The 56,236-nt window shown below is 72.8% G+C and carries 47 protein-coding genes, 1 tRNA gene and 8 pseudogenes (1 of these 56 cut by a window edge); 27 read left to right on the top strand and 29 right to left on the bottom strand.

From position 1 onward, the window contains the following. On the top strand, window positions 1-410 hold the end of the coding sequence (locus tag ABD363_RS23970) for a Gfo/Idh/MocA family protein (protein WP_344606958.1). Its footprint begins 619 nt before the window's first position; 410 of the gene's 1,029 nt are visible here — the last part of the coding sequence; its start codon lies beyond the left edge, outside the window; its stop codon occupies window positions 408-410. Window positions 411-498: 88 nt separating this feature from the next. Further along, a complete protein-coding gene (locus ABD363_RS23965) occupies window positions 499-867 on the top strand; it encodes a hypothetical protein (protein ID WP_344606956.1) in 369 nt (122 codons plus the stop codon). Between the two features lie 68 nt (window positions 868-935). Here ABD363_RS23965 and ABD363_RS23960 read toward each other — a convergent pair whose 3' ends face one another. Beyond that, complete coding sequence (locus tag ABD363_RS23960) at window positions 936-1,523, bottom strand: TetR family transcriptional regulator (protein ID WP_344606954.1); 588 nt, start codon at window positions 1,521-1,523, stop codon at window positions 936-938. 114 nt (window positions 1,524-1,637) lie between these two features. Between ABD363_RS23960 and ABD363_RS23955 the strand changes: the two genes are divergently transcribed. Continuing rightward, a complete protein-coding gene (locus ABD363_RS23955) occupies window positions 1,638-2,495 on the top strand; it encodes a class I SAM-dependent methyltransferase (protein WP_344606952.1) in 858 nt (285 codons plus the stop codon). 341 nt (window positions 2,496-2,836) lie between these two features. Here ABD363_RS23955 and ABD363_RS23950 read toward each other — a convergent pair whose 3' ends face one another. Continuing rightward, window positions 2,837-3,169, bottom strand: a complete 333-nt coding sequence (locus ABD363_RS23950) for a hypothetical protein (protein ID WP_344606950.1) — start codon at window positions 3,167-3,169, stop codon at window positions 2,837-2,839. A gap of 679 nt (window positions 3,170-3,848) precedes the next feature. Beyond that, window positions 3,849-4,499, bottom strand: coding sequence for a formylglycine-generating enzyme family protein (locus tag ABD363_RS23945; RefSeq protein WP_425578020.1), 651 nt, complete (start codon window positions 4,497-4,499; stop codon window positions 3,849-3,851). A 502-nt stretch (window positions 4,500-5,001) separates the two neighbouring features. On the opposite strand from ABD363_RS23945, the gene ABD363_RS23940 reads away from it, so the two are divergent. After that, window positions 5,002-5,736: a dienelactone hydrolase family protein gene (locus ABD363_RS23940; protein ID WP_344606946.1), complete on the top strand. Its 735-nt coding sequence runs from the start codon at window positions 5,002-5,004 to the stop codon at window positions 5,734-5,736. 142 nt (window positions 5,737-5,878) lie between these two features. Here ABD363_RS23940 and ABD363_RS23935 read toward each other — a convergent pair. Together ABD363_RS23935 and ABD363_RS23930 are read right to left on the bottom strand one after the other, a co-directional pair. Next, window positions 5,879-6,181 (bottom strand): annotated as a pseudogene (locus tag ABD363_RS23935) (Tn3 family transposase); the annotation flags it as partial. Between the two features lie 114 nt (window positions 6,182-6,295). Then, complete coding sequence (locus ABD363_RS23930) at window positions 6,296-7,459, bottom strand: Gfo/Idh/MocA family protein (RefSeq protein WP_344606944.1); 1,164 nt, start codon at window positions 7,457-7,459, stop codon at window positions 6,296-6,298. A 296-nt stretch (window positions 7,460-7,755) separates the two neighbouring features. On the opposite strand from ABD363_RS23930, the gene ABD363_RS23925 reads away from it, so the two are divergent. The 7 genes and pseudogenes from ABD363_RS23925 to ABD363_RS23895 all read left to right on the top strand — a co-directional run bounded on the left by ABD363_RS23925 (window position 7,756) and on the right by ABD363_RS23895 (window position 14,069). Further along, window positions 7,756-8,406, top strand: a complete 651-nt coding sequence (locus ABD363_RS23925) for a GntR family transcriptional regulator (protein WP_344606942.1) — start codon at window positions 7,756-7,758, stop codon at window positions 8,404-8,406. Between the two features lie 168 nt (window positions 8,407-8,574). Beyond that, window positions 8,575-9,324: a PIG-L deacetylase family protein gene (locus ABD363_RS23920; protein ID WP_344606940.1), complete on the top strand. Its 750-nt coding sequence runs from the start codon at window positions 8,575-8,577 to the stop codon at window positions 9,322-9,324. Next, a pseudogene (locus ABD363_RS23915) lies at window positions 9,321-10,030 on the top strand (4-carboxy-4-hydroxy-2-oxoadipate aldolase/oxaloacetate decarboxylase). The gene ABD363_RS23920 and the pseudogene ABD363_RS23915 overlap by 4 nt, the downstream one beginning before the upstream one ends. Continuing rightward, a pseudogene (locus tag ABD363_RS23910) lies at window positions 10,027-11,114 on the top strand (4-oxalomesaconate tautomerase). The pseudogenes ABD363_RS23915 and ABD363_RS23910 overlap by 4 nt, the downstream one beginning before the upstream one ends. A 13-nt stretch (window positions 11,115-11,127) precedes the next feature. Beyond that, window positions 11,128-12,078, top strand: a complete 951-nt coding sequence (locus ABD363_RS23905; RefSeq protein WP_344606938.1) for a catechol 2,3-dioxygenase — start codon at window positions 11,128-11,130, stop codon at window positions 12,076-12,078. 236 nt (window positions 12,079-12,314) lie between these two features. After that, window positions 12,315-13,639: pseudogene (locus ABD363_RS23900) on the top strand (MFS transporter). A gap of 356 nt (window positions 13,640-13,995) precedes the next feature. Beyond that, window positions 13,996-14,069: transfer RNA gene (locus tag ABD363_RS23895), tRNA-Pro, on the top strand. A gap of 235 nt (window positions 14,070-14,304) precedes the next feature. Here the strand turns inward: ABD363_RS23895 and ABD363_RS23890 are convergent. Then, entirely contained in the window at window positions 14,305-14,709 is a 405-nt protein-coding gene (locus ABD363_RS23890) for a MerR family transcriptional regulator (RefSeq protein ID WP_344606980.1), read from the bottom strand. 51 nt (window positions 14,710-14,760) lie between these two features. Here ABD363_RS23890 and ABD363_RS23885 point away from each other — a divergent pair, with 51 nt between their 5' ends. The 3 genes from ABD363_RS23885 (at window position 14,761) to ABD363_RS23875 (ending at window position 17,061) form a co-directional block, all read left to right on the top strand. Further along, on the top strand, window positions 14,761-15,192 hold the full coding sequence (locus ABD363_RS23885) for a PPOX class F420-dependent oxidoreductase (RefSeq protein ID WP_344606936.1): 432 nt from the start codon (window positions 14,761-14,763) through the stop codon (window positions 15,190-15,192). A gap of 762 nt (window positions 15,193-15,954) precedes the next feature. After that, a complete protein-coding gene (locus ABD363_RS23880; RefSeq protein ID WP_344606934.1) occupies window positions 15,955-16,077 on the top strand; it encodes a putative leader peptide in 123 nt (40 codons plus the stop codon). Between the two features lie 120 nt (window positions 16,078-16,197). Further along, window positions 16,198-17,061 (top strand): glutathione S-transferase C-terminal domain-containing protein, encoded by an 864-nt coding sequence (locus ABD363_RS23875; protein WP_344606932.1) that lies wholly within the window; start codon window positions 16,198-16,200, stop codon window positions 17,059-17,061. A gap of 367 nt (window positions 17,062-17,428) precedes the next feature. Here the strand turns inward: ABD363_RS23875 and absR1 are convergent, their stop codons facing one another. Further along, a complete protein-coding gene (absR1, locus tag ABD363_RS23870) occupies window positions 17,429-18,514 on the bottom strand; it encodes a beta-glucuronidase AbsR1 (protein WP_344606930.1) in 1,086 nt (361 codons plus the stop codon). 77 nt (window positions 18,515-18,591) lie between these two features. On the opposite strand from absR1, the gene ABD363_RS23865 reads away from it, so the two are divergent. Then, window positions 18,592-20,415 (top strand): LuxR family transcriptional regulator AbsR2, encoded by a 1,824-nt coding sequence (locus tag ABD363_RS23865; RefSeq protein ID WP_425578019.1) that lies wholly within the window; start codon window positions 18,592-18,594, stop codon window positions 20,413-20,415. Window positions 20,416-20,456: 41 nt separating this feature from the next. Here the strand turns inward: ABD363_RS23865 and ABD363_RS23860 are convergent, their stop codons facing one another. Then, the gene (locus ABD363_RS23860; RefSeq protein ID WP_344606978.1) at window positions 20,457-23,024 is read right to left on the bottom strand and encodes a CHAT domain-containing protein; all 2,568 of its coding nucleotides are present in this window, start codon (window positions 23,022-23,024) and stop codon (window positions 20,457-20,459) included. A 192-nt stretch (window positions 23,025-23,216) separates the two neighbouring features. On the opposite strand from ABD363_RS23860, the gene ABD363_RS23855 reads away from it, so the two are divergent. Genes ABD363_RS23855 through ABD363_RS23845 form a run of 3 tightly spaced genes read left to right on the top strand, consistent with a single transcriptional unit; the run spans window position 23,217 to window position 25,818 of the window. Further along, window positions 23,217-24,647, top strand: coding sequence for a S8/S53 family peptidase (locus tag ABD363_RS23855; protein ID WP_344606926.1), 1,431 nt, complete (start codon window positions 23,217-23,219; stop codon window positions 24,645-24,647). 59 nt (window positions 24,648-24,706) lie between these two features. Further along, entirely contained in the window at window positions 24,707-25,282 is a 576-nt protein-coding gene (locus ABD363_RS23850; protein ID WP_344606924.1) for an RNA polymerase sigma factor, read from the top strand. Beyond that, on the top strand, window positions 25,279-25,818 hold the full coding sequence (locus ABD363_RS23845) for a hypothetical protein (RefSeq protein ID WP_344606923.1): 540 nt from the start codon (window positions 25,279-25,281) through the stop codon (window positions 25,816-25,818). The genes ABD363_RS23850 and ABD363_RS23845 overlap by 4 nt, the downstream gene beginning before the upstream one ends. Window positions 25,819-26,026: 208 nt before the next feature. Here ABD363_RS23845 and ABD363_RS23840 read toward each other — a convergent pair whose 3' ends face one another. From ABD363_RS23840 to ABD363_RS23805, 8 genes are all read right to left on the bottom strand, one after another. After that, a complete protein-coding gene (locus ABD363_RS23840; protein ID WP_344606921.1) occupies window positions 26,027-26,836 on the bottom strand; it encodes an N-formylglutamate amidohydrolase in 810 nt (269 codons plus the stop codon). A gap of 70 nt (window positions 26,837-26,906) precedes the next feature. Continuing rightward, window positions 26,907-27,497 carry a hypothetical protein gene (locus ABD363_RS23835; protein ID WP_344606919.1) on the bottom strand — a complete coding sequence of 197 codons (591 nt, stop codon included), beginning with the start codon at window positions 27,495-27,497 and terminating at the stop codon, window positions 26,907-26,909. Window positions 27,498-27,609: 112 nt separating this feature from the next. Next, window positions 27,610-27,840 (bottom strand): DUF397 domain-containing protein, encoded by a 231-nt coding sequence (locus tag ABD363_RS23830; RefSeq protein ID WP_344606917.1) that lies wholly within the window; start codon window positions 27,838-27,840, stop codon window positions 27,610-27,612. After that, a complete protein-coding gene (locus ABD363_RS23825; protein WP_344606915.1) occupies window positions 27,837-28,700 on the bottom strand; it encodes a helix-turn-helix domain-containing protein in 864 nt (287 codons plus the stop codon). Before ABD363_RS23825 ends, ABD363_RS23830 begins: the two co-directional genes overlap by 4 nt. 245 nt (window positions 28,701-28,945) lie before the next feature. Next, window positions 28,946-31,165 carry an NADP-dependent isocitrate dehydrogenase gene (locus ABD363_RS23820; RefSeq protein ID WP_344606914.1) on the bottom strand — a complete coding sequence of 740 codons (2,220 nt, stop codon included), beginning with the start codon at window positions 31,163-31,165 and terminating at the stop codon, window positions 28,946-28,948. A gap of 213 nt (window positions 31,166-31,378) precedes the next feature. Then, entirely contained in the window at window positions 31,379-32,464 is a 1,086-nt protein-coding gene (locus ABD363_RS23815; protein WP_344606912.1) for a mechanosensitive ion channel family protein, read from the bottom strand. 64 nt (window positions 32,465-32,528) lie between these two features. Continuing rightward, window positions 32,529-32,843: a hypothetical protein gene (locus tag ABD363_RS23810; protein ID WP_344606910.1), complete on the bottom strand. Its 315-nt coding sequence runs from the start codon at window positions 32,841-32,843 to the stop codon at window positions 32,529-32,531. Window positions 32,844-33,059: 216 nt separating this feature from the next. Then, window positions 33,060-33,959: a lysylphosphatidylglycerol synthase transmembrane domain-containing protein gene (locus tag ABD363_RS23805; protein ID WP_344606976.1), complete on the bottom strand. Its 900-nt coding sequence runs from the start codon at window positions 33,957-33,959 to the stop codon at window positions 33,060-33,062. A gap of 252 nt (window positions 33,960-34,211) precedes the next feature. On the opposite strand from ABD363_RS23805, the gene ABD363_RS23800 reads away from it, so the two are divergent. Beyond that, entirely contained in the window at window positions 34,212-36,104 is a 1,893-nt protein-coding gene (locus ABD363_RS23800) for an ABC transporter ATP-binding protein (RefSeq protein ID WP_344606908.1), read from the top strand. Window positions 36,105-36,195: 91 nt separating this feature from the next. After that, window positions 36,196-36,951: an SOS response-associated peptidase gene (locus tag ABD363_RS23795; RefSeq protein ID WP_344606906.1), complete on the top strand. Its 756-nt coding sequence runs from the start codon at window positions 36,196-36,198 to the stop codon at window positions 36,949-36,951. Between the two features lie 150 nt (window positions 36,952-37,101). Here the strand turns inward: ABD363_RS23795 and ABD363_RS23790 are convergent, their stop codons facing one another. Then, window positions 37,102-37,671 carry a DUF6328 family protein gene (locus ABD363_RS23790; protein ID WP_344606904.1) on the bottom strand — a complete coding sequence of 190 codons (570 nt, stop codon included), beginning with the start codon at window positions 37,669-37,671 and terminating at the stop codon, window positions 37,102-37,104. Window positions 37,672-37,913: 242 nt separating this feature from the next. Between ABD363_RS23790 and ABD363_RS32705 the strand changes: the two are divergent. Continuing rightward, a pseudogene (locus ABD363_RS32705) lies at window positions 37,914-38,270 on the top strand (glycosyltransferase); the annotation flags it as partial. Between the two features lie 144 nt (window positions 38,271-38,414). Here ABD363_RS32705 and ABD363_RS23785 read toward each other — a convergent pair. Continuing rightward, window positions 38,415-38,747, bottom strand: a complete 333-nt coding sequence (locus ABD363_RS23785; protein ID WP_344606902.1) for a plasmid stabilization protein — start codon at window positions 38,745-38,747, stop codon at window positions 38,415-38,417. 297 nt (window positions 38,748-39,044) lie between these two features. Between ABD363_RS23785 and ABD363_RS23780 the strand changes: the two genes are divergently transcribed. Continuing rightward, window positions 39,045-39,272 (top strand): hypervirulence associated TUDOR domain-containing protein, encoded by a 228-nt coding sequence (locus ABD363_RS23780; RefSeq protein ID WP_344606901.1) that lies wholly within the window; start codon window positions 39,045-39,047, stop codon window positions 39,270-39,272. Between the two features lie 6 nt (window positions 39,273-39,278). Beyond that, a complete protein-coding gene (locus tag ABD363_RS23775) occupies window positions 39,279-39,611 on the top strand; it encodes a DUF3140 domain-containing protein (RefSeq protein WP_344606899.1) in 333 nt (110 codons plus the stop codon). 653 nt (window positions 39,612-40,264) lie between these two features. Here the strand turns inward: ABD363_RS23775 and ABD363_RS23770 are convergent. The 6 genes and pseudogenes from ABD363_RS23770 to ABD363_RS23745 all read right to left on the bottom strand — a co-directional run bounded on the left by ABD363_RS23770 (window position 40,265) and on the right by ABD363_RS23745 (window position 46,729). Continuing rightward, window positions 40,265-40,810 carry a DUF488 domain-containing protein gene (locus tag ABD363_RS23770; protein ID WP_344606897.1) on the bottom strand — a complete coding sequence of 182 codons (546 nt, stop codon included), beginning with the start codon at window positions 40,808-40,810 and terminating at the stop codon, window positions 40,265-40,267. Window positions 40,811-41,301: 491 nt separating this feature from the next. Then, entirely contained in the window at window positions 41,302-43,365 is a 2,064-nt protein-coding gene (locus tag ABD363_RS23765) for a SpoIIE family protein phosphatase (protein WP_344606895.1), read from the bottom strand. Between the two features lie 786 nt (window positions 43,366-44,151). Beyond that, the gene (locus tag ABD363_RS23760; RefSeq protein WP_425578021.1) at window positions 44,152-44,424 is read right to left on the bottom strand and encodes a hypothetical protein; all 273 of its coding nucleotides are present in this window, start codon (window positions 44,422-44,424) and stop codon (window positions 44,152-44,154) included. A 49-nt stretch (window positions 44,425-44,473) separates the two neighbouring features. Then, window positions 44,474-45,269: pseudogene (locus ABD363_RS23755) on the bottom strand (IS5 family transposase); the annotation flags it as partial. A 98-nt stretch (window positions 45,270-45,367) separates the two neighbouring features. Further along, a complete protein-coding gene (locus tag ABD363_RS23750; RefSeq protein ID WP_344606893.1) occupies window positions 45,368-45,856 on the bottom strand; it encodes a hypothetical protein in 489 nt (162 codons plus the stop codon). Window positions 45,857-46,135: 279 nt separating this feature from the next. Next, the gene (locus ABD363_RS23745; protein ID WP_344606891.1) at window positions 46,136-46,729 is read right to left on the bottom strand and encodes a TetR/AcrR family transcriptional regulator; all 594 of its coding nucleotides are present in this window, start codon (window positions 46,727-46,729) and stop codon (window positions 46,136-46,138) included. Window positions 46,730-46,969: 240 nt separating this feature from the next. Between ABD363_RS23745 and ABD363_RS23740 the strand changes: the two genes are divergently transcribed. Beyond that, window positions 46,970-48,151: an FAD-dependent oxidoreductase gene (locus tag ABD363_RS23740; protein ID WP_344606889.1), complete on the top strand. Its 1,182-nt coding sequence runs from the start codon at window positions 46,970-46,972 to the stop codon at window positions 48,149-48,151. Between the two features lie 10 nt (window positions 48,152-48,161). Here the strand turns inward: ABD363_RS23740 and ABD363_RS23735 are convergent. Beyond that, a pseudogene (locus ABD363_RS23735) lies at window positions 48,162-48,734 on the bottom strand (transposase); the annotation flags it as partial. Between the two features lie 330 nt (window positions 48,735-49,064). On the opposite strand from ABD363_RS23735, the gene ABD363_RS23730 reads away from it, so the two are divergent. From ABD363_RS23730 to ABD363_RS23720, 3 genes are all read left to right on the top strand, one after another. Continuing rightward, window positions 49,065-50,957 (top strand): SMI1/KNR4 family protein, encoded by a 1,893-nt coding sequence (locus tag ABD363_RS23730; protein ID WP_344606887.1) that lies wholly within the window; start codon window positions 49,065-49,067, stop codon window positions 50,955-50,957. A 671-nt stretch (window positions 50,958-51,628) separates the two neighbouring features. Then, window positions 51,629-52,144: a tyrosine-type recombinase/integrase gene (locus ABD363_RS23725; RefSeq protein ID WP_344606884.1), complete on the top strand. Its 516-nt coding sequence runs from the start codon at window positions 51,629-51,631 to the stop codon at window positions 52,142-52,144. A 34-nt stretch (window positions 52,145-52,178) separates the two neighbouring features. Continuing rightward, window positions 52,179-52,766 (top strand): tyrosine-type recombinase/integrase, encoded by a 588-nt coding sequence (locus ABD363_RS23720; RefSeq protein WP_344606882.1) that lies wholly within the window; start codon window positions 52,179-52,181, stop codon window positions 52,764-52,766. 291 nt (window positions 52,767-53,057) lie between these two features. On the opposite strand, the gene ABD363_RS23715 is transcribed toward ABD363_RS23720, so the two are convergent. From ABD363_RS23715 to ABD363_RS23700, 4 genes and pseudogenes are all read right to left on the bottom strand, one after another. After that, on the bottom strand, window positions 53,058-53,273 hold the full coding sequence (locus ABD363_RS23715) for a helix-turn-helix transcriptional regulator (RefSeq protein ID WP_344606880.1): 216 nt from the start codon (window positions 53,271-53,273) through the stop codon (window positions 53,058-53,060). Window positions 53,274-53,296: 23 nt separating this feature from the next. Then, window positions 53,297-55,540, bottom strand: a complete 2,244-nt coding sequence (locus tag ABD363_RS23710; protein WP_344606878.1) for a hypothetical protein — start codon at window positions 55,538-55,540, stop codon at window positions 53,297-53,299. Between the two features lie 13 nt (window positions 55,541-55,553). Further along, window positions 55,554-55,793 (bottom strand): hypothetical protein, encoded by a 240-nt coding sequence (locus ABD363_RS23705; protein WP_344606876.1) that lies wholly within the window; start codon window positions 55,791-55,793, stop codon window positions 55,554-55,556. 346 nt (window positions 55,794-56,139) lie between these two features. Continuing rightward, window positions 56,140-56,236 (bottom strand): annotated as a pseudogene (locus tag ABD363_RS23700) (IS5/IS1182 family transposase); the annotation flags it as partial.

The raw sequence follows: 56,236 nt of genomic DNA, 5'->3' as shown, positions 1-56,236 counted from the left end.
CGAACGCGCCGGACGCCCTCCAGGACCCGCAGTTCGTGGTCTTCGAGACCGACGGCGGCGCGCTCAGCGACGTGGAGATCTTCGTCAACTGCGGCTTCGGCTACCAGGTGCAGGCCGAGGCGGTCTGCGAGCGCGGCACCGCCCGCATCGGCGACGGCCACGCCCTGGTCACGAACACGGCCGGCCGCTGGGGCGGCACCATCGCCCAGGACTGGACCGAGCGCTTCGGGACGGCGTACGACCGCGAGGTGCAGGCCTGGGTCGACGCCGCACGCCACGGCGGGACCACCGGCCCCAGCGCCTGGGACGGTTACGCGGCCGCCGCGGTCTGCGAGGCGGGCGTGACGGCGCTGCGGGAGGGCGGCCGGGTGACGGTCGAACTGGTGGAGAAGCCGGCCCTGTACCGCTGAACGGACCGGCCCGCCCAGCGGCACCGGACCGGCCGGGGCGCGCCCGGCGCCCCGCACCGCCGCGCGACGGCCCGCGGCGAAGCGGTCCATGACGAAGCCGTGCGGGGCGCCGGCCGGGAAGGCCGCGCCGGGAGATCGCCGGCCCCGGCAACGCTGCCGCCATCCCGCTGCCGGCGGCGGCCCCCAGCACCGAGGTCGGCGGCTGCACCGTGACCTCAAGGGCGACCTCACCGCAGGCAAGGCCGCCGAACCGACCGTCAGCGTCACCAAGAACGGCAAGCCGGTGACCGGCCTTCAGTCCTACCTCGACACCTACGCCCACCTGACCGCCTTCCACGAAGGCGACCAGGCATTCGCCCACCTCCACCCCGGGACCAACGTGAACGGCGACCGCGGCGGCCCGGACCTGTCCTTCCACGCCGAACTTCCCGACCCCGGCAACACGGCCCGCCCCTGAGAGTCACTACGCCCCCGGAAGCCCGCCCAGTACCCGGAACTGAACAGTGCCAGGACGACGACCAGCGCTCAGGAATGGAGGAGTACGGCCAGCAGGCGCTGCATGGTCACCGCAGTGTCCGTGGCCGGTGCGGTGCTGCGGGTCATCAGTAGATGGTGGGTGGTGCCGACGAGCGCGAGTGCGATGGTGGCGGCGTCGCTGTCCGCCGGGATCCGGCCGTCGTGCTGCTCCGCCTGGAGGTAGGCGGTGACGGCGTGCTGGATCGCATCGAATGCGGGCGCGCCGGACCGGAAGCCCTCGCGGGTGTGCGACGCGGCCGCGGGGCGGGTCATCGCCAGGCCCACCACCGCCGGAGGCAGGGAGTCCAGCAGGGCCTCGACGACCTCGTGGAGGTTCTCCGCGACCGTGGCCTGCCCCACTTTGGTGCTCAGGGTCTCGGCCTGGCGGGCACTGCGCGCGAAGCGGTCCAGGATCAGTTCGGCGATGAACTCGTCCAGGCCGGAGAAGTGGGTGTGCAGGACGCCCTTGGCGCAGTTCGCCTCCGCGGTGACGGCGCGGCTGGTCAAGGCCGCGGCGCCGTCGCGGGCCACCACCCGTTCCGCGGCCGCGAACAGCCGCTCGCGCAAGTCCGGAATCGCCACTCCACGAGGTGACACAACAACCCCTTCCCCGAAGCCGATTGCGAGTATGGGCGTTCGCCCATACCCTTTGGGCACTTGCCCATTCTAGGTCGGGGCGCCCTGTCGCGCCCCGGCGGGAGGAGTTCAGCCATGGGGCACTTCGCCAACACCGCGCAGGCCGAGGCGTGGAACGGATACGAGGGCGCGCAGTGGGCCCGCAGCCAGGAGCGCTGGGACGCCGTCAATGACGGCTTCAACCAGCCCCTCCTCGACGCCGCGGCCATCTCCGAGACTGATGCCGTGCTGGATGTCGGCTGCGGAGCCGGCCGCACCACCCGCCTCGCGGCCCGGCGTGCCGCACGCGGCCGGGCGCTCGGCCTGGACCTGTCGGGGCCGATGCTGGGCAAGGCCCGGGAGAGCACCGCACGCGAAGGGGTCGCGAACGTGGCCTTCGTGCAGGGCGACGCCCAGGTTCACCCGTTGGACGCCTGTGCGTTCGATGCGGTCATCAGCCGGTACGGCATGACCTTCTTCACCGACCCGGTCGCCGCGTTCGCCAACCTCCATCGCGCACTGCGCCCCGGCGGCCGGCTGGCCTTCATCTGCGCGGCGGAGGCCGAGGCCAACGAGTGGCTCGCCGCGCTGGTCTCGCTCAAGGACATCCTGCCGCTCGGCGAGTTCGGGAAGGCCGACGGTCCCGGCATGTTCTCCCTGGCAGATCCCGGCCGCATCCGCGACCTGCTCGCCGCCGGCGGGTTCGACGAGGTGGAAGTGCACAGGGTCGAGGTGGCGGGGAAATGGGGCGCCGACGCGGCGGACGCCGCGGCGTTCCTGCTGGACTCCGGTCCCGGGCGTCACCTGCTCGATCAGGTGACCCCGTCCGAGCAGGATGCGGCGCGCCAGGCACTGACGGCCACCCTGCGCCGCCACGAGGCGGACGGTGGGGTGTGGCTGCGCAGCAGTTCCTGGCTGGTCACCGCCGTGCGCGGCGATTCAGCACACGGCTGAGCCGTATAACCCGCCACGCAACCGGTGAACCCGTACCCACGACAGCCCTTATGGACGTCGAGCGTGCGGGTTCATGCTGTACGGCGTTCCGCGATCTGTGAACCCGCGCGCTTCCGACCGCTCCGCCCAAAAGGCCGGAGAACAGGAGCGAGGTCACGAATATGTCGAGGCCGAGGTCATCTCCCTCGGAGCCTCCAGCCCCCCGGCCGACCGCAACCCGACGCTCTGGTTGCGAGACGCCCTGCATGCAGTCGGCGCTCGACATCTGCGCCATCGCGGCCCACACCGCTACGTCGTCCGTCAACTCCCCTCGACCAGCCACGGGATCAATAGGGGTATGGCTAGTCACCCATGAACCACAAGTAGCTGCCCGGTGTCGCCGCACACGCTTCGAGCAGCTCGTCCAGGTCGAGCAGAGCCGCCTTCTGCTGGTCGTCAGTACACCTCTGCGTCAGGGTTGCGATTTCCTGGCGAGCGACTTGAGCTTCCTGCTCGTTGAACAGCGTGTCTCCGTACGGATCCACCCAGCCGAGCTTGCCCGAGCCATGCCGGTCAAGGCTGTTCAGCACTCTCGCCGATGCTTCACCGTGCTCGTATGAACCCCGCAGCAAGGTGTCCCGGGACGGCCCTTTCCGCGCGGGCCGCCCCGAGTGCAGTTCCAGCTCAATCCCCATGCCCCTCCTTCAGCCTCGGACACCGAAGCTTCGCAGAGATCATTTGTCAGACACGCCTTGGGGGACATGTCCCTGAAGGGGGTGGCCAGGTTCATCATGTCGTCCTCGGGCTGCGGAGGCCCCGAACGTCGCCGCGAAGCACAGGGCGACCACGAGCATCAGCACCGCCGACTCGCCATGCTCCGACAGGTCCTCAACGACGACTCGTTGCCCCTGCGGAGCCGGGCTGCGGCCGCGCTCGTTCTCCTCTGCGCCCAGCCCGTCACTCGCATCATCCAGCTCACCGTCGACGACGTCGCTGACGATGGCACCACCGTCATCGTCAGGCCGGGAGACCCGCCGTCCCCCCCTCCCGGAGCCCGTCGCGGACCTGATGCGGGCATACCTTCAGTCCCGCGAGCATCTGCCCTACGCCAGCAGCAGAAGCTCCCGCTGGCTCTTCCCCGGACGCCAGCCCGGGCAGCCGATGAACCCGGTCAGCCTCCAAGTCCATCTGCGCAAGATCGGCGTCCCTCCCCAGCGTGGCAGGGTCTCCGCGATCCGCCAACTCGTCCTCCAAGCCCCGGCCCCCGTCATCGCAAAGGCCCTCGGCTACCACGACAAGACCGCCACCCGCCTCGTCACGGAAGCCGGCGGAACCTGGAGCCGATACGCTCCTGGGGATCACACACGGTGAGGATCAGTCCCTGACAGACCGTGCGATGCGAAAGCCGACGTCGTCGACTTGGAAGGTCGGGTGGCTACGGCGGCGCACGGAGGCCCGGCAGCTCCAGTGCTCGTCGAACCAGCCACCGCCGCGCAGCACACGATAGGTGCCATAGACCTCGGCGTCGTAGACGTCCCAGCACCACTCCCAGACGTTGCCGAGCATGTCGTACAGACCCCACGGGTTCGGCCGCTTGCCGCCCACGTCATGCACTCGCTCCTGCGAGTTGCCGCGATACCAGGCGACCTCGTCGAGCGGCCCGTAACACGGTCCGGTCGTCCCGGCCCGACAGGCGTGTTCCCACTCGGCCTCGGTCGGCAGCCGGTACCCATCGGCGGACGGATCCGACGCGATGCCTTCACCCTCGGCAGGAAAGCGGTAGGCGGGTGTGAACCCGTCACGCTGCGACAGAGCGTTACAGAACCGGACCGCGTCCCACCAGGAAACACCCTCCACGGGTAACTGGTCCCCCTGAGAGGTTCCCGGCCGCTTCCCGGTGATCTGTGCGTACAACGCCTGAGTCACCTGGAACGCCGCCAATTGGTAGGGCGCAAGCTCGACCGACCAACTGCGTTCTGTCCGCCGGTCCGACAGCGTCACCTGTCCCGGCGGGACGGCGATCATTTCGCTTCCTACGCCCGTGTCCATGAGCAGGTGATCCTAATCCCACCCCTGGCGGCCCGCACGCACGGCCCATCACCATGCAGACACCATGGTCCGGCCGATCAACACTCACCGTGATGAAACCGGCGCGCCGCCTGTCGAATACGCGACGCCTCAACATGCGAGCTCACCAGTCCCGAGACCGGGGCAAACCGGGCACGGCCCGGTGGGGGGGCGCGATCTCTCGGAACTACTCATTTCCGCGAGTGCGAAGCGTGACGGCCGTTACGTTCCGCTCTCAGTCATGTTGTCGTACCGAATGGTCGGGGTGGTGGACTATGTTGTGGGGATGACTACCGGGATGGCATCGCGCCGCACACGGATTGGTGACCCGGTGCTCTCCTGAGCGCCGCACGGGCCAGTGCGGGCCCGCTGTTCGATCGAGGTTCTTGCGCTGCTGCGCGGGCTCCGCCTCCGTCGTGTTGATCACAGGCTCGGCACATCAACCACGACAGGAGATTTCATGCCCGTCAAGAAACTGCAGATTCCCACCGCGGACGGCCAGGCCGACGCGTTCGCCGCCTTCCCCGAAGGTGGCGGACGGTACCCGGGGGTGCTGATGTACGCGGACGGCTTCGGCATCCGGCCCGTGCTGCGGGAGATGGCCCGCGAACTGGCCGGGCATGGGTACTACGTGCTCGTCCCCAACCTCTTCTACCGGCACGGCCCGGCTCCGGTGATCGAGCTTCCTGAGCACATTGGAGACGAGGTCCGGCCCGCTGTCTTCGCCCAGCTGATGCCGATGATCGAGGCGCACACCACAGAACGTGTCCTGAGCGACGCCGACGCCTACCTCAGGTTCCTCACCGCTCAGCCCGAGGTCGACGCCGGTCCGGTCGCGGTGACCGGCTACTGCATCGGCGGCCTCCTGGCGACGCGCACCGCCGCCGCTCACCCCGGCCAGGTGGCCGCCCTCGCCGCATTCCATGGCCCGGTGGGAGTCGACGGGCCCGACGGCCTCTCGAAGCTCACCGCTGAGGTTCACTTCGGCCACGCCGAGAGCGACTTGACGCCTGAGGCCCTCGGCGAGCTCGATCAGGCCCTTGATGCCGCAGGTGTCAGCTACACCTCCGAGATCTACCCCGGCACCGTCCACGGCTTCACCATGTCCGACACCGACGCTTTCAGCGCCTCCGGGCTGAAGCGTCACTGGGACCGCCTGCTCCCTCTTTTGGGCCGCGCCCTGGGTAACAGTTGAGGCTCCGGCTCGGAGGCCGCACCTGAAGTACACGGCTCTGCGCCAGCTGGCCAATGCCGCCCGGGGCCGCGCCCGCATTGTGAACGACCGGTGATCCACCGTTGCGCAGGGCCGCCCCCGCCAGCGCGGGGGCGGCTCCGGTTCAGGCGGCAGTGCCGAAACCAGCTGTGACCAGGTCCTGCCCACGCAGCGGGGTGAAGTCGACGTCCAGCTTCGGGTCGTACTCCTCGGGCTGGAGGCCGAGCTCGTGCGTGGAGTACTCGCCGAATCGGTTGATGTGTTCCGTCGGGTACGGCGAGGTATGGGCCAGGTCCTCCGGGTCGATCTCCCAGCCCTCCTCCAGCAGCTGCCGGACGGTCTCCGCGATGTCCAGGGCGTTGTGGAACACCACGGCGTTCGTGAGCAGCGCGTTGAACTTCATCGCCTTCTCCGCTCGACCGGGTCGTTGTCGGCGATGACGCCGCGGTTGCCGAACCCCAGCGACGGGGAGAAGCCGTTGAACGCCTCGACCTTGTTCGTCGCGTCGCCCCGGGTGCGGACCGGTCCCGGCCGGCCGGTGTCACACGTCCGCGTCCACCGCGACCCAGGCGCCGCTGTCCGCGGAGCGCGCCATCGCCTCCAGGACGGCGGCGCTGTGCACGGCGTCCGGCAGCGTCGCGCCGTACGGGGCGCCCTCGGCGACGGAGCGCAGGAAGCGGTAGGCCTCGATGACCTTCAGGTCGTCGTAGCCCATGGCGTTGGCGGCGCCCGGCTGGAAGGCGGCGAACTCGCCGTGGCCGGGACCGACGTACACCGTGCTGACCGGCTGGTCCTGGTAGGTCGTGCCGCGGCTGACCGCCAGCTCGTTCATGCGGCGGAAGTCCCAGAACACCGCGCCCGTGGTGCCGTGCACCTCGAAGCCGTAGTTGTTCTGCTCGCCGACCGAGACCCGGCAGGCCTCCAGGACGCCGCGCGCGCCGGAGGCGAAGCGCAGCAGGCAGGAGACGTAGTCCTCGTTCTCGACCGGGCCCGGCTCGCCGCCGGTGGCGCGGCCGTGCCCGGCCGTGGCGCCGGCCGGGCGGGCCCGCTTGGGCAGGAAGACCGCCGTGTCGGCGGTCAGGGACGCGATGTCGCCGAGCAGGAACCGGGCCAGGTCGGCGCCGTGCGAGGCCAGGTCGCCGAGCACCCCGCTGCCGCCGCGCTCCCGCTCGTACCGCCAGGTCAGGGCGGACTCGGGGTGGGCGGCGTAGTCGCTGAACAGACGGATGCGGACGTGGGTGACGGTGCCGATCTCACCGGCGGCGATCAGGTCGCGGGCGGCCTCCACGGCGGGCGCGTTGCGGTAGTTGAAGCCGACCGCGCCCTGGACGCCGGCCTCGGCGACCGCGTCGGCCACCGCGCGGGCGTCCCCGGCGGTCAGGCCGACCGGCTTCTCGATCCAGATGTGCTTGCCGGCCTCGGCCATCGCCACGCCGATCTCGCGGTGCAGGAAGTTCGGGGTGGTGATGCTGACCACCCGCACCCGCGGGTCGGCGGCCACCTCGCGCCAGTCCCGGGTCGTCGTGGCGAACCCGAACCGCGCGGCGGCCTCCTCGGCCCGGCCCGGCACCTCCTCGGCGACCGTGACGAGTTCCGGGCGCAGGGGCAGCCGCGGATAGTGGTGCGTCACGCGCGCGTACGCCTGGGTGTGCACCCGGCCCATCCAGCCGAAACCGACGACGGCGACGCCGAGCGTGTCCACCATGGGTGCCCTTCTTCCGGACCGTTCCCGTACCTGTCCGGCTCACCCTGGGCGCCGGTGTCCGAGGGTGTCAAGGCTGCGACGGCCGCCCTGGCGACGCGGCGTCCCGGGAGCGCGCCACCCGTGGGCACGGCGTTCCGGAAGCGCGCCGCTCCCGGGAGGCCGGCCGTCCCGGCGCGGACGGCCGGGACGGCCGGTTCCCTGCGGCCATTCATACAGCCAATACAGCTAACGAAATTGTTGACCATCTTGTCTGGCTAGATTTAGGTTCGACAGGCACTCATTCAGGGAGGGCAACGATGCCGACACAAGCCCGTCCGAGCACCGGGGAGCAGGCCAGGCAGCACGCGCTCGCGCAGCTGCGGCAGGCGATCCTGCGCGGCGAGATGGCGCCGGCACAACGGCTGGTGGAGAACGAGCTCGCCGAGCAGTTCGGTGTGACCCGGGCCAGCATCCGGGCGGCGCTGATCGATCTGGAGGCCCAGGGCCTGGTCGAGCGGATCCGCAACCGCGGTTCGCGGGTGCGGGTGGTGACCGTGGAGGAAGCGGTCGCCATCACGGAGTGCCGCATGGTCCTCGAAGGGCTGTGCGCGGCGAAGGCGGCCGTCGCGGCCAGCGACGAGCAGCTGGCCGAACTCACCGAGCTGGGCACGGCGATGACCAAGGCCGTGGCCGACGGCGAGCCGCTGACCTACTCCGAGCTCAACCACGACCTGCACACCCGGATCCGGGAGTTCTCCGGCCAGCGGACGGCCCTGGAACTGCTGGAGCGGCTCAACGCCCAACTGGTGCGCCACCGCTTCCAGCTGGCGCTCCGGCCGGGACGCCCCCAGCAGTCCCTGAACGAACACCTGGCCATGATCGAGGCGATCGAGGCCAGGGACCCGCAGGCGGCCGAGGCGGCCGTCCGCGCCCACCTCGCCAGCGTGATCGAGGCGCTGCGCGACTGAGCCGCGCGGGGCGGGCGCACACCTGTCCACCACGGCGAGCGAGCCGACGGGACGCGTCCCGCCGGGAGCACGAGCGTACGGGCCCCGCGGGGCCGGGCACGCCTCGCGTTCCCGGCGCGGTGCGCGGTGCCCCGGAGGCGCACCGCCCCCGAAGGAGGGATTCGAGCAATGACGCACGGCAACGCGCCCGCCACCCCACGGTCCACACTCGTCGTCACCGCGCACGCGGGGGACTTCGTGTGGCGCGCGGGCGGCGCCATCGCCCTGGCCGCGTCCCGCGGCGAGAAGGTCACCATCGCGTGCCTGACCTTCGGCGAGCGCGGCGAGTCCGCCAGGGCCTGGCGCGAGGGGAAGAAGCTGGAGGAGATCAAGGCGCTCCGCCGGGAGGAGGCGGAGCGGACCGCCGCCACGCTCGGCGCCGAGGTCCGCTTCTTCGACGCCGGGGACTACCCGCTGACCCCCACCCCCGAACTGACCGACCGGCTCGTCGCGGTCTACCGGGACACCCAGCCGGACGTCGTGCTCACCCACCCCGCCGAGGACCCGTACAACGGCGACCACCCGGCCGCCAACCGCATGGCGCTCCAGGCCCGCGTCCCCGCCCAGGCCATCGGCTACCCCGGCCCCGGCGAGATCATCGGCGCCCCGCCGGTGTTCTGCTTCGAGCCCCACCAGCCCGAGATGAGCGGCTTCCGGCCCGAGGTCCTCCTCGACATCACCGAGGTGTGGGACACCAAGCGCAGGGCCATGGAGTGCCTCGGCGCCCAGCAGCACCTGTGGGACTACTACACCGACCTGGCCGTGCGCCGCGGCGTCCAGCTCAAGCGGAACGCCGGCCCCAATCTGGGCCTGCCGCACAGGACCATGGCCGAGGCCTACATGCGTCCCTACCCGCAGGTCACCAAGGAGCTGGCGTGAGCGGCGTGATCGTCACCAACCCCCGAAGGCGGACCTGAAGGACGTCGACGCGCTCGCCGGACACGGCGTGGCCACCGTGCACGAGGCGATGGGCCGCACCGGCCTGCTCGGCCCCGGCATCCGCCCGATCCAGCAGGGCGTCCGGGTCGCCGGCACCGCGGTCACGGTGCTCAGCCGGCCCGGCGACAACCTGGTGATCCACGCCGCCGTCGAGCAGTGCGGCGAGGGCGACGTCCTGGTCGTCACCACCACCTCGCCCTCCACCGACGGCATGTTCGGCGAGCTGTTCGCCACCGCCCTCAAGCGGCGGGACGTGCGCGGACTGGTCGTCGACGCCGGTGTCCGGGACACCGCCGAGCTGCGCGAGATGGGCTTCCCGGCCTGGTCCGCGGCGGTGTCCGCGCAGGGCACGGTGAAGGCGACCGGCGGCTCGGTCAACGTGCGGGTCGCGATCGACGGCCAGGTGATCCACCCCGGCGACGTGATCCTGGCCGACGACGACGGCGTGGTCGTCGTCCCCCGCGAGCGCGCCCGGGAGGCCGTCGAGGCGTCCGAGGCCCGCGAGCGCAAGGAGGCCGCCTCCCGCGCCGCCTTCCTCGACGGCCGGCTCGGCCTGGACCGCTACGGGCTGCGCGAGAAGCTCGCCCGGCTCGGCGTGGTGTACCGGGCGTACGGCGACGGCGCGGGCGAGGGGGAGGGCTCGTGAGCGGGCCCGAGGGAGTGCGCTGCATGCTCCTGCGCGGCGGCACCTCCAAGGCGCCTACTTCCTGGCCGAGGACCTGCCCGCCGACCCCGCCGCCCGCGACGGGCTGCTGCTGCGGATCATGGGCAGCCCCGACCCGCGCCAGATCGACGGCCTGGGCGGGGCGCACCCCCTGACCAGCAAGGCGGCCGTGGTCTCCGCCTCGGCCGACTCCGGGGCGGACGTCGACTACCTGTTCCTGCAGGTGGCCGTCGACCGGCCCGAGGTGACGGGCCGTCAGAACTGCGGGAACATCCTGGCCGGGGTCGGCCCGTTCGCCGTGGAGCGCGGTCTCGTCCCCGCCGGCGGCGACGAGACCGCGGTGCGGATCCGGATGCTCAACACCGGGGAGCCGGCCGTCGCCCGCTTCCCCACCCCCGGCGGGCGTGTGGCGTACACCGGCGACGCCGAGATCTCGGGGGTGCCGGGCACCGCCGCGCCGGTCGTCATCGAGTTCCCGCAGGGCGGCAGCCCGCTGCTGCCCACCGGCAGCGTCCGCGACACCGTCGCCGGCACCGAGGTGACCTGCGTGGACAACGGGATGCCGACCGTGCTCGTCCCCGCCCGCACGCTGAAGGTCACCGGCTACGAGTCCCCCCGCGACCCGGAGGAGGACACCGCCCTCGCCGGCCGCCTGAGGGAGATCCGGCTGGCGGCCGGACGCCTGATGGGCCTCGGCGACGTCGAGAGCGCCACCGTCCCCGAGCTCACCCTGCTCGCGCCGCCCCGGCACGGCGGCGCGGTCACCACCCGCACCTTCATCCCGGTGCGCTGCCACACCTCCATCGGCGTCCTGGGCGCCGCGAGCGTGGCGGCGGGACTGCGCCTGCCGGGCGGGGTGGGGGAGGGCGTCGCGGAGCTTCCGGAGCGGGGCGACCGGGTCCGCATCGAGCACCCCACCGGGTTCCTGGACATCGACACCGACGTCGACACCGGCGGCTTTGCCCCGGCGGTCCGCCGCACCGCCGTGGTCCGCACCGCACGCAAGATCTTCGACGGCACCGTCTTCCCCCGGTCCGCCGACCCCACCCCCGCACAAGGCCGTTAAGGAGGACCCGAGGATGACTCCGCCCCTCGGGGACATCGCCCACCTCGGGCACGTCGAACTGCTCACCCCCGACCTGGACCGCAGCCTGGAGTTCTGCACCGACTACCTCGGCCTGACGGTCGACGGCGAGCGGGGCGACTCCGTCTACCTGCGCACCTGGGACGACTACGAGCACCACAGCCTGGTCCTCACCGCGCACGAGACCTCCGGCGTCCGCCGCACCGCCCTGCGCGCCTCCAGCGAGGAGGCCCTCCAGCGGCGCGTGAAGGAGCTGGAGGCGGCCGGCCACGCGGGCCGCTGGACGGAGGACGAGCCGGGCATCGGCAAGCTGTACGTCACGGCCGACCCGGACGGCCACGAGCACGCCCTGTACTGGGAGACCGAGTGGTACCGGGCGCCGGACGACCTCAAGCCCGGCCTGAAGAACCAGCCCCAGGCCAAACCCGGCCGCGGGGTCGGCGTACGGCGTCTCGACCACGTCAACTTCCTCGCCGCCGACGTCGCCGCCAACGCCGACTTCCAGCAGCACGTCCTCGGCGCCCGGCCCACCGAGCAGATCCGCATGGACGACGGCAGGATCTCCGCGAAGTGGCTGTCGTTCACCGACAAGTCCTACGACGTCGTCTACACCGAGGACTGGACCGGCTCGCGCGGGCGGCTGCACCACGTCGCGTTCGCCACCGACACCCGCGAGGACATCCTGCGCGCCGCCGACCTCGCCCTGGACACCGGCGTGTTCATCGAGACCGGCCCGCACAAGCACGCCATCCAGCAGACGTTCTTCCTCTACGTCTACGAGCCGGGCGGCAACCGCGTCGAACTGTGCAACCCGCTCACCCGCCTGGTGCTGGCGCCGGACTGGCCGCTGACCACCTGGACCGAGGCCGAACGGGCCAAGGGCCAGGCCTGGGGGCTGAAGACCATCGAGTCCTTCCCCACCCACGGCACGCCGCCGACCGCCTGACCGGCAACCGCACCGGGGGTGGGCCGCGCGCATGTCCTGCGCGCGCCCCACCCCCTTCGTCATACGGCCGGCCGACCCGGCGAACTTGATTGCCGCTGAGATTGTCAACAAAAGCGTTGACACTTACTGGGCGGGTCCCTACCGTCCAGCGCACCACCGGGTCAGCCGCAGGAGCCGCGCACGACCCGCCACACCGCCCCTTCGGGCAACGCCTCCCGGACGAGAGGAAAACAACGATGTCCTCCTCCCCCGCCCTGTCCGCCCGCGGCAGCGGACTGGCCGCGCTGGTCCTCGTGCTGTGCTGGCTGGCCGTGCTCTTCGACGGCCTCGACATGTTCGTCCACGGCTCGGTGCTGCCGCACATGCTGGAGCAGAAGGCCCTCGGGATCACCTCGGCCCAGGCCCGCGACCTGGGCAGCTACGCCACCTTCGGCATGCTGGTCGGCGCGCTGACCGCGGGGACGGTCGCCGACCGGATCGGCCGCAGGAAGCTGATGGTCGCCTGCGTCACGCTCTTCTCGCTGGCCTGCGGCCTGTGCGCGGTCTCCGGCGGCGTCGCCGTCTTCGGCCTCGGCCGGACCCTCGCCGGCCTCGGCCTCGGCGGCCTGCTGCCCACCGCGATCAGCATGGTCTCCGACTACGCCCCGCGCGGCCGGGGCGCCCTGACCATCGGCCTGCTGATGACCGCCCACCACGCCGGCGGCATCCTCTCCGCCTACGTGGCCCTGTGGGTCGTCGAGCCGCTCGGCTGGCGGGCCGCCTTCTGGATCTGCGTGGTGCCGCTGCTGTTCGTGCCGGTGCTGCTGAAGTTCCTGCCGGAGTCGCTGAGCTTCCTCCTCGCCAAGGGCCGCGCCGAGGGGGCCCGCGCCCTCGCGAGCCGCTACGCCGTCGAACTGCCCGCCGTCAGGGCCGACGAGCCGGCCGCCGCCGACCGCTGGACCAGCCTGCTCAGCCTCTTCCGCGGCGGCGAGTGGACCCGGACCCTGCTGTACTGGCCGGCCTCCTTCGGCGGACTGCTCCTCGTCTACGGCGTCGCCACCTGGCTGCCCACCCTGATGCGCGGCGAGGGCTACGAGCTGGGCTCCGCGCTGACCTTCGTCGTCCTGTTCAACCTCGGCGGCATCGTGGGCATGCTGGTCGCCGGCCGCGCCGCCGACCGCTTCGGCGCCCCGCGCATCTCCGCGATCTGGTTCGCGCTGACCGCCGGCGGGGTCTTCCTGCTCAGCGTCCCCATGCCGCTGGCGCTGACCTTCACGGTCGTCTTCCTCACCGGCGTGTTCCTCAACAGCGCCCAGACCATGATCTACGCGAACGTCTCCATCCGCTCCACCCCCGACAGCCGCGCCACCGCCGTCGGCTGGACCTCCGGCATGGGCCGCTTCGGCGCCGTCTTCGGCCCGTGGCTGGGCGGCCGGCTGCTCGCCGCGGACAAGGGGACTGGGGCTTCACCGCCTTCGCGCTGGCCGGTGTGGCGTCCATGCTCTTCATCGGCATCGCCTCCCTGCGCTCCGCGCCGAAGGAGCGCGACAGCGCCGGACGATCCCTGGTCGGCGCCCATTGAGCGCTCGGCCCGCCCCGGAACACCGGGCCGGCCGGCCGCCGGTCAGGAGGTTCCGAGGCGCCGGCCGCCTCGCCGAGCCGCGGGGCGTCCCGGCCGCCGAGGCCGGCTCGGCGGTGCGCGGCGACCTCCCGCGCACCCGCCCCGCCGCGTACATCGGCTCACGGCAGGCCTGGAAGACCCCCGAGCCGTCGTCCGGCGCCTCGCGCACGGCCCGCTTGGCCGCCGTGCGGCCCGCGAACCGGTCCGGCCACGAGGCCGGCGCCTCCCCGGGCCCCTGGCCGGCGACCGCCGGGCCGGTCCCGCACATGCGGTAGGGTTGACCTGCGTGATCACGCGGCTCGCCGTGCGACACGCATCGGGACGTGGCGCAGCTTGGTAGCGCACTTGACTGGGGGTCAAGGGGTCGCAGGTTCAAATCCTGTCGTCCCGACTTGTGGGAGCCACAGGTCAAGGGCCGGTTCCGGAGACATCCGGAACCGGCCCTTGATCATGTCGGGGCTCGGGTGGGAACCGGCGGCCCGACCGGTGCCGCCGGGCCGTGCGGCCCGGCCCGGCGGAAGACGTGGGCGCGGACCGCGCCGGGGTGCCCGCGGCCCGCCTCGACGGCCGCCCGGTCCACCGGGCGGCCACGGGCGGCGGCGGACGAGCGGTCCGGTGGTGCACCGTCACCGGCACCCGGGGACTGCTTCGCTTCCCAGGCCTTCGCCGGCGCGGCCCGCCCGGCCCTCGGCGGCGGCGACGTGGTCGCGCAGGGCCTGGCGGGACTTCAGGAGCGCGTCGATGCGGGTGTCCAGGTCGCGCAGGCGGGCCCGGAGAACCGCCAGGAGTTCCGGGCAGGGTTCCAGATCGGGGGCCGTACCGGTGGCGCAGGGGAGAGTGAGGGCGATCTCCTGGGTGGACAGCCCCGCTTCCAGGAGTTTCCTGATCTGGACGACGGTGAGGACGGCGTCGTGGGTGTACTCGCGGTAACCGCTGGGGCCGCGAGCGGGCTTGAGCAGACCCTGGGACTCGTAGTAGCGCAGCAGGTGCGCGTGGACTCCGGTCCTGCGGCTCAGTTCTCCGATGAGCACCCCGTGGTCCTCCTTGACCTTCATACCGGTGTGAAGGTTGATGATCCTGCCATGACCGCTACCTCCTTCAATCCCCATGCGCTGCTGGCCAGGAGCCGGCTCGGCGTCCTCGCGACGATCAAGGCGGACGGCCGTCCGCAGCTCTCTCCCGTCATGCCCTTCTACGACGAGGCCGCCCGTGTCATCTACGTGTCGACGGGCGCCGGCACGGCCAAGACGGCGAACCTGCGCCGGGATCCGCGGGCCACGCTGGAGGTGACCAGCGCCGACGGCGCGTCGTGGGCCACCGCCGAGGGCATCGCGACGCTCACCGGGCCGGGGACCGACCCCACGGGACCCGAGGTCGAGGCGCTGGTGCACTACTACCGCGTCGCGGCCGGGGAACATCCCGACTGGGACGAGTACCGGTCGGTGATGGTCTCCGACCGCAGGGTGCTCATCACGATGACGGTCGACCACGTCTACGGGGCCGACATCGGCTGACGGACGGCAGGAGCAGCAGGAGGACCGACAGGAAACGGACCGGCGGGACCAGAGGCGGCACGCGGTGCCTGCGCGACCGGCCCCTCGCGAGAGCCGATCACGCAGGCGTCCGTACGGAGGTCTCAGGCGCGCGGCAGGGGCTCGCCGCCCTGCCCCCTCGGCACGGAGATCACGCCGCGCGGGCCCTTGTCCGCCAGGGCGGTCCCGGCGTCCGTGAGGTGGACGGACGGTTCGAGGCACGGGGCGTTCGCGGCGCCGGCGGTGGGGAGGACGAGGATCGCATGGGCGCGGGTCAGGTGTCCGGACAGGGTGGCCCGGCGGTCCCGCCCGGTCCTGTCTCCGGGTGACCGGAGACGGCGACGCGGACCGGTCGTGGAACCCCGGGCCGATCGTCGGGCCCTTGCTGCGGACGTCCCCGAAGGGCACGCCGGGGCCGTGGTCCTCGCGGACCGGACGCCGCGCGCTTTCCACGACCGGACGGGAGCCGACGAGCACGCCGCCCGGACCGGGCGGCGGCACACGCACGGCTCCGGCGTCGCGGCCCGGCCTCGCTCCGCCGGAAGCCGGCGTGGGCGAGGGATGAGCCGGGACGGCATCAGGGATCCACAGAGGGGTGGCCAGGAGGTTGGGGGACGAGGGTGACGGCCCCCTTGCCGCATCCGTCCTCCCCGGGCCGCGCTTCCGCCCGTGGACACCCACTTGACGTCACGCGGGACCGGATCGACACTCCAAAGGGAATCCTAGTGAACGGGTAGGGAAAGCATGGGGCGCCTTGAGCCGGTCACCCGCCGAGCGAGCCGTACGGCTCGGCGCTCGCCGCTGCTGACCTCCCGACGCCACATCGACCTGCTGCGCGTCTGCAGCGCGATCAGCCCCGCGGGCTGAGCCCGGCCCGTTCCCGAGCCGACGTCCGCACCCGAGGGGTGCCCTTCCGTCGGCGTGCCCGCCCCGGCCCGACGTCGCCTCCGCCGCGCGTGCGTCCACGCGCCCTCACCCGGGAGAACCATGTCCGTCACACCGCTCGCCCCCGTTCCCCCGCACCACGCCGCCCCCGCGTTCCGGGGACGGATCGGCCGCGATCCGCGCAGCGGGCACTACGCCGTGCCGCGCCGCTACCGGCTCCACCTCACGCCCGCCTGCCCGGACGGGCTGCGCATCGCCGTGGTCCACGGCCTGCTCGGCCTCGACGGGATCTGTCCGGTCACCGTCCTGGACCCCGTCCCCGACTGTCCCGACGGCGGCCACGCGGCGCTGCGCCCGCTGTACGAGGCGAGCGCGCACCGGTACGCCGGCCCGGCCGCCGCGCCTGTCCTCAGCGACGACTGGTCCGGCCGGATCGTCAGCACCCACGCCCCCGACATCATGCGGGACCTCGCCCGGCGCTTCTCCACCGGCGGCCCCGCGCTGTACCCCTGCGACGCCGAGGCGGAGACCGAGGCCGTGGAGCGGCTGTGCGCCGAGGGGATCGACGCGGCGGCGCAGCGCGCCGGGCGGGCCGACGCCGACGCCGCGGAGCGGGCGGCGGCGCTGGAGGAACTGCTCGGCACGCTGCGGGCGCTGGACGAGCGGCTGACCGGCCACCGTTACGTCCTCGGCGACGGACTCACCGCCGCCGACGTCGAGTTGTGGGTCGCCCTGGTGCGGCTCGACACCGTGCACCGCGCCCACCTCGACGCCACCGCGGTGCACCGCATCGCCGGCCACCCCGCCCTGTGGGCCCACGCCCGCCGCCTGACCGGCCATCCCGCCTTCGCCGCGCACCTCGACCTCGACGCCATCGCACGCCGCCACCGGGTCCGCTGCCGGGGCCTGGAAGCCGCGGGCGCGGCCGTCCAGATCCTCGACTGGACCGCGTACACCGGCCGCTAGGCGTGCTGTCCGGGGACGTCGGTGACACGCGTGCCGGATGCCTGAACGGATGAGGGCCTTCCGGGTCCGGTGCGGACTGCGACAGCTGCGCCCGGCCGCAGGAGGCCCTCGTCTCCCGCCGCGATGCCCCGCCGACCCCGGCCGCGGGCTGCGTCCGGCCCGGTGCGTCGTCGAGGACGGCCGGCCGCTGCGGCGGGCCGCGGAACGTGTCCCGGTCGGCCACCACCACCGCCGCCCGCTACCGGTGGCCGGGCGAGGCGGACGTGGCGTGGCCGAGAACGTCACCCTCCCCCGAAGGTGACGTTCTCGGCCGTTCCCCCGGCGCCGGACTGTGGTCCATGCGTCCGTGCGGTGCGGCCCCGTGCTGTCACCAGCACATGACCGCCGTCTCGCCCGACCCCCATGAGGAGTACAGGCGCACACGGACGAAGTAGCGGCGGCCCTTGACGAACCGGGCCCTGATCGTGGCGTTGTCCGGTGTTCCCCCGTCGTCCTGCCCGGCGAGGTAGCGGGGCTCCCCGTCCCGCTCCTCGAAGACCACGAGGACGGTGTCGCCGTCGCCGAAGGTGCCCACGGTGTACTCGCGGGTCTCCGGCGGCTCGATCGTGAAGTCGGCCTGCTCGCCCGGTCCGAGGCGCAGCGGCGCCGAGCGGAACGGCATCAGCGCGGGCGGGCGCGGCGAGCCGGCCGGCGGATACCAGCGCAGGACGAACTCCTTGTCGGCGGCGGACAGGGCGCCGGGCGGGTGAAGGCCCGCGCGGTACTGCTCCGGCTCCAGGATCAGCCCCGACGGGAAGGGATACTCCATGATCGACTGTGGGTCCCAGACGGAGCCGTTGACCTCGTCCGGGGCGAGCTTGCGCAGGATGTTGAAGAACGTCCGGTCCCGGTTCCAGTGGTTCGGAGGGCCGGCCAGTTCGGCGTACACGGCCTCGTCGTCCCAGTGGATGCCGGCGAGCGGGCTCTGGTGCTCGTGGAGCATCCCCAGCGCGTGCCCGATCTCGTGCAGGGCCGTACCCCGCTCCCCGGGCGCGGTCAGGTCCCACCCGAAGTTCATGGTGCGGTCGTGCGAACCGACCCGGAGCGCGTCCTTGCCCACGGTCGACCAGGAGCCGTCGCCGGACTGGAACCCGATGCGCAGTTCGGCCTCCGAGCGGTCCTCCACCTCGACGAACGACAGACCGATCCCGAGGTCCTGCCACTCCGCGAAGCACTCGCGCACCACGTCCCGCTGTTCCTCGGCGCCGGCCCACGGCACCCAGCGGTTCTGCCCGGTGCCCGGTACGGCGATGACGGATCCGTCGGTGCCGGCGTCGAAGAAGTAGTAGTGCAGCACGGTGCCGTTGACCCACATCCGCTGCCCGCTCACGAGCGCGCCGAGCCGCTCGGCGGCCAGCCCCGGCGCATGAGCGGGGGCCGACGCCTGCGCGAGCGAGCAGTAGCGTGCGGTCATGGGTCCAAGACTGCCGTCCGGCCCCGCCGGGGACCTGAGTCGGGGGCTACTCAAGTCGCCCTGTATCAGGGGTGAGTATGCGCGCTCCTGTTGTCGTGACGATTTTCGAACGGGACGCGAAGACACTGGAGCTGCCCTGGCCCTTCACCGGGCGGGAGGACGAACGGGAACTGGTCCGCCGGTCCGCGGCCGCCGGACGCCCCGGCCTGGTGGTGACGGGCCCGGCGGGCTGCGGCAAGACCCGCCTGGTCACCGAGGCCGTCCGCGGCGCCGACTGCGTCCGCGCGGCCGGCACCGCCGGGCTGGGGCAGGTCCCCTTCGCCGCGTTCGCGCACCTGCTGCCCGAACGGGTCACCCCGCACCGCGCCGTCCGCCTGCTGTCGGGTGCGCGGCTGCTGCTGGTCGACGACGCCCACCTGCTCGACGACGCCTCGGCCGCCCTGGTCCACCAGCTCGCCGTGCACGGGCGCACCCGCCTGCTGGTCGTCGTCACCGACGGCGCCCCCGCGCCGGACGCGATCTCCCGGCTGTGGACCGGGGACCTGCTGCCGCGCCTCGCCCTGGAGCCGCTGCCCCCGGAGGAGACGGCCCAGCTGCTCACCGGCCTGGAACCGCTCACCGCCCACCGGTTGCACCGCCTGTGCCGGGGGGACCTGCGGCTGCTGCGCGAACTGGCCGGCGCGGTGCGCGAGCGCGGCCTGCTCGCCCCGGTGCCGGACGCGGACGGGCAGGCGTGGCGGGGCCCGCTGCCGCTGACCCCGGCCGTCCGCGAACGCGCCGCCCCCGTCCTCGACCGCGCCCGCCCCGAGGAGCGCGAGATCCTCGACCGCCTCGCCTTCGCCGACCCGCTCCCGCTGCGCCCGGACACCCTCGACCTCGCCGCCCTCGAACGGCTCGAGGCCGACGGCCTGGTCCGCGTCGACGACCTGCCCCGAGAGCCCGGCTCCGCTCGGCCGGGGGACGCGCCCACCGCCGTCCGCCTCGCCCACCCCTTGTACGGCCCGGCGCTGCGGGCCGCGGCCGGCCGGCTGCGCGCGCGGCGGCTGGCCCGCACGCCGGACCGGTGCGGCCCCGCCCTGGAGGCGGAGGCGGCGGCCCTGGCACGACGGATCGACCTGGCCGACGTACGGGAGCTGCCGACGCCCGTGGGGGAGTGGCTGGTGGCGGAAGGGGCGCCGGTGCCGGCCGGATACGCGGCCGTGCGCGCCCGGTTCGCGCGCCTGCGCGGTGAGCTGCGGGAGGCCGCGGCGTGGGCCCGGGAAGGCCTGCGAAGCCGCGCCGACGACGCCTCCTGCCGGGCCGAGCTCGCCCTCGCCGCCGCCCAGTCGGGCGATCCGGCGGCCGCGGGGGAGACCGGGGTGTGGCAGGCCGCCGCGCGCGGCGACATCGGCGGAGCCCTGGAGCGGGTCACCGACCCCTACGACGCCGTCCGCCTCGGCGCCCCCGAGCGGGCCGCCGGCCGGCTCACCGGCGTCTTCGCCGCCCACGCCGCCGCCCTCGCCCGCGGTGACGGGCCGGCCCTGGACCGGGTGGCCGAAGAGCTGGAGTCACGCGGCCTGCTGCTGTTCGCCGCCGAGGCGCACGCCCAGGCCGCCCGCGTCCACCGCGACCCGCGCGCCGCCCGCACCTCCCGCACCCGCGCCGTCGCGCTCGCCCGGCGCTGCCAGGGTGCCCGCACCCCGGCGCTGGCCGGTCCGGCCCTGGGCGAACTCACCGCCCGGCAGCGGCAGATCGTCACCCTCGCCGCCGCCGGCCTGAGCAACCGGCAGATCGCGGAGAAGCTCACCCTCTCCGTCCGTACCGTCGGCAACCACCTGTACAGCGCCTACACCCGCCTCGGCGCAGGCGACCGCGGCGCCCTGCCGTGGCTGGTGGAACCGCCGGCCGCGCAACCGGCGTAGGCAGGGAGGAACGGGGAGCGGGCCGTCCCGGCGCACCGGGCTCACGCCGCGCCGAACGCCGAGAACGCCCACCCCGTGGCCTGGTGCACCGCGTCCCCCGGCAGCGCGGCCCGCGCGTCGCGCAACGCCTCCGCCAGGGACAGCCCGGCGCCGATCCCCTTGTGCAGCGCGAGCATCAGCGGCACCACCGCGGCGTCGTTGACGGGCGCGCTGCACGCCACCACCCCGGCCGTGCCGAGCGGCAGCAGCGCGGTGACCAGGCCGAGCAGTTCGTCGGCGCCGACCGAGGCGAAGCGGGCGGTGTCGCAGCAGGACAGGATGATCCGGTACGGGCTGCGGGCGAGACGCTCGAAGTCGTGCACGATGAGGGGGCCGTCGGCCATCCGCAGCGAGGAGAACAGCGGGCTGTCCGCGCGGAAGACGCCGTGCGCGGCGATGTGCGCCAGCGGGGCCCCGTCCAGCTCCTCCAGCACGCGCGGCACCCGCGCCTCCGCGCCCTCCAGCACGGTCGGCGTGCCGTACCGGCCGGCCAGTTCGGGCACCTCCGCGCCGCCGGTCGCCAGGCCCGGGCCGCGCACCAGCACCGGCCGGACGTCGGGCGGCGGCGCGGTCTCCCGGGCGCGCAGCCAGCTGCTCGCCGACGGCGACACGCTCACCACCCGCTCCCGCAGCGACGGCAGCAGCGCCCACGGCACCCGGTGCAGCCGCCCCGGCGGGACCACCACGACCGGACCGGACCCCAGGTGCGCGGCGGCCGGGCCGAGCAGCAGCTCCTCCAGACGCCGGCCCGCCGCCTCCACCACCGGGAGCCGGGCCTGCGCACCGGGATGGGCCAGCCGCCGCAGCCCGGCCTGCACGTACTCGGCCTCCCGCTCCGCCTCCGCCAGCAGCCCGGCCGTGAACCGCCGCACCCGTCCCTGCCCGCACAGCAGCACCTGCACCCGCCCGTCCAGCACGACGAGCTCCACCAGCCGCACCTCGTCGCCCAGCCGCTCCAGCAGCCGCGCCGGGTCGAACCGGTCCCCGCCGCCGGGCGCCTCACCCCGCATGTGCAGCGTCCGGGAGCGGATCTCCCGCTCCAGCCGCCGCTGTTCGCGTTCCAGCACCGGGACGGGCCGGCCCTCCCTGCGGGCCTCCTCCGCGCGCGCGGCGATCTCCCGGAACGCCGTCATGCCGCTCAGCAGCGCCGGGTCGGCCGGGGGCCGGGCGGGCGGCGCGGTCAGCACCGTGGCCCGCCAGCGCTCGCTCCACACCAGCAGCCGCCGCGGCCCCCCGGAGACGAGGCTGGCGCGCTGCGCCAGCGCGGCCAGCTCCGCGCCCTGCGCGGTGGCGCGGGCCCGCAGCTCCGAGGCGCCCAGCGTCGTGCGGTGGTCGTCGAGCACGTCCAGACCGCGCCGGCAGGCCTCCAGCACGCCCCGGACCGACCCCGCGGCCTGCGCCCGCAGCGCTTGCGCCGCCCAGCCCGTCATCCGCGCCAGCGGCGGCCCGCTGTGCCGGCTGCGGGCGGCGACGGCCAGGTGCCGCTCGGCGTCCGCCGTCCAGCCCAGGTCCAGCGCGATCCGGCCCGCGAGCAGCGACGCCTCCGGCGCGGCCGGCGCCCCGAAGGAGGCCAGCTTCCCGGCCACCGCGGCGGCGTCCGCGACCAGCCGCCCCGAGCCGCGCCCCGCGGCGTGCCGCGCCTCGGTCAGCACCAGCCGGGCGTGCGTCTCCCACCAGGTGCGCCGCTGCCCCGCGAACAGCCGTACGGCGACGGCCGCGCGCGCGACGGCGGTCTGCGCGTCGTCCGCCAGCCGGGCGGCCCGCGCGGCGGCCAGCAGCAGCTCCGCCTTGCGGGTGGACTGCCCGCCGATGCGGTCCAGCGCGGCGATCGCCGCGTCCGCCTCGGCCAGCGCCTCCGGGGCGAGCCCCGCGGCCATCAGCACCTCGCAGCGCCGGATGCTCAGCATGAACGTCGGCGTGCCGAGCTTGGCGTAGCGCTCCTCGGCCTCGTCGAGCAGCCGCAGCGCCGCCGGGATGTCGCCGGACCGGAACGCGGCCAGCCCCCGGCTCTCCACGGCGTCGGCCTTGTCGTGTTCCTGGCCGGTGGTGTCCCACAGCGCCTCCGCCGCGGTGAAGTCGGCGTCCGCCCGCTCCACCGCGCCCAGCGCCAGGTGCACCGTCGCCCGCAGCGTCAGCGCCCGCGCCGTCCAGATCACGTCGCCCGCCTGCCGCAGCACGGGGATCGCCCGCCGCACGTCCTCCAGCGCCTGGCGATGGTGGCCGAGCACCCACCAGACGTAGGCCCGCCGGTACAGCACCCGCGCGCGCGTGTGGCCCGTGCCGCGCGCGACACCCCGCTCGAAGGCCGCGAGGCCCTGCCGGGTGCGCCCGGTGTGCACCAGCGCCACCCCGAGCGTGGCGAGGACGTCCGCCTCCCGGTCGGCCGACTCGGCGCGGGCCGCGAGGGCGCGGGCGCGCCGCAGATGGGTCAGGGCGAGCCGGGTGTCGCCGAAGTCCCGCTGCCAGATGCCGATCACCTGGTGGGCGACGGAGGCGTGCAGCGGCGGGGGATCGGTGTCGAGCACCCTTTCCGCCCTCACCCGCGCCTCGTTGGGGGCGGCGAACACCATCGGCAGCAGTTCGAGAACCGAATCGCTTCCCGCTGTCACCTTACGGATGGTAGTCCCCGGGAACCACGCCCCACAGGTCCGTGTCTGTATCAATCAGCGATCCACCGGCTCTGATTGACGACATCGATCGACGACATCGATCAGCGATCCCCCGCTTCGATCGACGACCGCCGCCTCAGTGGGAGGACCCGCATGGCACCACAGCGATTCCGCGAGCAGTTCGACCAGATCCAGCGCTCCATGCCCGACGTGCCCCTGGCGGCGGGGCCGGACGACTCCGCCGAGTTCCTCTACGAGCGGGGCGTCGTCCTGGTCCGCGACGGCGAGGACGCCCGGATCGTCGAGGACACCGTGCGGGCACACTTCACCCGGGCCCCCGACCTGACCGCGGACCATGTGCGCCGGGCGGGCCCGGAGACCAACCGCAGCGGCATCACCCGCATCCGCGTCGGCGACCCGGGCGAGGGCGGCGGGCAGGGCGACCGGGCCGTCGCCCAGGCGCTGCGGGCGGTGCGGGAGCGGGAGGACCGCGCCGGGCGCCGGCTGGTCAGCCGCAACCACGTGGTGCACATCGCGGTCAACGCCTGCCCAGGCGACGAGCCCGTGCCCGCCCCGCGCACCGCGCAGCCGAACCCGGCGGCGGCCGGGACGGCGTACGACCCGGACACCGCCGTCGGGGTCCTCGTCGTCGACACCGGCCTCGTGCACGACTACCGCTCCTACCCGCCGCTCGCCCACGCCCGGGGCGACGCCCAGGTCGAGGAGTGCGACGGCGACGGCGTCCTGCGGCAGTACTGCGGGCACGGCACGTTCATCGCCGGGCTCCTCGCGGCCGTCGCGCCCAACACGGACCTCACGGTCCTGGGCAGCCTCAACGACGCCGGCGCCGTCCTGGAGTCCGAGTTCGGCGAGAAGCTCTTCGAGGCCGTCGACCGCAACGGCTGGCCCGACATCCTCAGCCTCTCCGCCGGCACCTCCAACGGCCGCACCGACGGACTGCTCGGCGTGGACGCCTTCATGCGGGAGCTGCGCGCCCGGCGCACCCTGCTCGTCGCGGCCGCCGGCAACAACGCCGGCGCCACCCCGTTCTGGCCCGCCGCCTACGCCGACCTGCCCGGCTACGAGGACGCCGTGCTGTCCGTCGGCGCGCTGCGCAGCGACGGCGAGTCCGGCGCCTGCTTCAGCAACCACGGCCCCTGGGTGAAGGTCTACGCCCCCGGCGAGCGCCTCACCAGCGCCCTCACCGGCTTCGACAAGCCCGTGCCGTACGTGTACCAGCACTCCACCTACGACGCCTGCCGCTACGGCTTCGGCTACGGCTGCACCTGCCAGTACCCCGGCCACACCGGCGTGCTGAGCGACGAGAGCGCCGGCGCCAAGCCGGACCAGGTGATGTTCGAGGGGCTCGCCCAGTGGAGCGGCACCTCGTTCGCCACCCCGGTGGTCGCCGGCCTGATCGCCGATCACATGACGGCGCACAAGGAGACCGACCCGCGCGCCGCCCGGCGGCAACTGCTCGCGGGGAACACCGCCCGCGCGGAGATGCGCGGGACGACGGTGCCGGCACTCGTGCCGCCCACCTGGCGCCCGGTGCCGGTCGTGCAGCCGGCTCCCGCCGCGTGAGGTGCGGAACCGCCCCCGCCACGGCGTACGATGACGTGTCGTACACGAGGGGTGGGGCCGTGGACCGTACAGATGTCGGGGCGCTCGTCCGATCCGCCGCCGACGGCGACGCGGCGGCCTGGAAGGCGCTGGTGGAAGGGCTGGGCCCGCTGGTGTGGTCCGTGGTGCGCGCGCACCGGCTCTCCGACGCGGACGGGCACGAGGTCTACCAGACCGTGTGGTTCCGCTTCGCCCAGCACCTGGGCCGCATCCGGGAGCCGGACAAGACGGCCTCGTGGGTGGCGAGCACCGCGCGCAACGAGTGCCTGAAGGTGCTCAGGACGGCGCGGCGGCTGACGCTCACGGACGATCCGTACCTGCTGGACCGGGTCAGCGAGGACCGTACGCCGGAGCAGTCGGTCCTCGACTCGGAGGAGGCGGCCGCGCAGAGCGAGCGGGTGCGGCATCTGTGGCAGGAGTTCGAGGAACTGGGAGAGCGGTGCCGGCAGCTGCTGCGGGTGCTGATGGCCTCGCCGCCGCCCAGTTATCAGGAGGTGTCCGCCGCACTGGGCATCGCCGTGGGCAGCATCGGACCGATGCGCCAGCGGTGTCTGCGCCGGCTGCGGGCTCGGCTGGAAGCACGGGGGGCGGCATGAACGGCATGCACGGCAAGCGTTTCGAGGACGGCCGTTTCGAGGACGGCCGCCCCGGCGGTGACGCGTCCGACGGCGCGGGCACCGGCGGCGGGTTCGGCGGCGGCCTCCTGGAGGAGGTGCTGGAGGAGGAGCTGCGGCAGGCGGCCGCCATCCTGGACCCGGTGCCGCCCGAGCTGCGGCAGATCGCCGTCGACGCCTACGCGCTGCACGACCTGGACGCGCGCCTCGCCGAGCTGACCTTCGACTCGCTGGTCGACGGCATCCCGGTCAGGGGCGCGGAGGATCCGCCGCGGATGCTGACCTTCAGCGCGGGCGAGGTGACCGTCGACGTCGAGGTGACGGAGCAGGGCCTGATCGGTCAGGTGCTGCCGCCGCAGCCGGCCCGCATCGAGGTGCTGAGCGGGCCGCAGGCGGCCCGGCCGCTCACCGCCGACGACATGGGCCGGTTCACCGCCGACACGCCGCCCACCGGACCGTTCGCCCTGAAGCTGCACGCCGGCGGGGACGTGGTGGTCACGGAGTGGCTGCGGGCCTGAACCGGGCGCCGGGCCGGGCGGCCCGGGCCGCGGCCCGTGACACGGGGCGCGGCGCGTGACGTGCGGCGCACCGGTGCGGCCGGACCACGGCCACCGATGACCGGTTTCCCGGCGTGACACGGGACCCGGGCCGCACCGGCTCGGGCCGCGCGCCGGAAGCGCTCCGGCCGGTGCCCGGACCGGACCGCCCGGGTCCGGGCACCGGCGGTCAGCGGGAGACGGCGTCGACGAGGGCCGCCAGGGCGGCGGCGAGGCGGGGCAGCCCGGGCCCGGCGGGGCCGCCCGGCTCGGTCATGTACGTGTCCCGGCGGATCTCCACCATCAGCGCGCCCACCTCGGGCCGCTTCCGGTAGAACTCCAGCGGCACGTAGGTGCCGCTGAACGGGCTGTCGAGCCCGGTCTCCCCGCACTCCTCGAACGCCTCGCGCGCCTTCGCCAGCAGCTCGGGAGGGGTGTGGAAGGCGTCGGTGCCCAGGCAGACCGGCGGGCGCGGCCCCTCGCCGTGCAACTCGTACGGCAGCGCGGCGGTGGGGTAGGAGTGGACGTCGATGATCACGGCTCGTCCGGTGGCGGCGAGCCGGTCGGCGACCGCCTCCGTCATGGCGCGTGCGTAGGGACGGAAGTACCGCTCCACGAGGGGCCCGGGGTCGGTGTCCGCGGGCCGCAGGGGCGCGCGGTGGGTGGTGCGCGTGTACACGGCGCCCATCCCGACGGCGAGCATCTCCTCCCGCTCGTCCGGGAACCGCTCCGGGTCGACGACCAGCCGGGACAGCCGGTTGACGAACCGCCAGGGGGCGACGGAAGCCAGCCGGGCCGCCTCCTCGGCGATCCGCGCGGTGTGCGCGTCGGTGATGTGGTCCAGCTCCCGCTCCAGCGCGTCGTCGTCCAGCACGATGCCGGCGCGCACGGCGGGCGGGATCTCCCGCGCGGAGTGCGGCACGTGCAGGATCACGGGGGAGTCGCCGGCGCCGGGCAGCAGCTCGAAGGAGGGCGGGGCGTCGGTCGTCGGGCCGGTCATCGGGCTGCTCCAGGACTGTTGGCGGTGGCGGGCGACAGGATCAAGATCTCATACCGGGGGACGGGCGCTGCTACGGCCGGACGAGGGAGGTCTGACGCGTGGTCCTGCGGGCCTGCGGGGCGGGCAGGTGCCGGACCTCCACGTCGAGCAGCGAGTGCCGGCAGGTGTACGTCGGTGCCGTGTCCACGAGCAGGAGGTAGCTGATCGTCGTGCCGCACCCGATCCGTCCCGGTCCGACGCTCAGCACCGAACCGTGCACCCGGGCCGGCGGAAGCTGGGCCGAGCTGGGGCTGGACTCGGTGCGGAGCACCTCCAGGTAGGGCACGGCCAGGTCCACCCGTAAGGGCTCCCCGCCGTCGAACGCGGTGCTGGCGATGTCCCGTCGGCCGGGGTTGGTGAGTACCACCTCGACGAGATGCGGGTCGGTCAGCAGCGTCCCGTTCCGGCGAACCTCCAGGTTTCCGCCGATGTGCCGGTGCACCAGCGGCCTGTGGCTCACGGTGTAGGTGAGACGCCGTCTGGGGTGCGCGGCCCGGAACGCGGCCCAGACCCCACCGCACCCGACGACGAGGGCCACGGCGACGCCGGCCGCCGTCCAGAAGGTGTCCTCCGTGTAGAAGGCGCCGGACGCGACGGGCAGGAGGGAGGGTACGTTGTGCACGGGCAGCCCGACGCGCCGAGGGGCCGGTCGCGCGTCGTACTCCATTCGTACGTGCGGCAACTGATCCGGATGGCACACCGCCCCGGCCCGCCAGCGGTTCCCTGACAACTGTTCAGGGACGGGGGAGCGGAGCCTCGCCCGCTCCTTCGAGGAACGCCCGCCACCGGCGCGGTGTGAACGCGAGGATCGGCCCACCGGTGTTCTTGGAGTCCCGGACGGCGACGACGCCGTCGGCGACGGCTACCTCGACGCAGGCTCCGTTGCCCGAACTGCGGCTGCTCCTGCGCCAGTCGGCGTCGTCCGGGTCTATCCGCGGCGGGTGCCGCTCGTCGTGCGTGTTCATGACGCCTGGATCTCCCTTGCTATCCGCTCCAGCGTGGCGGGTGTCTCCTGCGGATCGGGAGCCGCGGCCCGCACGAGATCGAAGGTCTGGACGAAGGTGCGCACGTCGCGTTCCTTCTCCAGGTACACGTTTCCGGCGATGGAGTTGACGTAGACGACCGTCGGGATGCCGGGTTCGAACTCCAGCAGTGAGAAGGTCCCGGCCAGAGCCGCGTGGGCGCCCTTGGCGGTCGGCATGATCTGGATCGTCACGTTCGGCAGGGACGCAGCACCGGCCAGGTGCTCCAACTGGGCCGCCATGACCTCCGTGCCGCCGACGGGGCGGCGCAGGGCGCTCTCCTCCACCACCACCCACAGTTCCAGCGGCTCGGGTTCACGGGTCAGCAGCGCCTGCCGTTCCTTGCGGAAACGCACCAACTGCTCCACCTCGTACGGCTTGTTGGGCCGTACGGCGGCGATCACCGCGCGGGCGTAGTCCTCGGTCTGCAGCAGACCGTGCACGAAGGTCGGTTCGTACGAGCGCAGGGCGCGGGCGTCCGCCTCCAGTCCCGCATAGGTGGCCATGCCCGAGGGCAGCACTTCCGCGTAGTGCGCCCACCAGCCCTGCTGCTGGGCGTCCTTGTGGATCTGCAGGACGGTCTCGGTCAGTGCCCGGTCCGTGACGCCGTACCACTGGAGCAGGTCGCGGACGTCCCGTGCCTTGATCGGCGCCTGCCCGGTCTCCACCCTGCTGATCTTGGACATCGAGCACTCCAGGTACGCCGCGGCGTCCTCGATCCTCTTGCCCGCGTGTTCACGCAGGCGCCGCAGCTCGGCTCCGAGCTGACGCCGCCGCAGTGTGGGACCACCGGCCGCAGCCATCGCCTCCCCCTCGCATTCCGTGTGGTGATGCGTTGCCCACCGCAAGTGTGTTCACCGTCAAGTTCCTTCCTCTTGAGCATAGTTGAGGGGAGATATATGGCTCACGCAATTGCGTGAAAAAGATTCTCCGGCCGCCCAGCGTGCCGTCGTCCGGACGCACGACCGCCCCGGCGGGACGGGTCCCGCCGGGGCGGCGTGTCGGATCGGTTCGGGTTCTCCCGCGCGTCAGGGGCGCGGGCACCGGATCAGCTCAGCGACGCGAGCGCCTCGTTCCAGGTGGCGGACGGGCGCATGACCGCCGCGGCCTTGGCCGGGTCGGGCTGGTAGTAGCCGCCGATGTCGGCCGGCTTGCCCTGGACGGCGATCAGCTCGTCGACGATCTTCTGCTCGTTGGCGGCGAGCGTCTCGGCGAGCGGGGCGAAGGCCTTCGCCAGGTCCGCGTCGTCGGTCTGCTTCGCCAGCTCCTGCGCCCAGTACAGCGACAGGTAGAAGTGGCTGCCGCGGTTGTCGATGCCGCCGACGCGCCGGGTCGGGGACTTGTCCTCGTTGAGGAAGGTCGCCGTGGCGCGGTCGAGGGTGTCGGCCAGGACCTGGGCGCGGGCGTTGCCCGTGACCTTCGCGTACTGCTCGAAGGCCGGCACCAGGGCGAAGAACTCACCGAGCGAGTCCCAGCGCAGGTAGTTCTCCTTGACCAGCTGCTGCACGTGCTTGGGCGCGGAGCCGCCGGCCCCGGTCTCGAACAGGCCGCCGCCCGCCATCAGCGGGACGACCGACAGCATCTTGGCGCTGGTGCCCAGCTCCAGGATCGGGAACAGGTCGGTCAGGTAGTCGCGCAGCACGTTGCCGGTGACGGAGATGGTGTTCTCGCCGCGGCGGATGCGCTCCACCGACAGCTTGGTCGCCTCGACGGGGGGCAGGATGCGGATGTCCAGGCCCTCGGTGTCGTGCTCCGGCAGGTACTGCTCGACCTTGGCGATCAGGTTGGCGTCGTGGGCGCGGGTGGCGTCCAGCCAGAACACCGCCGGGTCGCCGGTGGCGCGGGCGCGGGTGACGGCCAGCTTCACCCAGTCGCGGATCGGGGCGTCCTTGGTCTGGCAGGCGCGGAAGATGTCGCCGGCGGAGACGGTCTGCTCGATGACGACGGTGCCGTTGCCGTCGACCAGGCGGACCGTGCCGGTGGTCGGGATCTCGAAGGTCTTGTCGTGGCTGCCGTACTCCTCGGCCTTCTGCGCCATCAGGCCGACGTTCGGGACGGAGCCCATGGTCGCCGGGTCGTAGGCGCCGTTGGCGCGGCAGTCGTCGATCACGGCCTGGTAGACGCCGGCGTAGGAGGAGTCCGGCAGCACGGCGAGGGTGTCGTGCTCCTGGCCGTCCGGGCCCCACATGTGGCCGGAGGTGCGGATCATGGCCGGCATGGAGGCGTCGACGATGACGTCGGAGGGCACGTGCAGGTTGGTGATGCCCTTGTCGGAGTCGACCATGGCCAGGTCGGGGCCCTCGGCGAGCTCGGCGTCGAAGGAGGCCTTGATCTCGGCGCCCTCCGGCAGGGACTCCAGGCCCTTGAAGATGCCGCCCAGACCGTCGTTCGGGGTCAGGCCGGCCGCGGCGAGCGTCTCGCCGTACTTCGCGAACGTCTTCGGGAAGAAGGCGCGCACCACGTGGCCGAAGATGATCGGGTCGGAGACCTTCATCATCGTGGCCTTCAGGTGCACGGAGAACAGGACGCCCTCCTGCTTGGCGCGGGCGACCTGCTCCGCGAGGAACTCGCGCAGCGCGGCGACGCGCATCACGGAGGCGTCGACGACCTCGCCCCGCTGGACGGGGACCGACTCGCGCAGCACGGTGGTGGTGCCGTCGTCGCCGACCAGCTCGATACGCAGCGTGCCGTCCTCGGCGATGACCACGGACTTCTCGGTGGAGCGGAAGTCGTTCTGGCCCATGGTCGCCACGTTGGTCTTCGACTCGGCGGTCCAGGCGCCCATGCGGTGCGGGTGGGTCTTGGCGTAGTTCTTCACCGAGGCGGGGGCGCGGCGGTCGGAGTTGCCCTCGCGCAGCACCGGGTTGACGGCGGAGCCCTTGACCTTGTCGTAGCGGGCGCGGATCTCCCGCTCCTCGTCGGTCTTGGGGTCGTCCGGGTAGTCCGGCAGCGCGTAGCCCTGGCCCTGCAGCTCGGCGATCGCGGCCTTCAGCTGCGGGATGGACGCCGAGATGTTCGGCAGCTTGATGATGTTGGCCGCGGGCGTCTTGGCCAGCTCGCCCAGCTCCGCGAGCGCGTCCGGGATGCGCTGCTCCTCGGTCAGGTACTCCGGGAAGACGGCGATGATGCGCCCGGCCAGCGAGATGTCGCGGGTCTCCACAGCGACCCCCGCCTGCGAGGCGTACGCCTGGACCACCGGCAGGAAGGAATACGTCGCCAGGGCCGGGGCCTCGTCAGTGTGCGTATAGATGATGGTCGAGTCAGTCACCGGGTGCTCCGCTCCACGTCTGCAACATTGCTCGACATCAAGATATCTCGTGATCGCCCCCGGTTCGACAGGGGTCCGGGGAGCTGGCCGTGGTCCGTGGGGGAGTTCCGCCGCCCGGTGGCCTGATCCGGCCGTCCCGGCGGGAGGGCGCTCCTGACGCCCTGCGGCGGCCGGGCCCGTCCCCCGGGCCGGGACCGGCCGCCGCGGCGCCCCTCAGTCGAGCCGGGCGGCGGCCGTGTCGTCCGATTCGCGCTGCTGCGGTATCACCACCGTGCCCTGCTGCAGCGCCACCGTCCGGGTGGGCGCCGGGATGCGGATGCCCTCCTCCCGGTAGCGCTTGTGCAGCCGCTTGATGAACTCGTGCTTGATCCGGTACTGGTCGCTGAACTCGCCGACGCCCAGGATGACCGTGAAACCGATCCGGGAGTCGCCGAAGGTGTGGAAGCGCACCGCCGGCTCGTGGTCCGGGACCGCGCCGGTGATCTCCGTCATCACCTCGGCGACGACCTCCGTCGTCACCCGCTCGACGTGCTCCAGGTCGCTGTCGTAGGCGACGCCCACCTGCACCAGGATGGTCAGCTGCTGCTCGGGACGCATGAAATTGGTCATGTTCGTCTTCGCCAGCTGGCCGTTGGGGATCACGACGAGGTTGTTGGACAGCTCGCGGACCGTGGTCTGCCGCCAGTTGATGTCCTCGACGTAGCCCTCCTCGCCGCTGCTGAGCCGGATGTAGTCGCCGGGCTGCACCGTCCTGGAGGCGAGGATGTGGATGCCGGCGAAGAGGTTGGCGAGCGTGTCCTGCAGGGCCAGGGCGACGGCCAGGCCGCCGACGCCCAGGGCGGTGAGCAGCGGGGCGATGGAGATGCCCAGCGTCTGCAGCACCACCAGGAAGCCGATCGCCAGGACCAGGATCCGGGTGATGTTGACGAAGATCGTGGCCGATCCGGCGACCCCGGACCGGGACTGCGTCACCGTCCGCACCAGCCCCGCGACCACCCGGGCCGCCGTCACCGTCGCGACGGACATGACCAGCACGGTCAGCGCCTGGTTGGTGTGGTGCTGGACCGTGCGCGTCAGCGGCAGCGCCGCCGCGGCGCCCGCCGCGCCGCCCGCGACCGCGGCCCAGGGCACCACCGTGCGCAGGGCGCCCACGATGACGTCGTCCCCGCTCCAGCGGGTGCGGCCGGCGTGCTTGCCCAGCCAGCGCAGCAGGATGCGCAGCAGGAAGGCCGCCAGCAGGCCGGCGGCCAGCCAGATTCCGGCGATGACCAGATCGTGCACGGTGAGTCCGCGGGTCACCGGTCACCCCCGGGGACAAGCGCTGCGGCGAACCCACTCGCCGACGGCCGGATGTGAGGTCTCATCACGTCGTCACCTGCTCGTTTCCGGGATGTTCCAGCAGGCCGGCCGCCCGTCGCCGCGCGGCTGGCGCGATGGCCCATCCTGCCGTATCGGGAACAGCGGCCCGCACCGTGCGCGGCGGTCGCACGACGCTCCCGGCCGGTTCGGCCCGGTCCCGGCCGGAGCCGTCCGCGGCGGTGGCCGGGATGCCGTACGGGCGGCGGGCGGCGGACCGCCGCCCGGCGGCCGGGACCAGCGGGGCGACGGACGCGTGGTCCGCCGCGCCGACCGTCACCGGCGGCGACCGCGGCAGGCAGGACGGCACCGTGACGAGCACCGCCCGCACCACCGCGATCCAGCCGACCGGTCCGCTCCATCGCCCCAGGTTCCACGGTCCGGGCGTGACCCCGGCACCGGCGTGCGGACGCAGCGGGAGCGGGGCGGCGTACGCGGGCGTGCCGCCGGTGACGCCGCCGCCGGTGACCGCGCCGCGCGCCGTCGCCGGCCCCGTGCGGGCCGCGGGACCCTCGGGGGCCGGCGGTCCGGGGCGGGTTCAGATCACCTTCAGCCGCACCAGCGCGCCCAGCGTCAGCGCCCCCGGCAGCAGGGGGAGCCAGACCGTGATGATGCGGTAGGCGAGGACCACCGCCGTGGCCACGGCCGCCGGGCCGCCGGCCGCCACCAGGGCCACGATCAGGGCCGTCTCGACCGAGCCGATGCCGCCCGGCGTGGGTACCAGCGCGACGGCGACCGTCGCCGCCAGATAGGCCAGCGCCATGTGCGCGGCGGGCACCGGCAGTCCCAGCGCCCGCCCCACCAGCACCAGCCCGGCGGCCTGCAACGCCGGGAAGGCCAGCGAGCCGCCCCACAGCGCGAGCGCCCGCGCCGGGCGGGCGTGCACCGAGCGGGCCTCCCCGAGGGCCGTCCGCAGGAACGACAGCACGGCCGTCCGCAGCCGCGGCACCAGCGCGAGCGCGCCGGCCGCCGCCACCAGCGCCGCGGCGGCGGCCGCCGGCAGCGAGCCGAGCGCCTCCTCGGGCAGCGCACCCCCCAGCCGCAGCGCGTCGGGGAAGGCGATCAGCAGCGCGCCCAGCAGCGCCAGCCGGCCGATGGACTCCGCCAGCAGATACAGCGCGAGGGCGGCCGAGGAGCGGGCGAGCGGCAGCCCGCACACCGTCATGAACCGCAGGTTGACCGCGCTCGCGCCCAGGCCCGTCGGCAGCAGGTGGTTGGCCGCGCCCGCCGCGAACTGCGTGGCGAGCAGCCGCAGCCGGGGCAGCCGCTCGACGACCGCGCCCTGCCGGGTCACGGCGGCGGCGACCCAGGTCAGACAGGTCGCGCCGACCGCGGCCAGCAGCCAGGGCCACCGCGCGGATCCGAGGTGGACGAGGCCCTCGGCGAGCACGGACCGGTGCCGCACCGCCACCACGGCGACGAGCGGGAGCGGGAGCAGGCACAGGATCTGACGGACCGGGACGCGCCGGGGAGACCGGGAGAACCGGGGGAGCCGGGGCACCCGGGAGAGCCGGGAGGACCGCTCCCGGGGGAGGTCGGGGAGGTGTGCCGCTGTCACACCCGAGGAGAGTGGCCGTACCGCGCCAACCGCGGGTTGCGGCGGCGGGGCGGGCGGCTTACGGGCGGTCGTCGGGTCCGCCGGGATCCCGGTGTTGACCTCAACAATACTTGAGCTTCTAGGTTCGCTGCCATGAGCATGGAGACCACAGCCTGGAACCAGCTGCACAGCGTCGTGAACGCCCAGCGGGAGGAGCGCCCCCTGACCCGCGCGGCCCTGCGCCGCATCGGCGTCTTCGCCCGACCGCACCGCCGCCGCATCGCCCTGTTCGTGGCACTCGGCGTGCTCACCGCACTGCTCGCCGTCGCCACCCCGGTCCTGGCCGGGCGCGTCGTGGACGTGATCGTGTCCGGCGGCGACGAGGGCACCGTCGTACGCCTGGCCCTGCTCATCGCGGCCCTCGCGGTGGTGGAGGCGGCGCTCGGCGTCCTCGGCCGCAGACTCTCCGCGACGCTCGGGGAGGGCCTCATCCTCGACCTGCGGACGGCCGTGTTCGACCACGTGCAGCGCATGCCGGTCGCGTTCTTCACCCGCACGCGTACGGGAGCGCTCGTCTCCCGCCTCAACAACGACGTCATCGGCGCCCAGCGGGCCTTCAGCACCACGCTGTCCGGGGTGGTCGGCAACCTGGTCACGCTGCTGCTCACCCTCGCCGTCATGCTCACCCTGTCCTGGCAGATCACCCTGCTCGCGTTGGTGCTGCTCCCGGTGTTCGTCGTGCCCGCCCGGCGCGTGGGCAGCCGCATGGCCCGGATGCAGCGCGAGGCGGCCGCCCTGAACGCGGCGATGGGCACCCGGATGACCGAGCGGTTCTCGGCGCCCGGGGCCACGCTGGTCAAGCTGTTCGGACGGCCGGAGGAGGAGTCGGCCGAGTTCGCGGCGCGGGCCCGCCGGGTGGCGGACATCGGCGTCCGCACGGCCACCGCCCAGGCGGCGTTCATCACCGCGCTCACCCTGGTCTCCGCCCTGGCGCTGGCCCTCGTCTACGGCCTCGGCGGCTTCTTCGCCCTGCGCGGCACCCTCGAACCGGGCGCGGTGGTCTCCCTCGCGCTGCTCCTGACCCGCCTGTACGCGCCGCTCACGGCGCTCGCCGGGGCGCGGGTGGAGGTGATGAGCGCGCTGGTGAGCTTCGAGCGCGTCTTCGAGGTACTGGACCTGAAACCCCTCATCGAGGAGAAGCCGGACGCGCGCCCGGTCCCCGACGGCCCGGTGTCGGTGGAGTTCGACGACGTCCGCTTCGGCTACCCCGCCGCCGACAAGGTCTCCCTGGCCTCCCTGGAGGAGGTGGCCTCCCTGGACACCCGGGGCGGGACCGAGGTCCTGCGCGGCATCTCCTTCCGCGCGGAACCGGGGCGGACGGTGGCGCTCGTCGGGTCGTCCGGCGCCGGCAAGTCGACCATCGCGCAGCTGCTGCCGGGCCTGTACGACGTCGACGGGGGCGCGGTGCGCATCGGCGGCGTCGACGTCCGCGACCTGACGGCCCGGTCCCTGCGCGACACCCTCGGCATGGTCACCCAGGACGGCCACCTCTTCCACGACACGGTCCGCGCCAACCTGCTCCTGGCCCGCCCCGCCGCGACCGAGGAGGAGCTGTGGGACGCCCTGCGCCGCGCCCGCCTCGACGACCTCGTGCGGTCCCTGCCGGACGGCCTCGACACGGTGGTCGGGGAGCGCGGCTACCGGCTCTCCGGCGGCGAGCGCCAGCGCATGACCATCGCCCGGCTGCTGCTGGCCCGCCAGCGGGTCGTCGTCCTCGACGAGGCCACCGCCCACCTGGACAACACCTCCGAGGCCGCCGTCCAGGAGGCGCTGGCCGAGGCCCTGGAGGGCCGGACGGCCATCGTGATCGCCCACCGCCTGTCCACCGTCCGCACGGCGGACCTGATCCTGGTGGTCGAGGCGGGCCGGATCGTCGAACGCGGCACGCACCAGGACCTGCTGGCGGCGGGCGGCCGGTACGCCCAGCTGTACCGGACGCAGTTCGGACGCCGGCCCGGGCCCGCGCCCGTGGGGGAGGCGGCGTAGGCGGGGACCGGCCGGCGCCGCCGCGGGCCGCTTCCGCCGCCGCGCCCGGGCGGGCCGGGCGCGGCGGCGGGCGCCGTGGCACAGTGGCCGTATGTGCGGTCGTTACGTCTCCACCCGCGGTCCCGAGGACCTGGCCCGCCTCTTCGGCGTCACCGACTGGAGCCCCGAGGAGGCGCTGGCGCCGAACTGGAACGTCGCCCCCACCCATGACGTGTGGGCCGTGTTCGAGCGGCCCCCGCGCGACGGCGACGGCGGCGAGGCCGGCCCGGCCCGGCGGGTGCTGCGCCCGCTGCGCTGGGGACTGGTGCCCTCCTGGGCGAAGGACGCCGGTATCGGCGCCCGGATGATCAACGCCCGGGTGGAGACGGTGCACGAGAAGCCCGCCTACCGCCGCGCCTTCGCCAAGCGCCGCTGCCTGCTGCCGGCCGACGGCTTCTACGAGTGGCAGCAGACCGAGGACGAGAGGACGGGCAAGCCCCGCAAGCAGCCGTACTACATCCACCCGGCCGACGGGCGGGTGATGGCGCTCGCCGGACTGTACGAGTCCTGGCGCGATCCCGAGGTCGAGCACGACGACGACCCGGCCGCCTGGCTGACGACCTGCACCATCATCACCACCGAGGCCACCGACGCCGCCGGCCGCGTCCACCCCCGCATGCCGCTCGCCCTCGCCCCGGACCGCTACGACGACTGGCTCGACCCCGGCCACCAGGACCCCGACCGGCTCCGCGCCCTGCTCACCCGGCCCGCCGACGGCCACCTCACCGCCCGCCCGGTCTCCACCGCCGTCAACAACGTCCGCAACAACGGGCCCCGGCTGCTGGACGAGGCGACCGGGCAGGCGTGACGGCACGGGCCAGGACGCCCTCCCCGTCCTGCGCGGGACCGGCGGCGCCCCGGCCGTCCGCCGGGGACGGGGCGGTCCCGGGGCCCGGGCGGAAGGATGCCCCGCCGCGGCGCCCGGTCATGGCTTCTCGCCCCCGTGGCCCCGGACGCGCTATGCGTCGTCGGTGCGGGGGCGCCGGGCGGCGCGGCGCCGCAGGAGCAGCGGCAGCGCGTACCAGCACAGGCCGAACCACAGCATGACCGCGCCGACGAGCACTTCGGCGAGGACGCCGGGAACCACGAAGCGCAGGATCAGCAGGAGGGTGCAGCCGATGGTCAGCGCGAGGAGGACCATGCCGCACATCATCAGGCGGCAGGCGGTCTCCACCAGCTCGTCCTTCATGCGCTGGCCGGACAGGAAGCGGTGGAGGGAGACGGGCGCTATCAGCGATCCCGTGGCCGCCGCGCCGAGCACCACGGTGGTGACGTAGATGGCGCGGTCCAGCGTCTCCAGCTCCCGGAACAGCGGGGTGAAGGCCACGCTGAGCAGGAATCCGAAGAGGATCTGCACGCCGGTCTGGGTGACCCGGGTCTCCTGCAGGATCTCGTTCCAGCGGCGGTTGACCCGCTCGCGCGGGGTCTCCGGCGCCTCGTCACCCGGCTTCGACCGGTGGCCGTCGTGGCGCGCGCAGCAGGCGGTGTCCTCTCTCGCCGACTGCACCGACTGCTCCGTCATGGTCATGGCATCCTCCAAATCCCAGAGGGAACCGTTTGCCCTGCTCGGGCCCTTCCATGCAGGTCATGAACACGCCAGGACCGTTCCGTGCGCGGCAGGGCCGTCCCGCCGGATGCGGACCCGCCCCGGCCGCCCGCCGCCGCTCCCGGACCTGCGGGACGCGACCGGGCGGTGCATCATCGGCTTGGTGGTGACGACGGCCGACGCCCGCCGCACCATCCACCACACCGGGTGACGCAGGGAGCGACATGACCAGGGCGACCCCGACGGTGGCGGGGGCCGGCCGGCGGCCGGCCAGGGTGAAGCCTGGTCATCGCCACCCGGAACCGCCGCACCGAGCTGGTGGGCACCCTGCGACTCCTGGCCGACCTGCCGGGCCGCCCAGGAGTCGTCGTGGTCGACAACGCTTCCGACGACGGCACCGCCCGGCGGTCGCCGAGGAGTTCCCGGACGTGCGGCTCATCCGGCTGCCGCGCAACGCCGGCGCCTGCGCCCGGAACGTCGGGGTCGAGCGGGCCGGCACGCCCTGTGTCGCGTTCAGCGACGACTCCTGGTGGGAACCCGGCTCCTTGGCCCGGGCGACCGATCTGCTGGACCGCCACCCGCGGACGGCCGCGCCGGCCGGGCGCATCCTCCTCGGAGAGGGCGCCGAGACGGACGCGGTCTCACGCAAGATGGCATCGGCCCCCCTGGGACGGCCGGGGGACCTCCCGGGCACGACCGGCGCCGGCACCCCGGGCCGGCGGCGGTCAGCGGCCGAGAGCCCTGGCGAGCTGGTCCTTGTTCATCGTGGACCGGCCCTCGACGCCCTTCTTCCTCGCCTCCTGGTAGAGCTGCTCCCGGGTGGGGCCCGAATCCCCGCTCCGGGACTTTCCGGACCTCTCCCCGCCGCGCTGCGACGGCGACTTGCCCCTCGTCGAGCCGCTGCTCGACGATTTCGCCTCGCCGGACCGGGCGCGCTGCTTGTTCACCGTCCTGGCGGCCAGCTCCTCGGCCCGCCCCTCGGACGCGCCGCGCTTCTCGGCGCTGTCCTTGATGTGCTCGTACTGGCGCTCCCGCTTGAAGCTGGACCCTGCAGGCATGATCGGTCTCCTTCCGGTTCCGGCGCGCTGATTCCGTACGGGAAGCCCGCCGGCTCGATGGGTGCGGGGAGAGTTTCCTTCGGCGGGCCGGTGAAACGGCCGTCGCCTCACGGGGCCGCCGGCCCCGCGACGTCCCGGCCGCTCCCCGGGCGCCCTGCCCCGGCCACGGACCGCCGAGCCGCCGGGCGGCGCCCCCGGCCCCGGCCGCGCCGGTCCGGAGCTGCGGCGCGGCCGGAAAGCCTCCACCCTGGAAGACGGGAAGCGAGCCGTCCGCGACGAGCGGTGAGGGAGAACGAGATGGCGAAGAGCCGGGGCGAGGGCAGGAAGACGAAGAAGGGCGACAAGGTCGCCTGGAGCAGTCACGGCGGTCAGGCCGAGGGCGAGGTGGAGAAGGAGATCACCGAGCGGACAAAGGCCGCGGGACGGACGGTGGACGCCTCGCCCGAGGACCCGCAGTACCGGGTCCGCAGCGAGAAGTCCGGCAAGTCCGCGGTGCACAAGCCGTCCGCGCTGAGGAAGAAGTGATGCCGCGTGGACGACGACGAGCGCAAGGAGACCTGGGACGCGTTCCGTGAGCTGGTGAACATGAAGCCGGCCGACCTGGAGCAGTGGCTGGCTTCGGAACAGTCGCGGAGCGCCGGGCAGCACAAGGACGGGGACGAGTCCACCGGACACGCCTCCGGCCGGCGGATCGTGGACATCCTGCGCGCGAAGAAGGGCGACCTCTCGGACGACGACTACCAGCACATGCGCAAGGTCGTCGGCTACGTCCGGCGGCATCTCGCCCAGCGGCCCCAGGGCGACGTACGGGACACCCGGTGGCGGCATTCGCTCATGAACTGGGGCCACGACCCGCTGGCCTGAGACACGTCGGGGCATGAGGCGGGCCGGTTCCGCCCCGTCTCGCTCGGCCCGGACCCCTGGGGGCCGGCCGGGCCGTGCGCCGCGCGGGCCCCACGCCCGGCCGAGGGGGCGCGGAACGGGCGCAGGACGACGAACCGAGCGGTTCCCCGCGGTGCCGGCCGGCGCGGCCGGGACGCCGCAACGGTCGGCGATGCCGCGCACGGCCGGGGAGGACGCTGTGTGCGGCCCGGAGGGACTTCCGCGGTGAGGTGCTCCGGCGGCCGGCGGCCGGCGACCGCGGCGACCCGGGGAAGACGACGGCCGCCGTCCCCTTCCGGCAGGTGGTCTTTCCCCCTCGGCGGGTAGCAGTCGTGGACGGGCGGGTACCTGTGCCGCCCATGGATTCCCGTCGGCAGAAAGAGGCCGCCCGCGAGTGACCGGATCGCGGACATCTGGGGCGCGCGCACCCCGCACGCCAGGGACACGCCCTGGCCGGTGCGGGTCGACGCCCATCTGGACGCGTCGGTGGCCGAGGCGGCGGGACGCCCCGCGGAAGGCGCCGGTGCGGCGGGGCCGGCGGTCCCGGGGATGCCGCCCGGGACGCCCCCGAAGCGGACCGGTCCGGCAGGCGCTGGACGCGCCTCACTCCCGCGCGGTCGGGGCTCCGTACGCGGTCAGGGTTCCGCGCGGGGCTGGTCGTCGTAGACGAGGAGGCCGTCGTCCCGCAGCCGGACCCCCGGAGTCGGGGTGTGAGCGGTCAGGCGTCCGTCGTGCATCAGGTGGCGGACGGGCACCGCACGGGCGACCACCGCGAAATCGGCGATGAGGCGACGATGACACCGCCACCACACCGCTTCACTGCACATCACGGCCGTGCGGGTCCCCGCCGCCTGCTGCAGCAGGCGGTCCATCGCGGCGAGGAACTGCGGCGTACGGGTGTGGGCCGCATAGCCGCGGAAGGAGGCATTGCGCCACACGGTGTCGGGCGACTGCGGCGGCGGCCTGCGGAAGCCCCCCAGGTCCCGCTCCCACCGGTAGGCGATCCCGCCGGCGGGCAGCCACTGCGCCAGGCGCTCCCGGGACAGGTCGGGGTCGCGGCGGCTGCCGGGGGCGGTCCGTACGTCCACCACGGCGGCGACGGCGGCTTGAGCCAGCAGCTCGCGGATCGCGGCGTGCCCGGCCGTGCTGTGTCCGAACGTGATCAGTTCCGGTGGGCGCATCCCCTCACCAGCTTTCCCCTCCCGCCCCGGCACACACGGGACGGGAGGGCCGGGCGGTCCCCGCGGGCCCGGCCCGCGCCCGGGGGCGGGTCCGGGCGGCGGCCGGCGCCGCACACCGGCCCGGGTGCCCCGCGCGGCGGCGGCCGGGCCGCGGCCCCGGTCCGGGCACGGGCCGCGCCTTCACCGGGCTGTCACGCGCCGGGTCCCGACGGCGGGGTCGGCGGCGCCGGGGACGACCCGGTAGCCGGCCCCCGGTCCCTGTTCGTGTCCCGGCGGCCCGTGCACCGCGTCGCCACGACGCCGGAACTCCTGCAGCGCTTCCGGCACAGGGACGCGGGGGTGATCCATCGATGCCTCCTCCTGGGCCGCCGCGACACGGTCGGAACGTCCGCGCAGCCCTCGGTGTCCTGCCGTCGAGGCCGGGTTGCGCGGATGCACGGGTCCAAACGCCCGGGCGGGGGCCGTGCGGGCTCCGGGGCGCGGGCGGCCCCTCACGCGCCGGGGCTGATGAGGAGCAGGGCGATGTCGTCGCCGGGGGTGGGGGCGTGGCGGACGAGGGCGTCGGCCATGGCGTCGAGGTCGGTGGGGTCGGTGCGTTCCAGGAGTCCGGCGAGGGCGGCGGTCGCGTCGTCGAGGTCGACTCCGGGGGCTTCGACGAGCCCGTCGGTGTAGAGGACGAGGACGCAGCCGGGCGGCAGGGGGACGTCCAGGGCCGGGTAGCGGGTGTCCGGCTCGATGCCGAGCAGGAGGCCGGGCGGAACGGGGAGGAGCTCGGTGCGTCCGTCGGCGTGGCGCACGAGGGGCGGCGGGTGGCCGGCGGTGGCCAGGCACGCGCGGTGGGCGGCGAGGTCGAGGTGGACGTAGAGGCAGCTGGTGAACAGGCCGGGGTCGAGATCGGTGAGCAGGCGGTTGGTGCCGGCCAGGACGTCGTCGGGGGAGGCGCCCACGGTGGCGTGGGCGTGGACGGCGGTGCGGACCTGCCCCATGAGGGCCGCGGCGTCCACGTTGTGTCCCTGCACGTCGCCGATGGTGGCGCCGGCCGTGTGCTCGTCGAGGCGGACGAGGTCGTAGAAGTCGCCGCCGATGCCCAGGCCGCGGGCCGCCGGCAGATAGCGGGCGGCGACTCTCAGGCCGGGGACGCGGGGCAGGGTGTGCGGCAGCAGGGCGGACTGCAGGCGGTGGGCGAGGTGGTTCGTGGCGTCGTAGAGGCGGGCGCGGTCCAAGGCCTGGCCGACCAGACCGGCCAGTGAGGTGAGCACGGCGCGCTCGCCGGGCGGGAAGACGTGGGGGCGTCGGTAGGCGAGGAGGAGGGAGCCGATGGGGCGGCCGGACGCGATCAACGGCAGGAAGGCCCATGCCGCCATCCCGTCCCCGTGCACGGTGGGCGGGTAGGTGCTCCGGAGTTCCTCGAAGGTCGCGAAGAACTCCGGGACGCCGGTGGTCAGCACCTTGATGCCGGGGACGTCCGAGTTCAGGGGGACGGAGTCGAAGCGGTCCGCGATCTCGGAGCGGTAGCCACGGTGGCCGAGGATCCTCAGGCGGCCGTCCTCGGCGGTCATCAGCACCATGGCCTGCGCCCCCAGGGCGGGCAGCAGCTGGTCGGCGGTCTGCTCGACCACGTCCCGCACGCCGACGGCCTCGGTGAGGGTGGCGGCCAGGTGCATCAGGTGGTACAGCACGGCGGCGCGGCTGGGACCCGAGGCCGGCACGGGCTGCGGCGGGGGAGCGTCCCCGGACGGGCCGCTACGGGTGATGCGGACGCTGATGCCGGAAGGGTCCGGGTACAGCTCGAAGGCCAGCCACACGTCCGGCGGGCGCAGGACGGTGAACGCCTGCGGCCGGCGGCTGACCAGCGCGGCCCGGTACCGGTCCTCGACCTGGGGGGCGTCCATCCACGGCAGCGCCTCCCAGGGCAGGGCGCCCACCAGGTCGGCCGGATCGCCGCCGACGAGGTCGGCGGCGGCCGGGGTGATGAAGGTGATGCGGCCGTACATGTCCAGCGCGCAGGATCCTCCCGGCAGCCGGTCGAGAAAGGCCGAGACGGCCGACGCCTCGGCGGGGGAGGGGACGCGCCCGGCCGGCGGCGGCGGGATCCGCAGCGGGCCGGCGGGCAGCACCGGGTCACCGCGGTCCGCGGCCTGCTGCAGGAGGTCGCCCAGGCGGCGGCAGCCGGCCCGGACGGCGTCGCGCTCGTCCGGACCCAACCGCGGCGGGTGGTTCCCGGGCCAGAGCAGCACCAGCCCGCCCCGGACCGCGGCGGCGGAGGCGACCGGGGCGGCTGCCAGGGCGAAGTCGTACGGCAGTACGAGCGCCGGCCGCGGGTACCGGCGCGCCATCTCCTCCTGGCCGGCGACCCACACCAGGCGCCGTTCGCGCACGGCGTCCGCCACCGGCATCGGATCGGTCAGCGCGATCCGCCTCCACGGGGTCGTGACCTCGTGCAGAGCCCCCGCCACCATCACCAGCCACAGGGCGTCCCCGTCCGGCGGCAGCACGTACAGCAGCCCGCCGTACGCGCCGCTCTCCCGGACCACGGAGGTCATCGCGGCGTCCATCAGCGGCCCGCCCGGATCCGTGGCCGCCGGGGGGCCGGCCCGGCTGCGTCCCGTCCGGCCGCGCCGGGCGGCGGCCGCCGGGAATCCCGCGCCCGTCGGAGGCGGGCTCCGGCCGCTTCGCCGTCGGCGCCGGGGCGCGCCCCGAACCGCGGCCGGCTCGCCCCGGTCCGCCGGCGGGCCGGGGCCGCCGGGCGCGCCGGCTTCCGGTTCCCGGCCACCGCGGCGCGGCGGCGTCCGCCGGTCCGCTCCGCGGCAAGGGGCCCGTCGCGCCGCTGGGTGACGGCCGTGTTCCGCCGTGCACCGCCGGCGGTCCGCCGGCGGTGCCGCGTCCAGCAGGTCGTCCGTTGGTGTGCTGGACGGCGGTGACGGCTGCCGCGTCCGGCCGACTCCGGCAGGGCTGCACCACACCAGCCGCACCGAAAATCACCCATAAGCGGACATTACGCCCATGTTGTCGTGATGGCATATCGCCTCCGGGACGGCCGCGTCGTCGACGGGCGGACGGGCGGCCCGGCCGCCAGGGGTTCGGGTCCCCGCGTCGAGGACGTCGAGCGGCCGGCTCCGCGGCCCGGTGTTCCCGCCGAGGACAGGCAGTTCCGCGAACCGCCGGGCGCCCGGCCCGCGCCGGAAGGACGACAGGACCGGGCCTGCCGCCCGACGCTGCGGCGGCCCGGGCCGCCGGCGTCCGGACGCCGGGTCCGGGACGGCGCCCTGCCCGTCGCGGATGCCGCCGGACGGCTCCGGTGGGGGCGTCGCCACCGTACCGGCGTGGGTCCCCGGCGGCTGTCAGCGCCGGCCGAGCCCCGGGGCGACGTGGGTCGGGATGCTCTTGAGCACATGGGTGTTGTGGTCGACACCGAGCTGGTTGGACACGGTGAGCAGCAGGGTGTCGGCGGCGGCGACGGCCTCGTCGGCGGCGAGCAGCTCGACGAGCACGTCCGGCTCGGCGGCGTAGGACCGGCCGAAGACACTGCGGGTGCGGGCGTCGAGGCGGCCGATCCGGTCCTTCGAGTCGCGGTCCCGGCCGAAGCCGCGGTGGCGTTCGAGCCGGACCCCCACCAGATCCTCTCCCGCACTCCCTCGGAGTGCGGCTCGATCCGCATGAGGTCCGAAGGCGGCGGAGGCATACGGGGCCGCAGGCCAGGTCGAGCAACCCCTGGTGGGGGTCGGCGCGGCGTTCGTAGCGGGTGCGGAGCCGTTTGAACTGGTGCAGCCAGGCGAACGCGCGCTCGACCACCCAGCGGACCTTGCCCGGTCCGGAGCCGTGGGCGATGCCCTGTCGGGCGATCATGGGGTTGATGCCACGTTTCCACAGCAGGCGGCGGTACCTGTCGAAGTCGTAGCCCCGGTCGGCGTACAGGCACCGGGGTTTGCGGCGAGGGTGTTCCCGAGCTCCCCGAATGGGCGGGATCGCGTCGAGCAGGAGCCGGAGCTGGGTGACGTCGTGTCGGTTGCCGCCAGTGGGCGTCACGGCGAGTGGAGTTCCGTGGCGGTCGACGATCAGGTGGTGCGTGGAGCCGGGGCGGGCGCGGTCGACGGGTGAGGGGCCGACGTGGTCCCCCTTCGAGAGCCCGGACGTGCGATCCGTCCACGGAGCAGTCGTCCAGGTCCGGCAGGTCGGCGCGGCGAAGCTCGGTCAGCAGGGCGGCGTGCAGGCGTGGCCGGACGCCGGCCCCGGTGCAGTCCCGCAGCCGGCGCCCGGACGTCACGCCGGAACAGCCCACAGTCCCCGCCGGGACGTCCCGCCGGGCGACACCGGTCCGCAGCACGAACAGGACGCCGGCGAGTGCTGTTCGGTCAGGAACACGCAACCGCCCGGGATGCCGGTGGCGTCGTTCGGGAGGGGGTGGCAGCAACGGGGCCACCCGATCCCACAGGTCGTCCGGAACAAGATCAGCACGCACCCGGGCACCTTGCCGACCGAGATCGTCGCGTACGAGACCCGCGGCGTCTCGTCACGACTTGCACGCGGAGTCCGGCGTCAGTGCGCCGGACCGAGCGCTCAGCGTGAGGCGCCCTCCAGCGGAAGGCGGTCTCGGAAGTACTCCGACTCCAACCACTCCTCCTTCACGAACAGCGGTCGGGTCAGGCGCGCTGCCCCGACCTGCTGCGAGCGCAGAAGAACCCCGACATCGGTCAGGGAAAGCGAGTCATCAGGCGTGTAGAGCAGACAGTTCCCATGCTCCGCAGCGTGGTCCAGCAGGAACTGCCGGCCCTGCTCTGGATCGCTTCCCGCCAGCGGGAAGCCAGACAGGAAGACCTGCGGACCGGTGACCGCATCCAGCGCGACACAGGCGAGCTTGCCCGCGTCGTAGAACGCTTTCACCCCATCCGGGAAGTCCTCCTGCGCATACGGACCGCCAGCCCGTTCCTGCGGTCCAGGGACCAGAAGCGCCTGGGCGACCTCGGCTGGGGACATCCCGAACTGCAACGGACCCACACCGGCTCCCGACCGCGGCTCCCAGCACTCCCGCTCCGCATCCACGCCCATCCATCCACTCCTGCGTTCCGACCGGTCCGGACCAAGCCGCACGCACAAGGCCATGGGCCGAGGTGCCGACTCAGCTGCACAAGTGCCCACAGGATTGCTGCTATCGGCCGGAGTCATTCTGAAACGATCGGTAAGGACTGGGATCAGAATGAGGTGCCTGCCGTTCTGAAATGACGGAGTGTCAGGTCTGGTTGCCCGGCAGGGGGCGAGTGCGACCGATACGTGTAGGGGGGGCAAGCCGAGGCTGGTCGAGGACGGGCCCGGGAAACGGTCCAGGTGCTACGGCGCGGGCGGCTTGCTTGGCGGCTCCCAGCCGTGGGTGAGGATGTCGAAGAGTGCCTCGATGGCGGCCCGGCGGTCCTGCCGGCCGCGAGCGAGCACCGGGATCTCGAGTACGAATCGGGCAAGAGCCACACATGCGAGGTTGTCGTGCTCCACGCCGAACTCGTCGGCGATGGCTGCGCTGAGGCTGTCGGTGTACCGGGTCCACATGCGTTCGGCGTAGGCGCGCAGCGCCGGCGTGGAGTTCACCAGGTTGGTGAACTCGGTCGCCTGAGGATGCGCCTCGATGGACGGCCAGGTGTCCAGGACGTGCTCTCGGAGGGCGTCGAGGATGCTCTGATCGGAGCGGCGCTGCCGCACCGCGGCGATCAGCTGTGACTCCCGGTCTTCGTCCTGGTCGAATACCAGCGCTTCCTTGCCGCTGAAGTGCTTGAACACCGTAGCGGTCGACACGTCGGCGGCGTCGGCGATGTCACGGATGCTCACCTGGTCGTAGCCGCGCTCCAGGAAGAGTCGCAGTGCGGCGTCGGCGATCGCCTGCCGGGTGGCCGCCTTCTTGCGGTCGCGGCGGCTGACAGAGGGCACGGTCATGACTGCATCGTACTCGATAGTTGAATCAGTCGCTAAGTAGAGTCGTTGTACTTTTCGACTCGCTCTGATTCTATGGATGTGCGCGAGCACCTGGCGGCACATCCTCGTCGGCCTGGTCATCGTCTGCACCGCGCCGACCTGTTCATCCGAGAGGTCCTCTGCGGGGCACATCCGGTGTCGGCGCCGAGGCCGACAACTCCCGGCCTGCTCGCCCCTCTTCGCCGACCGAAAGGGACAACCATGAACTCCCCAGAACCCGCCCGGGCGCGCATCAGCATCATCGGTGCCGGCCCCGGCGGACTGACCTGCGCCCGCATCCTCCAGCAGCGCGGCATAGCGGTCACCGTCTACGACCGCGACCGGGGCCCCGACGCCCGCGACCAGGGCGGCACCCTCGACCTGCATGCCGACAACGGTCAGCTCGCCCTGCGCGAAGCCGGTCTGCTCGACGAGTTCTTCGAGCTCGCCCGTCCCGAAGGGCAGGAAATGCGGCGGATGGACCCGACCGGCACGATCAAGTCCCATGAAGTCCCGGCGGCCGACGAACTCTTCAAGCCGGAAATCGACCGTGGCCAGCTGCGTAACCTGTTGCTCGACTCCCTGCAACCGGGAACTGTGCACTGGGGCCGTGCACTCGACACGATCAGTGGACCCGACGACGGGCCGCGGCAATTGCACTTCACCGACGGCACGACCATCCAGACCGATCTGGTCATCGGCGCCGACGGCGCCTTCTCCCGGGTACGCCCGGCCGTGTCCCCCGCCGTCCCCGAATACACCGGGGTGAGCTTCCTGGAAGCATGGTTCTCGGACGTGGAGAACCGGCACCCGGACATGGCCGAGCTGGTCGGCCAGGGCAGCGCCCACGCAGCCGACGGCGAGCGCGGCCTGTTCGCCCAGCGCAACAGCGGAAACCGCATCCGCGTCTACATCATCCAACGCGTCCCGGTCGACTGGATCAGCATGAGCGGCCTGACAGCCGAGGACACCGACGGCATCCGCGCCCTGCTCCTGGGCGAGTACGCCCGCTGGTCGCCCCGCATGCGCCGGATGATCACCGAGAACGACGGCCCCTACGTCAACCGCCCGATCTTCGCCCTCCCGGTCCCGCACACCTGGGAACACAACCCGACGGTGACCCTGCTCGGAGATGCCGCCCACCTCATGCCCCCGCTCGGCGTCGGCGTCAACCTCGCCATGCTCGACGCCGGCGAAATCGCCCTCGCTCTCGCGAACGCCGCCACCGTCGCCGACGCGATCCGCACCTACGAGAAGACCATGCTCCCCCGCTCCACCGAGACGGCCAAGGCCCTCGAAGGCGGCGCCGAACACCTGCTGTCCACCGACGTACCCGACTTCGGCAGCGACGACGACGCCCGGCGCCAAGGACTGACCGGGTCTTCAGCCGTCGCCGGCAGATGATGGCGCAGCCGAGGGTGATGAAGGCTTGGTGGACGTCGTCGCGGATCTCCCAGCGGATGCGCAGGCGCCGGAACCAGTGTGGCAGCGCGATGGCGCCCTCCACGACCCAGCGGTGGACTCCGAGACGGGAGCCGTGTTCGGCGCCGCGTCGGGCGATGACCGGGGTGATCCCGAGCCGGCGGACCTTGTCGCGGTGGACGCCGTGGTCATAGCCGCGGTCGGCGCGGACCCGGCGGGGGCGGCGCAGGGGCCGGCCGCTCCTGCCGCGGATCGGCGGAACGGCCTGGACCAGCGGGATCAACTGGGTGACGTCGTGGCGGCTTCCACCGGTCAGGGGCACCGCCAGAGGGATGCCGTGCGCCCCGACAATCACGGGGTGCTTGCTGCCGGCCTTGCCCCGGTCCACCGGGGAACGCCCGGTGGCTGGTCCACCCTTCAACGCGCGCACGTGCGAAGAGTCGATGGCGGCCCTGGAGAATTCCAGCATCCCGGCCGCTGGTGGGCCGGTGGCCGGTGCGATGGTGATGCCCTGTGCTTCGAGCAGGCGTCCGATCTCCAGCAGGGTGCGGTGCATGGCGGTGCGACAGCCGTTGGAGCCGCCCGCACCGGCGGTGACGGGGATCTCCGAATTCGGCCAGGGGCGCTCGCCGCCCCACTCGGTCCGGCGTTCAACGGCGGACGGGCATACAGCGGGGAGCGAGGCCCGTCCGGGTTTGTCGCGGCGTGATGCCCCACCTGCGGGAGCGTGGGCGTCGCCCCCGCCGGAGCGGCCCGCTGCCGCAGCAGCTCCGGCATGTGCCGAGACGGCTTCCCAGGCCGCTGATCAGGGCAGACGACTACAACCGCCCCGTGGCCGCAGCTGCACGAGAACAGGGCCGACACCGTTGTCGGTGCCGGATGACACCATGCGGCCATGAGTAGCGAGTCCTTCAACTGGCACGAGTTCCTGGGGCGTTGGCAGGAGGAGTGGGTTCCGCGCGCGGACGAGGACGACGACGGCGGGCGGAACGTCGCCCCCCTGGGCAGACCGGGAGCGGACGAGGCGGCGATCGCCGCGGCCGAGGAGCGGCTGGGGCGGCGGCTGCCTCCCTCGTACCGGGAGTTCCTGGCCGCGAGCGACGGGTGGCACGTGGACCAGACGGCCGGGGTCTATCGGCTCGGCGGCGCTGCGGACATCGACTGGTTCCGGGATCCGTTCGACATGACCCCGCTGTACGAGCGGAACCTGGGCGACGATCCGCGCGAGGAGCACGTCCTGCTGGCCGGGATGTGGCAACGGGCGCTGCGGCTGGAGACCGACTCCGACATGTCGTACGCCCTGCTCGACCCGGGCGACAGCGACCAGGACGGTGAGTGGGCGCTCTACGTCTACAAGGGCTGGAGCGGTGAATTTCCTGACCGTTACCCGTCGTTCCGCGCCTACATGGAGGCCATGTACCGCGGCTTCCACGCGGACCGGGCGGAGCGGCCCGACTTCGTGAACGCGACCACGCGTCTCCAGGACGCCCATGTGGAGGAGGCCCGCCTGCTGGCCCTGCGCGGACGGTACGAGGAGGCCCTGCCCCTGCTCGAGGAGGCGCGGTCCTTCGGACGGCCTCGAAGCGCCGTCCTGCTGAACCAGCTCCGGCATCTGCTGGCCCCGGGCGGCTCCTGGGACTACGGCAACCTGGTGGCCGACCCGCGCTACCTGCCGGAGATCCTGCCCGTGGAGGCCATGAGGCCGGCGAGCGGCGAATGGCGGCTGGGCGGGGACGACCACTGGCTGGGGATGATGGCCGCCCGCGGGGCGGCCCGGGAGACCGCCGAGGCCGTACTGGGAACGATGCGGGACGGCACCCACCGCTACGCGCCTCCCGGTCCATGGGGCCGGGCCGTCGCCGAGGCCCGGGAGCCGGCCCGCTGGGGGGCGACCGATGCCGCGTGGCGGGTGCTGCGGGACGCGCTCCCGCTGTGGGAGGCGCCCGGGCCCTCGCTGATCGCCCCGATCGGCCTGCTCGCCGATCCGGTCCTGGGTCCGCTGGTCACCCCGGAGCGTGGGCGGGAGATCCTCGCGACACCGCGGTCCGGTCAGACGGGACCCGCTCCCGAGCCGGTGCCCGATCTCGACCCGCCGGGCCTCGCCTGGCTGACGGAGCCTGCGGCGAACCAGCGGCCGCTCGACGGATACCGCTGTGTCTGGGCCGAGGGCATCGACCCCGCCCGCCTGCCCGCGCTGATCGGTGAGGAAGGCGCCGGACTGAGTGCGCCCACGGATCCGCGCAAGGCGTCCCGGCGGGCGCCCAAGCCCCATGAGCGGGAGGGCGTGGAACTCTGGGAGGACCGGGCCGTGGTCGCCGCCGGCCGCACCGCGGAAGGATGGGCGTTCGCCTTCGACGGCCACTCCCACCGCCACCTGAGCGAACTGTTCCTGTCCCCCGCTCCGGCCGCCTCCTTGTCCGGCCGCGCGGTGGTGGTGTGGCGCGAGCCGAGGCGCTCGTCCCCGGGCGACCACCCGGCCGCGTTCCACCTGTCGGTGGCCGAACGGGGCAAGGAGCTGTACGCGTTCACCGTGCGGGGCACGGAGATCGAGCGCTCCGGCCGGATACCCGAGGCTCTGGACCCCGCACGGCTGTTCCGTCCGGAGGCCTCCGAAACCGACTGCGAACTGCGCGTGCTGGAGGCCCTGCACACCGAACTCGGGCTCTCGCTCCCCCGCTTCGCGCTGACCCGGGGCAGGCTCCCCACCTTCACCACCCGGTCCTGGACCCGGGCGCCACGCGCGGGCGAGGGGTTCGCCTACGCCTACCTCGTGCGGCATCGGCCCTGAACCCGGGCAGGCCCCGCACCGTCCGAGGAAGACGGGCCCCGCCGGCGACGCCCCCTCCCTCGCGGCGCCCGTCCGCAGGCCGGGTGCCGTACGAGCGGGGAGATCCACCGAGCAGGTACGAGGTTCGCCGCTATGCTGCCGCGCCCGTTCGGCCCTCGGGATCCTTGACGAACTTCAGGAACCTCCACCCGCGGGGCGCGCCCGCCTCCGACCGCCCTCCAGGCCGCCCGAGTGACGGTCGTCACGGATGCCCTTGAGCGGGTGCTGCGTAGGCTTGAGCCGTCGTCGCCGCGGGGGACGGGAGAGCGGGCGAAACCCTTCTCCGGTCGACTGGCGGCGCGTCAGGAAAGTCGGCGAGTGGTCAGCACGAGTCCTGAAGAACCTGGGGAGAACCGCCCGGACGTGTGACTCGTTGTAGGGTGTGGAAACAGCCCTTGACCTGCAAAAACGCAGGCAGGGAGCCTACTTTTGGGAGTGCCGCGATGCTGCGAACCATGTTCAAGTCCAAGATCCAGTAACTGGGCATTTGTGTAGGTCAGAGGCATGTTCGGGCCGTCCAGGTCAGCAAATGGTCAGCATCGGTCGCGGGAAGCCCTCCGCTTGCTGGCCCGGTGGCCGTGGCAGTCGGGCCTTGGCGCAGACGCCCGGCTCTCGCTCGGAAGGTCTGCTTCATGGCTCGACAGCTCGCTCGCGGCATGGGCTCGTTCTTCAAGGACTGCGACTGTGCCAGGCCGACACGGTGCCTGCACCCGTACACGATCCGTTTCCGTAACGGCGTGGGGAAGCAGCTTGAGGAGGGTGGCTTCGCAACGCAGGACGAGGCGATCGACCGCCTCATAGAGGTCTACGCGGAGAAGAAACGCACGGAGCCGTCTGTCGCGGAGGCGCGCCGGGAGTTGGGTCAGCAGACGGTCGCGGAGTTCGCGAGGCAGTGGTTGCGTCGGCAGCGTCGTATGACCGTGTATTCGACGGGCGAGCACGTCAGCAGCTCCATCAACGTGCATATCGTTCCGCGTCTGAGGTCACGGAAGTTGATATCCGTCACGCCGATGGTGGTGGAGCGCTTTCTGGATGACTTGGAGGCCGACGGTGTCGGCCGGGGTAATCAGGTCAATATTTTGCGCGCGCTCAAGGCGATTCTGCGGGACGCCTATGAAAAGGGGGGGCGATGGCTGATGACCCGGTGAGGGGGTGCAGGAGCCAGAGTACGTTCGTCAGAGGGTGGTCATTCCGGACCTGGCTTATGTGAGGCGGGCTCTGGCTGTGGCGGGTGAGGACCTTGCTCTGGAGATCGTGATGATGGTGGGGTGCGGGCTGCGTAACGGCGAAGCGCGGGCCGTGAACGTCAACAATCTGGTAGCGGATGACGTGTACCGGGTGCACGAGCAGATCCACTCCAACACGCACCGGCCGGCGAAGCTGAAGCATCGCAAGGTGGGGGAGTTCCGGGAGGTGCCTCTGCCCCGCTCGGTACGGGAGGCGATCGAACGCTACGAGGAGAAGCACGGCACGACGAAGGAGGGGTATCTGCTGCGGGGACCGAGCGGGTACTACACGGAGCCGATGGAACGCCGACGCGTCCGGGCGCTCCTTGAGAAGTCGCCCGTAGTGGACGGGATGGGGATGTACGGCTTCCGGCACTACTTCGCCTCCAACGCGCTGGGTAGTGGCATTCCGATCACCGATGTGGCCGAGTGGATGGGGCACAAGTCGATCGAGGAGACGTACCGCACCTACCGGCACCTGATGCCGGGGAGCATCACCAAGGCGGCGCGTGTCCTGGATGCCGGCCTATGGGACGCGGCATGAGGCCGCAGCGAAGCCTGTCAGGGTTGCCCTCCGATTCGGGCTGCAACGGCACCACATGGCACAGGTCGTAGGGACCGTTCACGGGCGTCCAGTTGGTCTAGGGCGAGCGCGTAAGTCCAGGTCAGGGTCTTGTGGCGCGACAGCGTCTCCGAGGTTGGTGACACGCCTGTGATCGCTCGTGACACGTGAGGCCCCTCGTCGGCTTACTCCGGAGGGGGCCCTGCGTAGACGGGGACCTGATACGACGACGCCTCGCCGGCTTGCTGCGGCGGGGCGTCGTCGTGCAGTTGGTCATGACAGATTGGGGCTTGCACTGGAGGCTCCGTTGTACTCCGGCTCGCCGCTCTCGAGTACATGGAGGAGCGAGGCGGTGACGACGCGGGCGGTGCGGCCAAGTGGTAGCACGCGGCATGGGAATTCTCCGCGGCGAACGAGGTCGTAGCTCTTCGATCTCGAGCAGCCGAACGCCTCGGCGGCGTCCTTGACGCTCGCCGTTCCACTCCACATCGGGCCTCGCCGGACGAACTGCCTCAGACGGGTTCCGTCATCTCCTCCATGAGCTCGGGCAGTCTGCGCAGCCTGGAAAGCGTCTGGTTCAGGAGGCGCACGGTCCTATCGGCCTGGTGTCGGCCGATAGGTTGGGCGACAGACGCCGCCCGGCTCTGGTCCGCGAGGTGGCCGAGGAGTTCGCCGACTTCGGCGGAAGCCGCGTGCAGGCTACGGATCCGCTCCTCGACCCTGGTCACCAGTTTCTCAAGGGTTAGTGGTTCCTCGGGGGAGGGCACGGGGTTATCGGCTTCGTCAGTCTCATCGGTGGCGGGAGTTTCGGACTGGGCCGAGACTGCAGGGGCGGGCGGCGCCGCGGTGGGTTGTACAGGGGCTGATGTCACGAGTGAGGGCGTTGGTGTCATGGGTGAGAGCGCGGGCAATGTAGGCGAAGGGGGGGAGGCGGACACCGCCGCCGTGGTGAGCAGTGGTGGTGCAGAAGGCACTGTCTTGCGGGGCCGGGTACCGGTGTCCTTGGGGAATTCGCTGTCGAACCAGAGTGGTGTCATCTCCCGCCCCACCATCTCCTTGCCGGAGCTGCTGACGCGCCAGGGCCGTCGGTCTCCGTCATCCATGGCTGCGGCCAGCGACCTCAGTACGCCGACTGCCATCATCCGGCTCTTTTCGTGCCGCAGGGCCTGCAGGCAGTTCATGACGGTCCTGCGAGATCGGCGAATCCGTTCCCCTGCGTCGCCGATCGCCTCCTGGCCGTCGAGTGAGCCTCGGTCGGCCTCGATGATGCCGAAGGAGGCCAGCCAGTGCGCCGCCCGATAGGACACCAGTTCGTCGAATGCGTCGTCATCGGTGTCCGCGGCAGTGAGCAGATCTGGCAGCCTGCGTCCGGAGAGGACGATTCCCTCCCGGGCCCGGGTCGAGAAGACCTGACCCACGCGTGGGTTCCATGGTGCTGGGTAGCTCTCGGAGGTCAGTGCGGACCACGTGCGCGCCCGCTGGTTGATTTCCCCCGACTTGAGCTGAGATGGTGGGTTTTCGCTGAGCGCCCGCCGCAGTAGATGACGCTTGCGCGGATCCACCGGAAACAGTTCCTGCAGCAACCTCATGGAGCGCAGGTCTCGCAGCTCGGAGACCGTCATGTCCGCCGACACGCCCGAGAGTTCACGGATCGGCGCGAGCCCGGAAAGGACCTCTGCCGTTTTTTCGTCCATAACCTGTTGCGCCACGTACATCCCGAGAACGCTCCGCCCCAGCGCGCGCGAGCGGTCGAGGGCATCGAACTCCAGCGGCGGGTGGACGTGATCGCGCCGGTTGTTCATCTGCACGATGCGGTAGAGCCGCTGCGGAGTGGGGGTGCCGATCACCAGATGCGCGTCCACCACGGCGATGGCCGCGGCGCGTCGCGCCCGTGAGCCGTTTGTCGGATCCAGTTCACCGTAGCCCGTCTCCGCGAACTCCCTGTTGAGTACGGCGGAGAATTCAGGGAGCCAGTCACGAGGGTCGCAGATGATCTCATCCCCCTCTCGCTCCAGTTTCTCCGCCGGGACACCGGCCAGCACTTCACTGGATGTCAAACGGAAGATCGACTGCCGCTTTTGTGTGCGATTATTGCCTCGAACTGCCATCCACCCCCAATAGGCGTCCGGATAGAGGGGGTTGCCATCAGAGTCCCTCTCCGGGTTCTCCTCGATCCTCACCTGCTGGGGAACGTACATCCCGGGGTCTTGTTGCCCGTTGAGGACGAGGTCTTCCTCTAGGTCGTAAGGGCGGACGCGGTCTCGCCTCTTCAGTTCGTCCGCCGCGTCCTCGGCGTTCATGATCAACATGCGCCGGTTGGCCACGACGCTTTCGAGTGCGGCGAAACACTTCTTGCGTCCATCGTCGTCGACACCCATCCATGGTCGGACCGAAGTCAAGGTCTTTTCGGTCTCCCGGCCGACCGTCGGATCCGCGACGGAGCGCCAGATTGAGCTGATCCGTTCGTTGTGTCCCCACTGCACACCGCCGACACCGTGCATCCGGACGACGGCGACGACCATGTCACCGGCGTCTGTGCGGATACGCCGGATCGAGCTTGCCTTGAGCGTGCGCACACCGCGGGCGTCGGCCTCACTCAGCGTGTCATTGGGATCAACGATGAAGGGGGCGATGTTTTCCAGTGCACCACGGGGCAGATTCACCCCCTCGGTCGCCAGCACGGCCTTGATCCATGTCTCTTGATCCTCCCGGGATACCGGAATTGGAAACGGCCCATCGACATTGACCTCGCTCATGCTCTACCTCACATCATTCGGAGTCCCGGAAACGTTCCATGGCCCACTGGGCGCAGCTGGCCGCCCACCGGTAAGCCGGGTTGCCTGTCGCGAGCGCGACCAGCGAGAAGAACACCTGCAGGATTCGCAGCCGGTTCACGATCCGCTCGCGGTGCGCCAACTTGACCTTAACTTCGGCCAGTTCCCGCTCCTTTCGCCGGATCTCCTCGGTGGATTCGTCGAGAGGATGGTCGGATTCCGGGGAAGAAGGCATGGCTGAGGCCCTTCGGGAGTCGCGGCCGTACGTCGACCCATCGGCCAACAGACGTCCCGCATCGGCACGCTAGGAACAGGAAGCATCCTGGCATCAGGAAGCTGAGGAGCGACATGCTTATCCGGTAGTTACTCGCTTCGAGTGAAGGGGCGTACTTTTGTTCCTATTGAGGGGCGGTGAGCTCGCGCTCTAATGGTGCGGTTGGTAAAAACAAGTTGCCGGTCGGCATGCCGCGCGCGGAGGTGCCGAACTCGCGAATGATGAGTTTCGAACGAATAATCTGCATTGACGAATTGGTGATTCGGTGCTAAGGGTCCCGGTGTGCCGGCTGAGTCGCTTAGAACTCCTAACAGAATGTGGCTCGCAGACGGCGCCAGCAGATCAGTGAGCAGGCGAGCTTGAGGAACGCCTCGTGGATGTCGTCGCGGATCTCCCAGCGGATG

Source organism: Streptomyces glaucus, assembly GCF_039533365.1.
Taxonomy (GTDB): Bacteria; Actinomycetota; Actinomycetes; order Streptomycetales; family Streptomycetaceae; genus Streptomyces; species Streptomyces glaucus.
The sequence above is the reverse complement of the archived record's forward strand: the minus strand, read 5'-3'. Positions and strand labels throughout refer to the sequence as shown.

What these genes read in the sequence shown, in the direction of transcription:
- ABD363_RS23825 (WP_344606915.1), bottom strand. Translation starts at nt 28,700, where the DNA reads ATGGCTGCGGCCGGTGGTCCCACACTGCGGCGGCGTCAGCTCGGAGCC.
- ABD363_RS23770 (WP_344606897.1), bottom strand. Translation starts at nt 40,810, where the DNA reads ATGCGCCCACCGGAACTGATCACGTTCGGACACAGCACGGCCGGGCAC.
- ABD363_RS23925 (WP_344606942.1), top strand. Translation starts at nt 7,756, where the DNA reads ATGCCGACACAAGCCCGTCCGAGCACCGGGGAGCAGGCCAGGCAGCAC.
- ABD363_RS23920 (WP_344606940.1), top strand. Translation starts at nt 8,575, where the DNA reads ATGACGCACGGCAACGCGCCCGCCACCCCACGGTCCACACTCGTCGTC.
- ABD363_RS23945 (WP_425578020.1), bottom strand. Translation starts at nt 4,499, where the DNA reads ATGATCGCCGTCCCGCCGGGACAGGTGACGCTGTCGGACCGGCGGACA.
- ABD363_RS23710 (WP_344606878.1), bottom strand. Translation starts at nt 55,540, where the DNA reads ATGAGCGAGGTCAATGTCGATGGGCCGTTTCCAATTCCGGTATCCCGG.
- ABD363_RS23830 (WP_344606917.1), bottom strand. Translation starts at nt 27,840, where the DNA reads ATGAACACGCACGACGAGCGGCACCCGCCGCGGATAGACCCGGACGAC.
- ABD363_RS23880 (WP_344606934.1), top strand. Translation starts at nt 15,955, where the DNA reads ATGGGGCGCCTTGAGCCGGTCACCCGCCGAGCGAGCCGTACGGCTCGG.
- ABD363_RS23905 (WP_344606938.1), top strand. Translation starts at nt 11,128, where the DNA reads ATGACTCCGCCCCTCGGGGACATCGCCCACCTCGGGCACGTCGAACTG.
- ABD363_RS23740 (WP_344606889.1), top strand. Translation starts at nt 46,970, where the DNA reads ATGAACTCCCCAGAACCCGCCCGGGCGCGCATCAGCATCATCGGTGCC.
- ABD363_RS23930 (WP_344606944.1), bottom strand. Translation starts at nt 7,459, where the DNA reads ATGGTGGACACGCTCGGCGTCGCCGTCGTCGGTTTCGGCTGGATGGGC.
- ABD363_RS23715 (WP_344606880.1), bottom strand. Translation starts at nt 53,273, where the DNA reads ATGTGGAGTGGAACGGCGAGCGTCAAGGACGCCGCCGAGGCGTTCGGC.
- ABD363_RS23765 (WP_344606895.1), bottom strand. Translation starts at nt 43,365, where the DNA reads ATGGACGCCGCGATGACCTCCGTGGTCCGGGAGAGCGGCGCGTACGGC.
- ABD363_RS23725 (WP_344606884.1), top strand. Translation starts at nt 51,629, where the DNA reads ATGGCTCGACAGCTCGCTCGCGGCATGGGCTCGTTCTTCAAGGACTGC.
- ABD363_RS23745 (WP_344606891.1), bottom strand. Translation starts at nt 46,729, where the DNA reads ATGACCGTGCCCTCTGTCAGCCGCCGCGACCGCAAGAAGGCGGCCACC.
- ABD363_RS23865 (WP_425578019.1), top strand. Translation starts at nt 18,592, where the DNA reads ATGCGCGCTCCTGTTGTCGTGACGATTTTCGAACGGGACGCGAAGACA.
- ABD363_RS23965 (WP_344606956.1), top strand. Translation starts at nt 499, where the DNA reads ATGACGAAGCCGTGCGGGGCGCCGGCCGGGAAGGCCGCGCCGGGAGAT.
- ABD363_RS23860 (WP_344606978.1), bottom strand. Translation starts at nt 23,024, where the DNA reads ATGGTGTTCGCCGCCCCCAACGAGGCGCGGGTGAGGGCGGAAAGGGTG.
- ABD363_RS23845 (WP_344606923.1), top strand. Translation starts at nt 25,279, where the DNA reads ATGAACGGCATGCACGGCAAGCGTTTCGAGGACGGCCGTTTCGAGGAC.
- ABD363_RS23750 (WP_344606893.1), bottom strand. Translation starts at nt 45,856, where the DNA reads ATGGGCGTGGATGCGGAGCGGGAGTGCTGGGAGCCGCGGTCGGGAGCC.
- ABD363_RS23790 (WP_344606904.1), bottom strand. Translation starts at nt 37,671, where the DNA reads ATGACCATGACGGAGCAGTCGGTGCAGTCGGCGAGAGAGGACACCGCC.
- ABD363_RS23955 (WP_344606952.1), top strand. Translation starts at nt 1,638, where the DNA reads ATGGGGCACTTCGCCAACACCGCGCAGGCCGAGGCGTGGAACGGATAC.
- ABD363_RS23855 (WP_344606926.1), top strand. Translation starts at nt 23,217, where the DNA reads ATGGCACCACAGCGATTCCGCGAGCAGTTCGACCAGATCCAGCGCTCC.
- ABD363_RS23800 (WP_344606908.1), top strand. Translation starts at nt 34,212, where the DNA reads ATGAGCATGGAGACCACAGCCTGGAACCAGCTGCACAGCGTCGTGAAC.
- ABD363_RS23840 (WP_344606921.1), bottom strand. Translation starts at nt 26,836, where the DNA reads ATGACCGGCCCGACGACCGACGCCCCGCCCTCCTTCGAGCTGCTGCCC.
- ABD363_RS23780 (WP_344606901.1), top strand. Translation starts at nt 39,045, where the DNA reads ATGGCGAAGAGCCGGGGCGAGGGCAGGAAGACGAAGAAGGGCGACAAG.
- ABD363_RS23785 (WP_344606902.1), bottom strand. Translation starts at nt 38,747, where the DNA reads ATGCCTGCAGGGTCCAGCTTCAAGCGGGAGCGCCAGTACGAGCACATC.
- ABD363_RS23730 (WP_344606887.1), top strand. Translation starts at nt 49,065, where the DNA reads ATGAGTAGCGAGTCCTTCAACTGGCACGAGTTCCTGGGGCGTTGGCAG.
- ABD363_RS23950 (WP_344606950.1), bottom strand. Translation starts at nt 3,169, where the DNA reads ATGGGGATTGAGCTGGAACTGCACTCGGGGCGGCCCGCGCGGAAAGGG.
- ABD363_RS23795 (WP_344606906.1), top strand. Translation starts at nt 36,196, where the DNA reads ATGTGCGGTCGTTACGTCTCCACCCGCGGTCCCGAGGACCTGGCCCGC.
- ABD363_RS23940 (WP_344606946.1), top strand. Translation starts at nt 5,002, where the DNA reads ATGCCCGTCAAGAAACTGCAGATTCCCACCGCGGACGGCCAGGCCGAC.
- ABD363_RS23875 (WP_344606932.1), top strand. Translation starts at nt 16,198, where the DNA reads ATGTCCGTCACACCGCTCGCCCCCGTTCCCCCGCACCACGCCGCCCCC.
- ABD363_RS23885 (WP_344606936.1), top strand. Translation starts at nt 14,761, where the DNA reads ATGACCGCTACCTCCTTCAATCCCCATGCGCTGCTGGCCAGGAGCCGG.
- ABD363_RS23705 (WP_344606876.1), bottom strand. Translation starts at nt 55,793, where the DNA reads ATGCCTTCTTCCCCGGAATCCGACCATCCTCTCGACGAATCCACCGAG.
- absR1 (WP_344606930.1), bottom strand. Translation starts at nt 18,514, where the DNA reads ATGACCGCACGCTACTGCTCGCTCGCGCAGGCGTCGGCCCCCGCTCAT.